At 68.4% G+C, this 57,671-nt stretch carries 49 protein-coding genes and 1 pseudogene (2 of these 50 running past the window's edge); 20 read left to right on the top strand and 30 right to left on the bottom strand.

Annotated elements, in window-relative coordinates:
• Positions 1-677, bottom strand: partial view of an NAD-dependent succinate-semialdehyde dehydrogenase gene (locus IWX89_RS07955; protein WP_196903027.1) — the start only. 697 nt of this gene lie to the left of the window's left edge; 677 of the gene's 1,374 nt are visible here — the first part of the coding sequence; its start codon is at positions 675-677; its stop codon lies beyond the left edge, outside the window.
• 190 nt (positions 678-867) lie between these two features.
• Between IWX89_RS07955 and IWX89_RS07960 the strand changes: the two genes are divergently transcribed.
• Positions 868-1,329: an ATP-binding protein gene (locus IWX89_RS07960; protein ID WP_196903028.1), complete on the top strand. Its 462-nt coding sequence runs from the start codon at positions 868-870 to the stop codon at positions 1,327-1,329.
• A gap of 23 nt (positions 1,330-1,352) precedes the next feature.
• On the opposite strand, the gene IWX89_RS07965 is transcribed toward IWX89_RS07960, so the two are convergent.
• From IWX89_RS07965 to IWX89_RS07975, 3 genes are read right to left on the bottom strand one after another with little or no spacing between them, the layout of a single operon-like run.
• Positions 1,353-1,943, bottom strand: a complete 591-nt coding sequence (locus tag IWX89_RS07965; protein ID WP_196903029.1) for a DJ-1/PfpI family protein — start codon at positions 1,941-1,943, stop codon at positions 1,353-1,355.
• On the bottom strand, positions 1,940-3,379 hold the full coding sequence (locus tag IWX89_RS07970; RefSeq protein WP_196903030.1) for an MFS transporter: 1,440 nt from the start codon (positions 3,377-3,379) through the stop codon (positions 1,940-1,942). Before IWX89_RS07970 ends, IWX89_RS07965 begins: the two co-directional genes overlap by 4 nt.
• Positions 3,376-3,966 carry a TetR/AcrR family transcriptional regulator gene (locus IWX89_RS07975; protein ID WP_196903031.1) on the bottom strand — a complete coding sequence of 197 codons (591 nt, stop codon included), beginning with the start codon at positions 3,964-3,966 and terminating at the stop codon, positions 3,376-3,378. The genes IWX89_RS07970 and IWX89_RS07975 overlap by 4 nt, the downstream gene beginning before the upstream one ends.
• A gap of 237 nt (positions 3,967-4,203) precedes the next feature.
• On the opposite strand from IWX89_RS07975, the gene IWX89_RS07980 reads away from it, so the two are divergent.
• The 3 genes from IWX89_RS07980 (at position 4,204) to IWX89_RS07985 (ending at position 6,688) form a co-directional block, all read left to right on the top strand.
• The gene (locus IWX89_RS07980) at positions 4,204-5,241 is read left to right on the top strand and encodes an alpha/beta fold hydrolase (protein ID WP_196903032.1); all 1,038 of its coding nucleotides are present in this window, start codon (positions 4,204-4,206) and stop codon (positions 5,239-5,241) included.
• Positions 5,242-5,309: 68 nt separating this feature from the next.
• Positions 5,310-5,438: a hypothetical protein gene (locus IWX89_RS18780; RefSeq protein ID WP_255548524.1), complete on the top strand. Its 129-nt coding sequence runs from the start codon at positions 5,310-5,312 to the stop codon at positions 5,436-5,438.
• A complete protein-coding gene (locus IWX89_RS07985) occupies positions 5,438-6,688 on the top strand; it encodes a serine hydrolase (RefSeq protein ID WP_196903033.1) in 1,251 nt (416 codons plus the stop codon). Before IWX89_RS18780 ends, IWX89_RS07985 begins: the two co-directional genes overlap by 1 nt.
• Here the strand turns inward: IWX89_RS07985 and IWX89_RS07990 are convergent.
• A complete protein-coding gene (locus IWX89_RS07990) occupies positions 6,646-8,121 on the bottom strand; it encodes an MFS transporter (RefSeq protein ID WP_196903034.1) in 1,476 nt (491 codons plus the stop codon). The genes IWX89_RS07985 and IWX89_RS07990 overlap by 43 nt on opposite strands.
• Positions 8,122-8,255: 134 nt before the next feature.
• Positions 8,256-8,564: a hypothetical protein gene (locus IWX89_RS07995; RefSeq protein ID WP_196903035.1), complete on the bottom strand. Its 309-nt coding sequence runs from the start codon at positions 8,562-8,564 to the stop codon at positions 8,256-8,258.
• A 147-nt stretch (positions 8,565-8,711) separates the two neighbouring features.
• Between IWX89_RS07995 and IWX89_RS08000 the strand changes: the two genes are divergently transcribed.
• The 4 genes from IWX89_RS08000 to IWX89_RS08015 all read left to right on the top strand — a co-directional run bounded on the left by IWX89_RS08000 (position 8,712) and on the right by IWX89_RS08015 (position 15,519).
• Positions 8,712-11,495, top strand: a complete 2,784-nt coding sequence (locus tag IWX89_RS08000) for a LuxR C-terminal-related transcriptional regulator (RefSeq protein WP_196903036.1) — start codon at positions 8,712-8,714, stop codon at positions 11,493-11,495.
• A gap of 159 nt (positions 11,496-11,654) precedes the next feature.
• Positions 11,655-12,509 (top strand): Cof-type HAD-IIB family hydrolase, encoded by an 855-nt coding sequence (locus IWX89_RS08005; RefSeq protein WP_307836468.1) that lies wholly within the window; start codon positions 11,655-11,657, stop codon positions 12,507-12,509.
• A gap of 76 nt (positions 12,510-12,585) precedes the next feature.
• Positions 12,586-12,996, top strand: coding sequence for a VOC family protein (locus IWX89_RS08010; RefSeq protein WP_196903037.1), 411 nt, complete (start codon positions 12,586-12,588; stop codon positions 12,994-12,996).
• A 132-nt stretch (positions 12,997-13,128) separates the two neighbouring features.
• Positions 13,129-15,519 (top strand): excinuclease ABC subunit UvrA, encoded by a 2,391-nt coding sequence (locus IWX89_RS08015; RefSeq protein ID WP_196903038.1) that lies wholly within the window; start codon positions 13,129-13,131, stop codon positions 15,517-15,519.
• 12 nt (positions 15,520-15,531) lie between these two features.
• Here the strand turns inward: IWX89_RS08015 and IWX89_RS08020 are convergent, their stop codons facing one another.
• Together IWX89_RS08020 and IWX89_RS08025 are read right to left on the bottom strand one after the other, a co-directional pair.
• Complete coding sequence (locus IWX89_RS08020) at positions 15,532-18,513, bottom strand: aminotransferase (RefSeq protein WP_196903039.1); 2,982 nt, start codon at positions 18,511-18,513, stop codon at positions 15,532-15,534.
• 60 nt (positions 18,514-18,573) lie between these two features.
• Positions 18,574-19,404, bottom strand: a complete 831-nt coding sequence (locus IWX89_RS08025; protein ID WP_196903040.1) for an MOSC domain-containing protein — start codon at positions 19,402-19,404, stop codon at positions 18,574-18,576.
• A gap of 170 nt (positions 19,405-19,574) precedes the next feature.
• On the opposite strand from IWX89_RS08025, the gene IWX89_RS08030 reads away from it, so the two are divergent.
• On the top strand, positions 19,575-21,458 hold the full coding sequence (locus IWX89_RS08030) for an FAD-binding monooxygenase (protein ID WP_196903041.1): 1,884 nt from the start codon (positions 19,575-19,577) through the stop codon (positions 21,456-21,458).
• Between the two features lie 27 nt (positions 21,459-21,485).
• Here IWX89_RS08030 and arfB read toward each other — a convergent pair whose 3' ends face one another.
• From arfB to IWX89_RS08065, 7 genes are all read right to left on the bottom strand, one after another.
• Entirely contained in the window at positions 21,486-21,908 is a 423-nt protein-coding gene (gene arfB / locus IWX89_RS08035) for an alternative ribosome rescue aminoacyl-tRNA hydrolase ArfB (protein ID WP_196903042.1), read from the bottom strand.
• A gap of 40 nt (positions 21,909-21,948) precedes the next feature.
• Entirely contained in the window at positions 21,949-22,890 is a 942-nt protein-coding gene (locus IWX89_RS08040) for a pseudouridine synthase (RefSeq protein ID WP_196903043.1), read from the bottom strand.
• Positions 22,891-22,906: 16 nt separating this feature from the next.
• Positions 22,907-23,587, bottom strand: a complete 681-nt coding sequence (locus IWX89_RS08045) for a histidine phosphatase family protein (protein ID WP_196903044.1) — start codon at positions 23,585-23,587, stop codon at positions 22,907-22,909.
• A 117-nt stretch (positions 23,588-23,704) separates the two neighbouring features.
• Positions 23,705-24,499, bottom strand: a complete 795-nt coding sequence (locus IWX89_RS08050; protein ID WP_196903045.1) for an SCO1664 family protein — start codon at positions 24,497-24,499, stop codon at positions 23,705-23,707.
• Positions 24,499-25,047 (bottom strand): DUF3090 domain-containing protein, encoded by a 549-nt coding sequence (locus IWX89_RS08055; RefSeq protein WP_196903046.1) that lies wholly within the window; start codon positions 25,045-25,047, stop codon positions 24,499-24,501. Before IWX89_RS08055 ends, IWX89_RS08050 begins: the two co-directional genes overlap by 1 nt.
• Before the next feature lie 9 nt (positions 25,048-25,056).
• Positions 25,057-25,761 (bottom strand): histidine phosphatase family protein, encoded by a 705-nt coding sequence (locus IWX89_RS08060; protein WP_196903047.1) that lies wholly within the window; start codon positions 25,759-25,761, stop codon positions 25,057-25,059.
• Positions 25,762-25,802: 41 nt separating this feature from the next.
• Positions 25,803-27,035, bottom strand: a complete 1,233-nt coding sequence (locus IWX89_RS08065; RefSeq protein WP_196903048.1) for an MFS transporter — start codon at positions 27,033-27,035, stop codon at positions 25,803-25,805.
• Positions 27,036-27,137: 102 nt separating this feature from the next.
• On the opposite strand from IWX89_RS08065, the gene IWX89_RS08070 reads away from it, so the two are divergent.
• Positions 27,138-27,761, top strand: coding sequence for a LysE family transporter (locus IWX89_RS08070; RefSeq protein ID WP_196903049.1), 624 nt, complete (start codon positions 27,138-27,140; stop codon positions 27,759-27,761).
• A 20-nt stretch (positions 27,762-27,781) separates the two neighbouring features.
• On the opposite strand, the gene IWX89_RS08075 is transcribed toward IWX89_RS08070, so the two are convergent.
• Entirely contained in the window at positions 27,782-29,683 is a 1,902-nt protein-coding gene (locus IWX89_RS08075; protein WP_231383062.1) for an amino acid transporter, read from the bottom strand.
• 245 nt (positions 29,684-29,928) lie between these two features.
• Here IWX89_RS08075 and IWX89_RS08080 point away from each other — a divergent pair, with 245 nt between their 5' ends.
• Together IWX89_RS08080 and IWX89_RS08085 are read left to right on the top strand one after the other, a co-directional pair.
• Positions 29,929-30,294, top strand: coding sequence for a metalloregulator ArsR/SmtB family transcription factor (locus tag IWX89_RS08080; RefSeq protein WP_196903051.1), 366 nt, complete (start codon positions 29,929-29,931; stop codon positions 30,292-30,294).
• A complete protein-coding gene (locus tag IWX89_RS08085; RefSeq protein ID WP_196903052.1) occupies positions 30,291-31,376 on the top strand; it encodes a cation diffusion facilitator family transporter in 1,086 nt (361 codons plus the stop codon). Before IWX89_RS08080 ends, IWX89_RS08085 begins: the two co-directional genes overlap by 4 nt.
• Before the next feature lie 111 nt (positions 31,377-31,487).
• Here the strand turns inward: IWX89_RS08085 and IWX89_RS08090 are convergent, their stop codons facing one another.
• The 10 genes and pseudogenes from IWX89_RS08090 to IWX89_RS08135 form a co-directional block, all read right to left on the bottom strand.
• Positions 31,488-33,197: an AarF/ABC1/UbiB kinase family protein gene (locus IWX89_RS08090; RefSeq protein WP_196903053.1), complete on the bottom strand. Its 1,710-nt coding sequence runs from the start codon at positions 33,195-33,197 to the stop codon at positions 31,488-31,490.
• Positions 33,198-33,234: 37 nt separating this feature from the next.
• Complete coding sequence (locus tag IWX89_RS08095; RefSeq protein WP_196903054.1) at positions 33,235-33,804, bottom strand: PadR family transcriptional regulator; 570 nt, start codon at positions 33,802-33,804, stop codon at positions 33,235-33,237.
• A 124-nt stretch (positions 33,805-33,928) separates the two neighbouring features.
• Complete coding sequence (locus IWX89_RS08100; protein WP_196903055.1) at positions 33,929-34,228, bottom strand: ATP-dependent DNA ligase; 300 nt, start codon at positions 34,226-34,228, stop codon at positions 33,929-33,931.
• 29 nt (positions 34,229-34,257) lie between these two features.
• Positions 34,258-34,605, bottom strand: coding sequence for a hypothetical protein (locus IWX89_RS08105; protein ID WP_196903056.1), 348 nt, complete (start codon positions 34,603-34,605; stop codon positions 34,258-34,260).
• A 168-nt stretch (positions 34,606-34,773) separates the two neighbouring features.
• A pseudogene (locus IWX89_RS08110) lies at positions 34,774-35,097 on the bottom strand (VOC family protein); the annotation flags it as partial.
• A 118-nt stretch (positions 35,098-35,215) separates the two neighbouring features.
• Entirely contained in the window at positions 35,216-35,866 is a 651-nt protein-coding gene (locus tag IWX89_RS08115; protein WP_196903057.1) for a hypothetical protein, read from the bottom strand.
• A gap of 307 nt (positions 35,867-36,173) precedes the next feature.
• Positions 36,174-37,124: a DUF4190 domain-containing protein gene (locus IWX89_RS08120; protein WP_196903058.1), complete on the bottom strand. Its 951-nt coding sequence runs from the start codon at positions 37,122-37,124 to the stop codon at positions 36,174-36,176.
• Positions 37,125-37,991: 867 nt separating this feature from the next.
• Positions 37,992-38,633 (bottom strand): dihydrofolate reductase family protein, encoded by a 642-nt coding sequence (locus IWX89_RS08125; RefSeq protein WP_196903059.1) that lies wholly within the window; start codon positions 38,631-38,633, stop codon positions 37,992-37,994.
• A gap of 97 nt (positions 38,634-38,730) precedes the next feature.
• The gene (locus tag IWX89_RS08130) at positions 38,731-39,108 is read right to left on the bottom strand and encodes a LysM domain-containing protein (RefSeq protein ID WP_196903060.1); all 378 of its coding nucleotides are present in this window, start codon (positions 39,106-39,108) and stop codon (positions 38,731-38,733) included.
• A 188-nt stretch (positions 39,109-39,296) separates the two neighbouring features.
• Complete coding sequence (locus IWX89_RS08135) at positions 39,297-39,779, bottom strand: MarR family winged helix-turn-helix transcriptional regulator (protein WP_196903061.1); 483 nt, start codon at positions 39,777-39,779, stop codon at positions 39,297-39,299.
• A 136-nt stretch (positions 39,780-39,915) separates the two neighbouring features.
• Here IWX89_RS08135 and IWX89_RS08140 point away from each other — a divergent pair, with 136 nt between their 5' ends.
• From IWX89_RS08140 to IWX89_RS08160, 5 genes are all read left to right on the top strand, one after another.
• Positions 39,916-40,494 carry an NADPH-dependent F420 reductase gene (locus IWX89_RS08140; RefSeq protein ID WP_196903062.1) on the top strand — a complete coding sequence of 193 codons (579 nt, stop codon included), beginning with the start codon at positions 39,916-39,918 and terminating at the stop codon, positions 40,492-40,494.
• Between the two features lie 49 nt (positions 40,495-40,543).
• Positions 40,544-41,461, top strand: a complete 918-nt coding sequence (locus IWX89_RS08145; RefSeq protein ID WP_374220500.1) for a VOC family protein — start codon at positions 40,544-40,546, stop codon at positions 41,459-41,461.
• The gene (locus IWX89_RS08150; protein WP_196903063.1) at positions 41,458-42,105 is read left to right on the top strand and encodes an alpha/beta hydrolase; all 648 of its coding nucleotides are present in this window, start codon (positions 41,458-41,460) and stop codon (positions 42,103-42,105) included. Before IWX89_RS08145 ends, IWX89_RS08150 begins: the two co-directional genes overlap by 4 nt.
• A 308-nt stretch (positions 42,106-42,413) precedes the next feature.
• Positions 42,414-43,301: a hypothetical protein gene (locus tag IWX89_RS08155; protein WP_196903064.1), complete on the top strand. Its 888-nt coding sequence runs from the start codon at positions 42,414-42,416 to the stop codon at positions 43,299-43,301.
• 221 nt (positions 43,302-43,522) lie between these two features.
• Positions 43,523-45,424, top strand: a complete 1,902-nt coding sequence (locus IWX89_RS08160; RefSeq protein ID WP_196903065.1) for an ABC transporter ATP-binding protein — start codon at positions 43,523-43,525, stop codon at positions 45,422-45,424.
• A 101-nt stretch (positions 45,425-45,525) separates the two neighbouring features.
• Here IWX89_RS08160 and IWX89_RS08165 read toward each other — a convergent pair whose 3' ends face one another.
• Both IWX89_RS08165 and IWX89_RS08170 read right to left on the bottom strand, forming a co-directional pair.
• A complete protein-coding gene (locus tag IWX89_RS08165) occupies positions 45,526-47,298 on the bottom strand; it encodes a hypothetical protein (RefSeq protein WP_196903066.1) in 1,773 nt (590 codons plus the stop codon).
• Complete coding sequence (locus IWX89_RS08170; RefSeq protein WP_196903067.1) at positions 47,298-49,817, bottom strand: hypothetical protein; 2,520 nt, start codon at positions 49,815-49,817, stop codon at positions 47,298-47,300. The genes IWX89_RS08165 and IWX89_RS08170 overlap by 1 nt, the downstream gene beginning before the upstream one ends.
• Before the next feature lie 13 nt (positions 49,818-49,830).
• On the opposite strand from IWX89_RS08170, the gene IWX89_RS08175 reads away from it, so the two are divergent.
• The 3 genes from IWX89_RS08175 (at position 49,831) to IWX89_RS08185 (ending at position 51,490) form a co-directional block, all read left to right on the top strand.
• On the top strand, positions 49,831-50,181 hold the full coding sequence (locus IWX89_RS08175; protein WP_196903068.1) for a hypothetical protein: 351 nt from the start codon (positions 49,831-49,833) through the stop codon (positions 50,179-50,181).
• A 102-nt stretch (positions 50,182-50,283) separates the two neighbouring features.
• The gene (locus tag IWX89_RS08180; protein WP_196903069.1) at positions 50,284-50,466 is read left to right on the top strand and encodes a hypothetical protein; all 183 of its coding nucleotides are present in this window, start codon (positions 50,284-50,286) and stop codon (positions 50,464-50,466) included.
• Between the two features lie 778 nt (positions 50,467-51,244).
• Complete coding sequence (locus IWX89_RS08185; protein WP_196903070.1) at positions 51,245-51,490, top strand: hypothetical protein; 246 nt, start codon at positions 51,245-51,247, stop codon at positions 51,488-51,490.
• 344 nt (positions 51,491-51,834) lie between these two features.
• Here IWX89_RS08185 and IWX89_RS08190 read toward each other — a convergent pair whose 3' ends face one another.
• Together IWX89_RS08190 and IWX89_RS08195 are read right to left on the bottom strand one after the other, a co-directional pair.
• On the bottom strand, positions 51,835-55,221 hold the full coding sequence (locus IWX89_RS08190; protein WP_196903071.1) for a hypothetical protein: 3,387 nt from the start codon (positions 55,219-55,221) through the stop codon (positions 51,835-51,837).
• Positions 55,222-55,225: 4 nt separating this feature from the next.
• Positions 55,226-57,671 carry the 3' portion of a DUF6603 domain-containing protein gene (locus IWX89_RS08195; protein ID WP_196903072.1) on the bottom strand. Its footprint extends 644 nt past the window's final position, so 2,446 of the gene's 3,090 nt are visible here — the last part of the coding sequence; the start codon falls outside the window, past its right edge; the stop codon is at positions 55,226-55,228.

Here is a 57,671-nt window from a genome sequence, read left to right on the forward strand (position 1 = left end):
TTGCGGCCCGCGACCTCGGCCACGGCCGCGCCGGCACCCTCCGAGCCGGTCAGGGACACGCCGCAGACCCGGGGATCCGGAATGATGATGTCGGCGATCTGAGCGCTGGACGCGTAGAGGTTGCGGTACGCGCCGGCCGGGAATCCGGCATCCGCGAAGATCCCTTCGATGGCGGCGGCGGATTCGGGGCACTGCGAGGCGTGCTTGAGCAGGATCGTGTTGCCGAGCACCAGGTTCGGGCCGGCGAACCGGGCAACCTGGTAGTACGGGAAGTTCCACGGCATGATGCCGAGGAGCACACCCAGGGAGGCGTTGCGGATGAAGGCCGAGCCCTCTCCGCCGAGCAGCTCGATCGGCTCGTCGGCCAGGAACGCCTCGCCGTGCGTTGCGTAGTACGAGTAGATGTCCGCCGAGAAGTCGACCTCGCCGAGGGCCTGCTCGACGGGCTTGCCCATTTCGCGCACGATGAGCTCGGCCAGGTGCTCGCGGCGCTCGGTGTGCAGGTCGGCGACCCGCTGCATGAGGGCCGCGCGCTCGGCGACCGACGTGCCTCGAGAGAACTCACTGTGGGCACGGTCCGCGACCCCGATGGCGGCGGTCACCTCATCATCGGTGGCGAGGGGAAAACTCGATTCGCTGGCTCCGGTCGCCGGGTTCGTGACTGCGTATTTGCTCATTGTCTCTCCAGGTGTCGTCGTTAACGCCGATCGAAATGCAACCATCCTGCCGGGGCAGGGTCACTCGCATGTGGTTACAGTCTGCCGTAGTCGCGGCGGGGATGGCCACGTCCTGCGGTAGCGTTCACCGTGGCCGGCCTTGCCCTCCGGGGCGGGGCCGACAACGGGGGCGGGTCATAGGATCGTCTGCATGACCCGGGTGATCTTCATGTGCGGCCCGGCCGGTTCGGGCAAGTCCACGGTGGCACGCGAACTCGAGTCCGACGGCATGGCTCGGCTGTCCTTCGATGAAGAAGCCTGGCGCCGGGGCATCCGGTCCCAGCCGCTTGCCGATGACGTGCGGTGCGGCATCGAAGCACACCTGCGCCGACGGCTTCTCGACCTGGTGGAGTCGCAGACAGACGTGGTGCTCGACTACTCCTTCTGGTCCAGGCGGATGCGCGAGAACTACCGCGCCATCCTCAGGCCACTCGGCGTCGAGCCGGAAACGATCTACCTGGCCACCCCGCGAGCCGTAGCCCTGGCCCGGGTGCACGCGCGGGAGGGGTCCCGGGCGAATGAGGTGCGGCTCTCCCCCACCCTTGCGGCGGCGTATTTCGACAACTTCGAGCCGCCCACCGCCGCTGAGGGTCCCCTGAGCGTCATCGGTTAGCGTTCACCCGACCGCCCCTCGCCTCAGACCGGCGGCTCCGGGTCGTACTGGATTCCCCGGCGCACGGCGCGGGCGCGCTCGAGACCGGCCAGGCGCCGCACCAGGTGCAGCGCCATGTCGATGCCCGCACTCACGCCGGCGCTGGTGATGACGTCACCGTCGTCCACGTACCGGTCCTGCTCTCGCACCGTGATGGTCGGGTCGAGTTCGGCGAGCAGGCCGAGGGCCTCCCAGTAGGTCGTGGCCGGTCGATTCCGCAACAGGCCGGCGGCGGCGTAAACGAGGGCGCCGGAGCACACGCTGGTCATCAGCGGCGTCTTCGCATTCTGCGCCCGCACCCAGTCCAGGTGCTCCGGGTCCCTCATCAATGTCCGGGTTCCGTTACCGCCCGGGTGAAGGAAGACGTCGTAGTCGGGAGCGTCAGCGAACGAATGGTGCGCGCCCAGGGTGAGGCCCTTGGACGCGAGCACGGGCTTCCCGTCTCTGGACAGCATCGATACCGCATACCCGTCTTCGGGGAAGGTGAGGGTCCAGTACGCCAGCACCTCCCACGGGCCGAGCGCGTCGAGTTCTTCGACGTCGTCGAAGAGGAGGATTCCGATGTTGCGTGTCATGGCACGTTCACCTTTCTTGTGGTTGGGTCCGAGAGTGGTTCGGGCCGAACGGCCGCGGGCCGGAGGAAGCAGAGGGCGACAAGGGCGCCGAGCGCCGCGACCAGGCCGGCGGCGATGAATGCCGCATGGAATCCGGCGGCGAGGGCCGGCACGTCGGCGATCCGGGCCGCGCCGGCCCCGCGGGCACTGAGTGCGGCGGCGGCACTGAATGCCGCGATTCCCACGGCGGCGCCGATCTGAGAGCTGGCATTCGACAGCCCGGATGCCAGGCCCGGCATCGTCGACGGAACCCCGGAAGCGATCACCATCGTTGACGGCGTGAAGCTGAGCGCGACGCCGGCGGCGGCCAGGAGCAGCCCGGGCAACACGTCGAGGCCGTAACCGGCGCCGGGCGGGGTGCGCGAAAGCCAGAGGTGTCCGCAGGCGAGCAGCAGCAGGCCCAGGGTCAACGTGCGTGCGGCGCCCAGTGTGCGAATGATCCGGGGCAGGAGCAGCAGCGACACCAGGAATCCCGCAATCGATGTGGGCAGCATTGCCAGGCCGGCCGCGCCTGGTTCGAGCTCCAGCACCTGCTGGAGGTACAGGGCGCTGAGGAAGAAGGTCGACACCCGCGCCGCGCCGCCGAGGAGACCCACGACGACTCCGGCCGACACCGTTCGTTCACGGAACAGGGCGAGGGGGATGATCGGGTCGACGGCGTGGCGCTCGATGACGACGAAACCGACGATCAGGCCGATCCCTGCCAGTGCTCCGCCGCCGGCCTGAACGGAGAACCAGCCCTGGTCGGCGATCGAGAGGGTCGCATAGATGACGGCGAGTGCGCCTCCGGTCACGGAGATCGCCCCCCACACGTCGAAGGAACGCCGAACCCTGGGCCCCGATGGACCGACGAAGAGCAGTGGCGCGCACACGAACGCGAGGAGGGTGACGGGCACGGTGAGGAAGAACACCCATTGCCAGCCGGCAGCCGCGGTGATCAGGCCCCCGACCGAGACGCCGACGGCACCGCCCGCCGCCGAGGCGGCACCCCACGCGCCCATGGCCCTGGCCCGCTCGGCACCGGGGAATTGCCGCAGGATGATCGACATGGCGGCCGGGCTGAGCACCGCGGCCCCCAGACCCTGCAGCGTGCGGGCGAGAATGAGCACCGCTTCGGTGGGAGCAAACCCGGCCATCAGCGTCGTCGCCGTGAAGAGTGCTGCCGCGGCCATGAACATCCGTCGGTTGCCGAACAGGTCGGAGGCGCGCCCGGACAGCAGCAGGAAGCCGCCGAACGCCAGGAAATAGGAGTTGACCACCCACGCCACGCCCGTCTGGGTGAGGCCCAGGTCGTGCTGGATGGACGGCAGGGCGACGTTGACCACGGCCGTGTCGAGCATCACGACGAACTGGGCGGAAATGAGCGTCACCAGGGCGGCGAGGCGCCGGCGGCTCATGATCGCCCACCGAGTCGGAGTGGTTCGACGGGGGCGAGCAGGGCGTGAAGCGTATCGCGGAGCACCCGGGACGCGTCGCTTTCGGCGAGCCGGCCGGCCCTGATCTCGGAGCCGGCGACGTGCAGGATGGCGTGCAGGCAGGCCGCCTGCAACCCGATGGTGAGGTCGCTCCGGAAGACCCCCTCGGATCGGCCGGAGACGAGGAGGGGCTGCAGGAGCAGCAAGGGACGGTCGCGGAAGGCGCGGACGCGTTCTGTCGGGACTTCATGTTGCGCGGCCTCGAGGAACCCGGTGGACTGGGCGAAGATTCGCCAGGACGATCGGACCAAACCCTCGAGACCGTCCCAGGGCGCCGTGACGAGGTCGACTGCAGCCAATTGGGCCTCGGCCCGGCTGACCGTCCGCTCGAAGACCGCGCCGATGAGTTCCTCTCGCGAGGCGAAGTACTCGTAGACCGTGCCCCTGGCCACGCCCGCCATGGTGGCGATCTCAGCGACGGTGGCTCGAGGCTTCTCATTCAGGCAGGCCAGGGTCGCGTCCATGATCGCGTTCTTGTTCCGAGTCGAATCAGTTCGGGGGATTCTCATACCAACTAACTTATACACACTTGTTTGAGATATGCGATCAATTGAGAGAACTTTTTTGCGGCGGCGGCAGCGAGGGGCCCGGGATTTCGACCGAAAAAAGAATGTGTTGACATCTCAGACACATGTGTATAGTTTATCAGCAACGAAGTCCAACACTCGTGTACGACTTAGTGGCGAGGGCCTCCCGGTCCCGCTGTCACCGTCATATCGTCACCACTTCGACTAAGGAGAAATCCCATGCTCAACATCTCTCGCCGACCGGCCGAACCGGCCGCGGTCTCCTCCTCGTCCGCACCCGACAGTCGTCGCCGGCCGTGGGCACGGAGGCTCCGCATCACCGGGATCGTTGCTGCGGCAGCCGTCGGTTTGACACTCGTGTCCACGGGCGCGAACCTGGCCCTGGAGGCCGCAGAGCGCTCGAGCATCACACCCTACGGGGAACGAGTCGAGATCAGCTCCGGCTCGCTGAACGTCTACCAGTCGGGAACCGTCGGCCCGGCGATCGTGCTGCTCAGCGGTCTCGGCACGGCGGCGCCCGCGCTCGATTTCGCCCCGCTGATCCGGGCACTCGGTGACCGCAAAGTCATCGTCGTCGAGGGTTTCGGCTACGGCTACAGCGATATGACCGCCCCCGCCCGCACCGTGGAGAACATCACCGCCGAGCTCCACGAGGCGCTCACCGCGCTCCATGTCCCCGCGCCCTACGTGCTGGCCGGACACTCCATTTCGGGCTTCTACACCCTCGCCTATGCCAACCGCTACCCGGAGGAGCTGTCCGCCGTCATCGGGATCGACCCGACCGTGCCTGCCGGCAAGCTGGGTGCGCCGTCAGCCGACACCTCGACCGGCTCGCAGGGCGGCATCCCCTGGTCCCGGATCCCGTCCGTCACCGGGCTCGTGCGCTGGGTCGACGCGATCGCGCCCAGCCTGGCCGAACCGGCCGGCGACGCGTTCACGGCCAGTGAGCGCGAGCGTCTCCGCCTGATGTCGAGCTGGAACTTCTACAACCCGGCCCTCACCGACGAAACGCTGGAGATGGGCAACAACGCCCGGAAACTCCAGGGGCTCCGCTACCCCGACGGCCTGCCCGTGCTCGACTTCCTCGCCCAGGACACGATCGACTCCGACTCCGGCTGGCAGAAGGCCCACGAAGAGCAGCTCCAGAACGTTCAGCAGCACAAAATCGTCGTGCTCAAGGGCGGGCACTACCTGCACTGGACCCAATCCACTGTGATGGCGAAGACGATCACCGATTTCCTGGCCCGGAACAACTAGCACGGCCCCACGGACCCCCTCGCCCCATTCACAAGACATCCCGAACCCATCCCGAAAGGATCACCACAATGGCACTCATCATTCTCGCGGCCATCATGTTCGCCGCCGCGGCGACAATCCGGGCCATCACCCGAGACGGCTACACCCGCATCGCGACCCGCGGACACCACATCGACCCGGTGAAATGGAGCGAGTGATGGCCTCCGACCGAACCCTGGCCGGATTCGCACGCCGTTGGCCCGGCAGGGTGCTCGTCGCCGTTGTCCTGGTCGCCATCCCGGCCGCGATGCTGTACGCGTCACTGAACGGAGGCACCTATGCCGACGACAGTTGGACTGCACTGCTCATGACGGGCGCACTGGCCCTGGCCTACCTGGTCTCACGGCGCCTGATTCCCACGGTGCTGGTCGGAGCGCTCGTGGTCGGCCTGGCCATCTGGACCCTCTCCCCCAGCCTCGCCGACCGCCGCCTCGGCGACACCGCGGTCCTGGATGATCTGGACCGGGAAGCCGGCCAGGGAATGCTCGACGGATTCCAGGACCTGGCGGTCGCCCAGGTCGATCTCGGCTCAGCCCGCCCGTTCCGGTTCGGCAGCCTCGGCGCCGACGAGACAACCCGGATGGAAGTCGGATCGCTGACGAAGGCGATGACCGGACTCGTGATCAGGGACGCCGTGGACCGGGGCGAACTCCGCATGGACGTCCCGGTGTCGACCTACCTGCCCTCGCTGGCGGGGTCGCCGGCCGGCACGGTCACCCTCGATGAGCTCGTCACCCACACCGCCGGCTACGCCGAATTCGGAGCCGCCAGCCTCCGCCGCGCAATCTGGGGCGCACCCCTCGGCCAGAACTTCCTGGGCGCCGGCCTCACGCAGCTGCTCCAGGAAGCACGGGAGGGAACTCTCCCGACCAGAGGCTCCTATGCCTACTCCACCCTGGGCGCAGCCGTCGCCGGCCAGGCCGCGGCCGCCGCAGCCGGGATGAGCTACCCCGACCTGATGCGCACCCGCCTCTTCGAACCACTGGCGATGACCCACACCGTCATCGAGGACCAGCGCTCCCTCGTTTCCGGCGGCCGGTCGAAGAGCGGCCTTCCCGTGCAGCCCTGGCCGCTGGACGCCTACGCACCGGGCGGCGGCGCCGTCTCCACCACCGGCGACCTTGCCAGGCTCGCCACTGCGCTCCTCGACGGCACCGCACCCGGCCTGGCCGCCCTGGACCCGACCACCCCCACAGACCTGACGGGCACCCGCATCGGAGGACTGTGGCACGTCTCCACCAGGGATGACGGCCGGACGCTGGCCTGGCACAACGGCCAGACCGGCGGCTACAGCTCCTACTTCGGCGTCGACCGCACCCGGGGCACGGCCGTCATCGTGCTCTCCGACGTCGCCAACCCCGCCGCCTATGACCTGGGCGTCGAACTCCTGGCCGGGCCGACCGCGTAATCCGATTCGGCCAGGGCCTCCGCATCCGATTTGTGCATGCGCACGTCGGCGACGCCCGGCAGGAGGAACGTCGCCATCGCTGCCAGGCTGAGCGCGACGAGCGGCACCCAGAGCCCGCCGAGGAAGGCGAGGCGCAGGTTCTCCGCGGTGTACGCAGTTCCCGCGATCCCGAAGAAGACGACGCCGACCACGGCGATACCGATCGCGGAACCGACCTGCTGGAAGGTTCCGAACACCCCGGATGCCGCACCCGCGTTGGCGACGGACGTGTTGGCGAGCGCGACATCCGTCAGCGGCACGACCAGCAGGGCGAGGCCGAACCCGGCCAGCGCCATCGGCGGGATCAGGTCTGTGCCGTTCAGCGCGTCGGCTTGCCCGGTAACGATCGCGGCGATCCAGGAGAGGCCAGCGATCTGGGCCAGCGCACCCGCGAGGATGAGGGTTCGGCCGAGCCTCGGGCCGAAGGGCACGGCAAGTCCGCTGCCGACCAGCGCGCCGATGCTGAAGGGCAGGGTCGCCAGGGCCGCGTCGATCGCGGAGTACCGCAGTCCGATCTGCAGGTAGAGCACGAGGATGAGGAAGAACCCGCCGATCGACGCTCCGAACGAGAAGTTGGTGAGCACACCGGCCGAGTAGCCCCGGCTCGCGAAGAGCGAGAGCGGCACGAGCGCCGATCCTCCTCGTCGGCCGAGGAAGCGCTGGTAGAGCACGAATCCGGCCAGCACGACGGGAGCGGCGGCCAGCATGAGCCAGATCCAGACCGGCCATTCTTCCTGACGGCCTTCGATCAGGGCGAAGACCGCGAGGAAGAGCGCGACGGAGACGAGGACGACACCGGGCACGTCCAGGCGCACCCGTTCGGTCGACCGCGACTCCGGAATCACGACGGCCGCGGCGGTGAACAGGAGCACCCCCACGGGGAGGTTGATCAGGAACACCGTGCGCCAGCCCAGGTCGAAGGCATTGTGGGTGACCAGGATCCCGCCGAGGAGCGGCCCGGCCACCGCGGCGAGCCCGGAGATACCCCCGAGCGCCCCGAACACGGCAGCGCGCTCCTTCGGGGCGAACAGCACCTGGATGATCGACAGCACCTGCGGGGTCATCAGGGCCGCGAACAGCCCCTGGACCAGACGCGACCCGACGAGCATGTCGCCGCTGGAGGCCGCCGCGCAGGACGCCGAGGCCAGGGTGAAACCCGCGACGCCGACCAGGAACATCCGTTTGCGTCCGAGGATGTCGCCGAGCCGCCCGCCCGTGATCAGGACGACAGCGAAGGCGAGGACGTACCCCGACACGATCCACTCCAGCTGGGCGGGCGTGGCGTCCAGATCCGCCTGGATGGACGGCAGGGCGACGTTGACGATCGTCGTGTCCAGCAGGTCCATGAACGCGGCAAACAGCAGCACGACAACGGCGATTCGACGGGCCCGCATGAGGGACTCCCTGAGTACTGGACAAGGGACCCTGACCGGGCGAACACCATCCGTGCTCGTATGCCTCGCACAGACTACAGGGGCGGCAAGACCTGACGGGGCCCGACGAGCGTCAGCCCGGATTCAGGCCGGGCTCAGGCGTCGAGGTAGGAGACCACGTTGGCCGGAATCCCGAGCACGAGGGCATAGGCATCGTGCGCGAGAAGGAGGCCCCGCGGATGCCGGGACACCTGCCAGCCGTGCAGGTCGAGGCCGCGCGTGAGGGTTTCGAGCCACGCCTCCTCCCGTTCCCGGGCATTGCGCGGTTCGCGGTCCGCCCCGAGGATCACGCGGTATCGCACCTCCTCCACCGAGAGGCCGGACAGCTCCTCCAGGTGATGGTCGACGTCGAGGGCGACGGGAGCGAGGTACAGATCGGCCAGGTCATGTGGTCGTGTGCTCACAACCGCCTCCTTCAGTTGACCTCAACATAGCCGTGCCCACCGCCGAACGATAGCGAATTCACGGCATTGGAGAGCCCCTCGATCGCCCTGTGCACCGGGCGGCGGTCGGCGAGCGCCGTTTCCGCCAGCCCTCAATATGATGAGGTCATGCCGACGCCCGTCCTGGCCACGAAACTCTTCGTTCCCGCCCTCCGACCCCAGGTCGTTCCTCGCCCGCGCCTGATCGCGCGGCTGAGGGAGGGTCTGCGCCCGGGCCGGAAGCTGATTCTCATCTCGGCCCCTGCCGGCTTCGGCAAGACAACGCTAATGAGCGAATGGATCGCCGACAGCCGGCAACGTGACGCGAGCGTCCGCGTGGCCTGGGTCTCGCTGGACGACGGCGACAACGACCCCGCCCGCTTCCTGACCTACCTCGTCGCCGCCCTCCGGAACCCCGGGCCCGGGCAGCCGCCGTCGGTCCAGCCCGCACCGTCGGTCGAGCAGGCCCTGACGGTCGAACAGACGCTCACGGCTCTCATCAACGACGTCGCAGAGGCGCCGCACGACACCATCCTCGTGCTCGACGACTTCCACCTGGTTGATGCGGCGCCGGTGCGTGATGCCCTCGCCTTCCTCCTGGACCGCCTCCCGTCGAATGTGCACCTGGCCATGGCCGGCCGCTCCGACCCGTCGCTCCCGCTGGCCCGGCTGAGGGCCCGGGGCGAGTTGACCGAGTTGCGTGCGGCCGATCTGCGCTTCACGCCGGCCGAATCCGCTTTGTTCCTCAACGAGGTGATGGGCCTGCCGCTCTCGGCAACCGACATCGCCGCCCTCGAGACCCGCACCGAAGGCTGGATCGCGGGCCTGCAACTGGCCGCCCTCTCCATGCGGGATCGCTCGGATATCGCCGGTTTCATCCGGGCCTTCACGGGCAGCCACCGTTTCGTGATCGACTACCTGGTCGAAGAGGTGCTGCAGCGCCAGCCCGACGATGTGCGCAGCTTCCTGTTCCGCACCGCCATCCTTGCCCGGCTCAGCGGCCCCCTCTGCGACTTCGTCACCGGGCAGTCCGGGGGCGACGAGATGCTCGAGAAGCTGGAGCGGGAGAACCTGTTCGTCGCTCCGCTGGACGATCACCGCCGGTGGTATCGCTACCATCACCTGTTCGCCGACGTGCTCCGGGCCCGCTTGCCCGCCGAATGGCGCGACAGCCTGCCCGACCTCCATCGACGCGCCAGCGAGTGGTACGAGCGCAACAACCTGCCGGAGGACGCGGTCAGGCATGCGCTTGCCGCCGAGGACTTCGAGCGCGCTGCGAACCTCATCGAGGGGGCCGTGCCTGCCCTGCGCAAGGGCAGGCAGGACGCGACCCTGCTCGAGTGGCTCACGCTGCTGCCTGCCGAGGTGGTGGCTCGCCGGCCCGTGCTCAGCGTCTACCTCGCCTGGGCGATGCTCATTGCGGGCAACCTGGATGCCGTCGAGCTCCGGCTGAGGGACGCCGAGGCGGGCCTGCGCGTGGCGGCCGGCGCGGGCAGCGGGCCCGGCGCATCCGGGCCCGGCGCAGCCGTCCCTGCCGCAGTCGGCGAAGAGCTTCGGCTGCTGCCGGTGATGATCGCCGTCTACCGGGCGTCCCTCGCCCAGGCGCTGGGCGATGTGGCCGGCACCGCAGAGCACGCCCGTCGTGCGCTCGAGCTCACCGAGCCGGGCGATCACTTCGGGCGCGCGGCGGCGGCCGGCTTCCTGGGCCTCGCCGCCTGGGCGAGCGGAGACCTCGAGGCAGGGCTGCGGGCCTTCGCCGAGGTCAGGGCGACCCTGCGGCTGGCCGGGAACACCGCCGATGTGCTCGGCACCACGGTGGTGCTGGCCGACATGCTGATCCCGCTCGGTCGGCTGCGTGACGCGCGACGGGCCTACGACGAAGCGCTGCAGCTGGCGAGCGCGCAGGGCGAGCCGGCTCCGCAGCCGATGGCCGATCTGCATGTGGGCATCAGCGAGCTGCACCGGGAGCAGGGCGAGCTGGACGCCGCCCGGGAGCACCTGCTGGCAGCCCAGGCGCTGGGCGAGCGCGCGTCCCTGCCCGAGAACCGCTATCGCTGGTTCGTCGCGATGGCGCGGGTCAGGGAAGCCGAGGGTGACCCCGACGCGGCGCTTGACCTGCTCACCGAGGCGGAACGCCTGTACGCGCGCGGCTTCTTCCCCGAGGTGCGCCCGATCGCCGCGCTGAGGGCACGCGTCTGGATCTCGCAGGGCCGGCTGGCCGAGGCACGGGAGTGGGCGACCGGGCAGGGACTCTCCTCCTCCGAGGTCAGCTATCTGGGCGAGTTCGCGCAGATCACCCTAGCGAGACTGCTGATCGCCGAGCACGGGGCCGATCCGGAGCAGGGAGCGATTCAGGAGGCCCTGGCACTGCTGGACCGGATCCTCGAGGCGGCCGAGGCAGGGGGGCGCACGGGAACCGCCAGCGAGGTCCTGCTGTTGCAGGCGCTCGCCCATCAGGCCAGGGGCCATCTCTCCCTCGCCCTCGCGTCCCTGGAACGGGTGCTCGGCCAGGCCGAGCCGGAAGGCTACCTGCGTCTCTTCCTTGACGAGGGTGCTCCCCTGGCAGAGCTACTGGGTGAGGCCGCCCAACGGGGAGTCCAGCCGGAGCAAGTCGCCCGGCTGCGCCGCGCATTCCGGCCGGCCACCGCCGGGGCGGATGCGCCCCAGCCCGTCAGGCCACCGTCCGCCATGCCCCAGGCGGCAATGCCCCAGGCCGCCGGGGAGGCGCTGAGCGAGCGCGAACTGCACGTGCTCAGGCTGCTGGCCACCGAGCTCACCGGGCCGGAGATCGCCCGCGAGCTCTACCTGTCTCTGAACACCGTCCGCACCCACACGAGACACATCTTCGGCAAGCTCTCGGTGAACAGCCGCCCGGCGGCTGTTCGCCGCGCCGAAGAGCTGGATCTGCTCTAGCGCCGGTCGCCGACGACCCCGACGGGAACTCTGACAGGGACTCTGACAGGGACTCTGACAGGGACTCTGACAGGCAGGGGTGACATCATCGAAGGACAGGGCGGGCCCCGCTGACGCATTCGCGGCTCACCGCACCGCCATCGAAATGAAAGCCGCCGTGTGACCCATCCACCAGAGCAAGCCGACATCCGCCTCATCGTCTCGGACATGGACGGCACCCTCCTCGATGACGACGGCCGCGTTCCCGAGGCGTTCTGGCCTCTCCTCGACGACCTCGCCCAGGCCGGAGTGCTGTTCGTTCCCGCCAGCGGCCGCCAGTACCAGACCCTTCACGCGGTCTTCGGCGAGCGCGACGGCCTGCTCTACATCGCGGAGAACGGGGCCAACGTGGTCAAGGACGGCGCCAGCATCGTGCAGGAACCCGTCGATCCGGTGATCATCGCCCCCATCGTGGACTGGGTGCGCAGCACGGTGGCCGCCGGAGCCGACCTCGGGATCATCGTCTGCGGCGCCCGCTCCGCCTACATCGAACGCTCCGATCCCGACTTCGTCAGCCACGTGTCCCGCTACTACGCGGCGCTCGAGGTCGTGGCGGATGTCCAGGTCGCCGCCCTCGATGACGTCGTCCTCAAACTCGCCATCTACGACGTCGGCATGGCCGAGACTCGCACGGGTCCGGCGATCCGCGAGCTCGATCTCCCGGCGGACGTCGTTGTCTCCGGCGAGAACTATGTCGATGTGATGGGCCAGGGAGCGAACAAGGGCCGGGCCCTGGTGCGACTCCAGCAACAGCTGGGCATCAGCAGGGAGCAGACGATGGCCTTCGGCGACTACCTCAACGACGCCGAGATGCTCGATGCCGCCGGGCATTCCTACGCTGTGGCCAACGCGCACCCGAGCATCCGTGCCCGCGCCCGGAACGTCGCCCCCTCGAACTCGGAGGCTGGCGTGATCAGCAGCATCCTCGCCGCCCTGCCGCACCTGCAGGGCGAGCGCAGGGCGAGCGTCCTCTAGCCGCACCAGAGGTCCGCCCGGCATCGAGCAGGATCGGAGAAGCGACGGGAATCCCCGCGGCGATAGAGTCACCGCCATGACCATCTCACTCGAATACTGCAACCTCACCGTCAACGACGTCGACGAGTCGATCGCCTTCTACGGCGACGCGCTCGGGCTCCAGGTGCAGAGCGACGTGGCCTCGGGCGGATTCCGCTGGGTCACGCTCGGCAGCGACGCGCAGCCCGGGCTCGGGATCGTGTTGTCCGTGCCGCATGCCGGCCGTTCGCAGGCCGATGGAGACGCCCTGCAGGAGCTCCTCACCAAAGGCGTGCTGCCGATGCTCGTGTTCCGCTCGGACGACCTTGACGCGACGTTCGAGAGCCTGCGGGCATCCGGCGCCGAGGTGCTCCAGGAGCCGATCGACCAGCCCTGGGGCCCGCGCGACTGCGCGTTCCGCGACCCGTCGGGCAACACCGTGCGAATCTCCCAGGCGCCCACGACCTGACCCCCGGCGACAGGCAACCGGTCGTATGCTCGAAGCTGGTTGGATCGAGTCAGACGACGCCGACGGGCGAACGCCGACGGGTACCGCCGACGGGTACCGCGAAGTCGGCCCAGCGCCACAGAGGGAGACACGATGAGCATCGCCACGCGCACGGACACGCAGACGCCGGCACCGCATGTTGCCGACAGTCACGATCGGATTCGCGTGCGGGGTGCGCGCGAGAACAACCTCAAGAACATCGACGTCGAGATCCCGAAGCGCCGGCTGACGGTGTTCACCGGCGTCTCCGGCTCCGGCAAGAGTTCGCTGGTGTTCAGCACGATCGCCGCGGAGTCGCAGCGGATGATCAATGAGACCTACAGTGCCTTCGTACAGGGTTTCATGCCGACGCTGGCGCGGCCCGACGTCGATGTGCTCGACGGGCTGAGCACCGCGATCATCGTCGACCAGGAACGGATGGGCGCCAACCCCCGGTCCACCGTCGGCACCGTCACCGACGCCAACGCCATGTTGCGGATCGTCTTCAGCCGGCTCGGGCAGCCGCACATCGGCTCGCCGAAGGCCTACTCGTTCAACGTCGCCTCGATCAGCGGGGCGGGCGCCGTCTCGATCGAGCGCGGCGGGCAGACCGTCAAGGAGCGGCGCAGCTTCAGCATCACCGGCGGCATGTGCCCGCGCTGCGAGGGCATGGGCAACGTGACCGACCTCGACCTCGCCCAGCTCTACGATGACAGCAAGTCCCTCAACGGCGGCGCCCTCACCATCCCCGGGTACAGCATGGACGGCTGGTTCGGCCGCATCTTCAGCGGCTCGGGCTTCTTCGACCCCAACAAGGCGATCCGCGAATTCACCAAGACCGAGCTCCACAACCTGCTCTACAAGGAACCGACCAAGATCAAGGTCGACAACATCAACCTGACCTACGAGGGTCTGATACCGAAGATCCGGAAGTCGATGCTGTCCAAGGACAAGGAGTCGATGCAGCCGCACATCCGCGCCTTCGTCGACCGGGCCGTCACCTTCACCACCTGCCCCGACTGCAACGGCACCCGGCTGAACGAGGGCGCCCGGTCCTCCCGGATCGAGGGCATCAGCATCGCCGACGCCTGCGCCATGCAGATCAGCGACCTGGCCCAATGGGTGCGCGGCCTCACCGAACCGACGGTGGCGCCGTTGCTCGACGCGCTGCGGGAGAACCTCGACTCGTTCGTGGAGATCGGACTCGGCTACGTCTCGCTCGAACGGCCCACCGGCACGCTGTCCGGCGGCGAGGCGCAGCGGGTCAAGATGATCCGCCACCTCGGCTCCTCCCTCACCGACGTCACCTATGTCTTCGACGAGCCCACCATCGGGCTGCACCCCCACGACATCCAGCGGATGAACGGCCTGCTGCTGCGGCTCCGGGACAAGGGCAACACGGTGCTCGTCGTCGAGCACAAGCCGGAGACGATCACGATCGCCGACCACGTCGTCGACCTCGGCCCCGGCGCCGGTGCGGCGGGCGGCGAGGTCTGCTTCGAGGGCACGGTCGAGGGGCTGCGCACCAGCGGCACCCTCACCGGCCGCCACTTCGACGACCGCGCCGCCCTCAAGCAGACGGTGCGGATGCCCGCCGGCTCGCTCGAGATCCGGGGCGCCACGGCTCACAACCTGCAGAACGTCGACGTCGACGTGCCGCTCGGGGTGCTCGTCGTCGTCACCGGTGTCGCCGGCTCGGGAAAGAGCTCGCTCGTGCACGGGTCGATCCCCGCCGGTGACAATGTGGTCTCGATCGACCAGGGCGCGATCCGCGGCTCCAGGCGCAGCAACCCGGCGACCTACACCGGGCTGCTCGACCCGATCCGCAAGGCGTTCGCGAAGGCCAACGGGGTCAAGCCGGCGCTGTTCAGCGCCAATTCCGAGGGTGCCTGCCCCGCCTGTAACGGCGCCGGGGTCATCTACACCGACCTGGCGATGATGGCCGGCGTCGCCACCACCTGCGAGGAATGCGACTGGAAGCGGTTCCAGGCATCCGTTCTGGAATACCACCTCGGCGGACGCAATATCAGCGAGGTGCTCGAGATGTCGGTGACCGACGCCGAGGCATTCTTCGGCGCCGGGGAGGCGCGCACGCCGGCCGCGCACGCCATCCTCGCCCGGCTCGCCGACGTGGGACTCGGCTACCTCAGCCTCGGCCAGCCGCTCCCCACGCTGTCCGGCGGCGAGCGCCAGCGGCTCAAACTGGCCACGCACATGGGCGAGAAGGGCGGCGTCTACGTGCTCGACGAACCGACCGCCGGCCTGCACCTCGCGGACGTCGAACGGCTGCTCGGCCTGCTCGACCGGCTCGTCGACTCCGGCAAGTCGGTGATCGTCGTCGAGCACCACCAGGCGGTGATGGCGCACGCCGACTGGATCATCGACCTCGGCCCCGGCGCCGGGCACGACGGCGGCCGGATCGTCTTCGAGGGCTCCCCCGCCGACCTCGTCGCTGCCCGCACCACCCTCACCGGCCAGCACCTGGCGGCCTACGTCGGCAGCTGACTCGGCGGCGCGCTACCAGCCGTCGCTGAGCACCTCGTCGAGAGCGTCGACGAAGAAGTCCGCGCTCTCCCGACTCAGGCACAGGGGCGGCTTGATCTTCAGCACGTTCTGCCGCTCGGAGGTGGGCTGCACGATCACGCCGAGCTCCAGCATCCGTTCGCAGATGGCGGCGGTCTCGCTGGTTGCCGGCTCCAGGGTGTCACGGTCGCGCACGAGCTCCACCCCCAGGTACAGGCCCAGGCCGTGCACCATCCCGATCAGCGGATGCCGCTCCGCCAGTTCTGCGAGCCGGCCCGCCAGGTGCCGGCCGACGGCATCCGCATTCTGCTGGAGGGACTCGTCCCGGATGGCGTCGAGCACCGCGAGGCCCGCCACGCAGCTGACCGGGCTGCCGCCGGCCGAGGAGAAGAAGTTGCCCTCCCTGGCCAGGGATTCGGCGATGTCGCGGCGGGTGAGCACCGCGCCGAGCGGGTAACCGTTGCCCATGGCCTTGGCCACCGTGATGATGTCGGGCACCACGCCCTGCTGCGCCGCACCCCAGAAATGGCTGCCCAGCCGGCCGTAGCCCACCTGCACCTCGTCGGCGATGCACAGGCCGCCGCGGGCGCGGACCTGCTCGTAGGCGAGCGCGAGGTAGCCCGGCGGCGGCACCACGCCGCCGGCGTTGCCGAGCACGGGCTCGCTGATGAAGGCGGCCAGGTCAGCCCCCGGGCCGTTCGGGGCATCGAGCAGCCGGGCCAGGTCGGCCGCGTATTCCTGCGCCGCCCCGGCCCCGCGATGCGTCCCGCGATACGCGTTGGGAGCATCCGCGATGTGCACCCAGGCGGGCCGGGAGGCCGCGGCGTGGGGGTTGTCGAAGGCCGAGGTGGACACCGCGTCGGAGGCCATCGTCCAGCCGTGGTAGCCCTCCCTGAGGGCGACGACGCTGTCGCGGCCGGTGTGGATCCGGGCCAGGCGCAGGGCCAGGTCCACGGCCTCGCTGCCACTGTTGACCAGCAGCACGGTGTCGAGGGAGGGGTCGGGCGATGTCGCCACGATCCGTTCGCAGAGATCGGCGAGGGCCGAGTAGAGAAAGCGGGAGTTCGTGTTGAGCAGCTGCAACTGGTCGCTGACGGCCCGGGTGAACCGGGGGTGGCTGTGTCCGATCACGGCGACGTTGTTGACCATGTCGACGTAGGAGCGCCCGTGGGTGTCGACGAGCAGTTCCCTCCAGCCGCGTTCGATCTGCGGCGGCCGTTCGTAGTACTTCTCCTGCGCGGCGGCCATCACCGTGCCGCGCCGGGCCAGTTCGGCCGACGGATCGGCGACGGATGCCTGCGCGGCCAGCCCGAGCAACCGCGCCGGGTCCGGCACGAGGGTTGCCCACGTGGCGGCGCGGGAGGTCTGCGCGAAGTGCGGGGCGGCCTCCGGGCCCGCCAGCCCCGGGCGGGCGAACTCCTGCACGGTCACCCTGCCGACCGGGCCCGCCGCCGATTCGAGGTCGCCGTTCGGGCGGGCAACGCCCAGTGGCTCCCCCACGGCGACCGACGCCCCCACCACCTGGGTCGACGCGATCCCGCCGATGCGCAGCTCGAAACCGGCCAGGGCCAGAACCAGATGGTCGTCGCCGGCCTCGGTGACCTGGGCGAGGGCGGGCGCCACGATCTCCGACCCGGCCGGCAGGAAGACCTCGGTGAAGAGGGCGAACGTCTGCGGTTCCGCGCGCGAGTGCGACGGGGTTCGGGTGAGCCGGAACTGCCCGTAGGGGGCGACGGCCGCGCTGCGCCGGGCGAGGGCCGCCCGCGCGAGCTGCCACTCGGCATCCGTCTGCTGCCAGAGGCCGTCGGCCAGCGCCGGGCTGGTCACCGAGAAGTCGAGCACCTCGTAGTCGCCGCCTGCCAGGGCGGGGATCATCGGGAGGAACGTCCCGGGCTCGGCGGGGGCGCGCGCCGGCCGGCCGAGCGCCAGCCGGATGGCCGCCTCCGCCTCCTCCCAGCCGATCGCGCTGGCAGCGGCGAAAACGCGCCACTCCGCGTCCATCCGGTGCCGGGCATAGTCGTTGTCCTCGTCGATCCGCACCTGCTGCTCGCCGCTGGCCACCAGCACCGCCCCGCGCAGCACGATCAGCGGCCACAACGCGACGATCTCCTCGTCGGTCAGGGGAACCACCTCGTCGAAGGCGACGATCGCCTCCAGAGCGGCGAACGGGTTGTCGGGCACGTGGTGCAGCACGGATGCGGCGGTGACCGCGGCTTCCGCCGCCAGCCACCCGGTGCCGAGGTCGCCGAAGTCGATCACCCCGTCGGGCAAATGGTGGCCGTTGGGCAGCACCCGGCAGATCACATTGTCGTCGGTGATGTCGCCGTGGATCGTCTGCAGCCGGAGGGACGGAATCACGGTCGCCAGGCGCGCTGCGGCGCTGTCGGCGATGGCGCTCAGTCTTGCCCGGGTGTCCTCCGCCGGCACCCAGTGCACCAGCAGGTCGATCACGGCTTTGGCGTTGCGCAGGTCCCATTGCAGCGTGCGGTCGAGGCCTTCCGCCGCGAAGTCACGCAGGTTCAGGGCCGTGGTGCCCGACAACCGGCCGAGGGCCCTGACCACCGGCGGGGCCAGATAGCCCTGGGCCTCGAGGGACGGCCCTTCGATGAAGGTCAGCAACCGCACCGGGAGGGCGCCGTCCGTTGCCGGCCAGTACTGACGGATGTTGCCGTCCAGTCCGCGCACCGGCTGCGGCACCCGCATCCCGCGCGCGGACAGGTGCTCCATCACCGCGTCCTGCGCGGCCAGCTCGGAGGCGGAGAAGGCGGGATTGTCGACCTTGAGCACGTAGCGCGGCGCTCCGTCACGGGATGCGGCGTCGCGGGACCCGATCAGGAAGTTGCGGTCCTGCTGGCTCCCGAGTTCGCGGGCCGTGCCCGTTATCCCGAAGAGGGACGCGGCCATGGTCTCGGCGTCCGCCGCGGTGATGTCGGGGCGCACGAGTCCCTGCCCACTGAAGAAATCAAAACCTGGCACGTCGACGCTCCTCGCAGATGGGGCAGTGAATCCTGCCAGTTTGGCACCACCGGGACCCGATCACTGCGCGTGGGTCAGCGACTGGCCTGGCCCGTCGAGGGGAAGCAGGCGGGCCCGGTCGCCGCGGCCCACGATGCCCGGGCGGATGACCCGGGCATAGACGCCGAATTCGATCTCGCCGGCGTTGAGCCGGTAACCGGCGAGCGTCTTCAGCAGGCTCGTGCCGCGGGCCCCGGTGTCCGGCTCGAGGTCGATGACCGCGCACCGCGGGATCCCCCGCCCCACGAGCAGCCGGGCGCCGCCCAGTTCCAGTTCCCGGCCGGCCCAGGAATCTTCGACGTGAGCGGCGGCGTCGCCGGTGTCGATGGTGAACGTCGACCGGAACCGGCGCTCGTCAACGACGATCCCGGCTTCGCGGGCGAGGCGGCCCAGCGAGCCGGTCGTGGAGAGCGTGACGGAATCCCCGTAGATCACCGCACCCACGACGGAGCAGCGGGCCAGCACGACCGCGCGTCCGAGGAGCCGGGAGAACTCATGGGCCCAGGGCCCGTCGACGACCTCCATGGCGGCGGCACGGCCCCAGTAGTCGAGGGCGAGGCGGCGCCCGCTCAGCCGGGGAACCGCCGTGATCCGCTGCCCGGCGATCTCCACCGACAGCATCCCGTCATCCCAGCGCGCGTGGCAGGTGACCAGGGACGGATGCTCAACGGTCCTGATGACCTGTCCGGCCTCCAGATCGACGACCGCGAAAACCCGGTCTCCGATCGGCCCCTCCGTCTCGAGCTGAACCTCGTCCCGCGACCGGTGGCGACCGCCCTTGAGCGCGGAAACACCGATGCCGTGCACGTGCATGATGATCACCACCCCATCGGCCGAAATGCGGTCCAGCACAGCGTACCCAACAGCGCGCGCGGAACCCGGCGACCGGCACTCACCCGGCATTGACCACACCCGGGACGGCCAAATGATATATGATTCAGAGAAGCGATAATCGAACTGCGTGTTCCATTATCGAATCGACAGTGACGTCCGATTCGCCCACACAGAGAAGTGAGGAAGCCGTGCAGTTCCACCACCACGGATACGTGTCCACCGATCCCCGCATTCAGGACGCCGCGGGCGTCGGCCTCGATCGCCCCGACGAGCTCCCCGAGAACGTCGACGTCCTCATCGTCGGCACCGGCCCCGCGGGCATGATTACCGCCGCCCAGCTCTCCCAGTTCCCCGGTATCACCACCCGCATCGTCGAGCGCCGCGGCGAACGCCTGGCGATCGGGCAGGCCGACGGCATCCAGGCCCGCAGCGTCGAGACCTTCCAGGCGTTCGGCTTCGCCGAGCGCATCATCGCCGAGGCCTACCGCATCACCGAGATGGCGTTCTGGAAGCCCGACCCCGCCGAACCGTCGCGCATCGTGCGCACCGCCCGCGCCGTCGACGACCCCACCGGCATCAGCGAGTTCCCGCACCTGATCGTCAACCAGGCCCGCGTGCTGGACTACTTCGGCGAGGTGATGGCCAATTCGCCGACGCGCATGAAGCCCGATTTCGGCTACGACTTCCGCAGCCTCGTCAACACCGACGAGGGCGAGTATCCCGTGACGGTGACGCTCGTGCACACGACCGGCGAACACGCGGGCCAGGAGCGCATCGTGCACGCCAAGTACGTGGTCGGCGCCGACGGCGCCCGGAGCGCCGTGCGCGATTCGATCGGCTGCACCCTCGCCGGGGACCAGGCCTTCCACGCCTGGGGAGTGATGGACGTCCTCGCCGTCACAGACTTCCCGGACATCCGCACGAAGTGCGCGATCCAGTCCGGCTCGGGCGGCAACATCCTGCACATCCCCCGGGAGGGCGGCTACCTGTTCCGCATGTACGTCGACCTGGGCGAGGTGGCGCCCGACGACAACGGGGCCGTGCGCAAGACGACGATCGAGGAGATCATCGCGAAGGCGAACGAGATCCTGCACCCCTACACGCTGGACGTGAAGGACGTGGCCTGGCACAGCGTGTACGAGGTCGCCCACCGGCTCACCGACCGGTTCGACGATGTGCTCCCCCACGAGATCGGCACCCGCACCCCGCGCGTGTTCATCACCGGTGACGCCTGCCACACGCACAGCGCCAAGGCCGGCCAGGGCATGAACGTGTCCATGCAGGACGGCTTCAACCTGGGCTGGAAGCTCGCCTATGTGCTCGACGGCCGCAGCCCCGAGTCGCTGCTCGGCACCTACTCGGCCGAACGCCAGGTGATCGCGAAGAACCTGATCGACTTCGACAAGGAATGGTCGAGCCTGATGGCGACGAGGCCGGAGGACCTCGAGGTGCCACTGGAGGACTTCTACACCCGCACGGCCGAGTTCCCGGCCGGTTTCATGACCCAGTACCCGCCGTCGATGCTGGTCGGCGAGGCAACGCACCAGGATCTCGCCACCGGGTTCCCGGTCGGAAAGCGCTTCAAGTCCGCACCGGTGGTGCGGGTCGCCGACGCCAACCCCGTGCAGCTCGGGCACCATCACCGTGCCGACGGACGCTGGCGGGTGTACGCGTTCGCGGATGCTCACCTCGCCGGTGACCCCTCGGCTCTCGCCGACTGGGCGCACTGGCTTCAGACTTCGCCCGAGTCGCCGCTTGGCGTGCATACCCCCGCGGGGAGCGACATCGACAGCGTCTTCGACGTCAAGGTGGTCTACCAGCAGGACCACACCGGCGTCGACGTCGGCCGGGTGCCCGCGGCGTTCCTGCCGAAGACCGGCCCGTTCGAGCTGATCGACTACGAGAAGCTGTACGCCGTCGACCCGGGGCACGACATCTTCGAGCTCCGCGGGATCAGCCGCGCCGGCGCCGTCGTCGTGGTGCGTCCCGACCAGTACGTGGCTCACGTGCTGCCCCTGGCCGCGACCGGCGAACTGGCCGCGTTCTTCCGGCAGATGCTGCTCCCCCGGTAGGCGTCACCACCCGGCGGCCGCGCTCTGCTACTCGGCGGGCGGGCGCTGCCGTTGCCGTTTGGTTTCCGACCGCTGCTGCTTGGCGGCCAGGTGCCGCCGCCCCGAGCCCCGGGTGGGTTTGGTCGGGCGGCGGGGAGCCGCCGCGGGGGTAAGCCCGGCGGCCACGAGCTCGGCGAGCTTGGCCAGGGCGAGCTCACGGTTGCGCAACTGCGATCGCCGCTCCGAAGCGGTCACGGTGATCACCCCGGCGATGAGCCGCCGGGCGAGGCGGGTGATCAGCAGCATCCGCTGGTCGTCGGTGAGCGCGGCCGACTCGGCGACGTTCCAGAAGAGTTCGACCCGGCTGTCCGAGGTGTTGACGTGCTGCCCGCCCGGGCCGGACGACCGCGAGAACCGCCAGCCGAGTTCCGACGCGGGAATCGTGAGCGCGGGTGACACCTCCAGGTCCATCCCCCCAGCGTGGCACGATCGGCGCGCGCCTGCCGACCCGTCAGCGATCTCCCGGGGCAGCGACGTGCCCATGCAGCGGAAGCGTACGCACGCTCGCGAACTCGCGCAATCGGCCGTCCACGGGGTCGGTGAACCGCACCTCGCTGGCGAGGAGCTGCAGCGGGCGGGTGAAGTCGTCGATCGGGACGTCCCGGACGACCGGATACACCGGGTCATCGATGATGGGAATGCCCAGGCCCAGCATGTGCATCCGCAGCTGGTGCGTGCGCCCGGTGCGCGGTGAGAGCCGATAGACGGCCGCGTCCTCGACGACGCTCTCCAGCTCGATCAGCGACTCGGCGTTGGGCGGCAGGTCGGACACCACTTCGGCCTGCCACTGGCCTCGGCGTGTGGTGAGGTGGTTGCGCACGGTGACGGGGAGGTCCAGGTCGGGCCGTAGCGGGGCCAGCGCGCGGTAGGTCTTGCCGACCTCGCCGCGCTGGAACATCGACTGGTACGCCCCGCGCCAGCGTCGCTCGGTGGCCAGGATCAGCAGCCCCGACGTCACCCGGTCCAGCCGGTGCAGCGGCGAGAGCTCGGGCAATCCGAGCTCGGCGCGCAGACGCACCACCACGCTCTGCAGAACGTGCCGGCCGCGGGGGATGCTCGAGAGGAAGGCCGGCTTGTCGATCACCACGAGTCGCGCGTCTCGATGGACGATGTGGAGAATGCCCGGCACGAAGGCCTCATCGGCGAGATCGCGGTGGAACCAGACGAAGGTGTGCGGCGCATACGCGTCGCCTTCGGTGACCGGCGCACCCGACTGGTAGGCGAAGCGCTCCCCGGCCAGGAACCCGGTCACGTCGACGAACTCGGACAACCGCTCGTTCAACCAGGCGCCCATCGTCGGCCACTGGCCGGGCCGGGCGCCGCCGCGTTCCGGGGTGCACACCCACGCGGCATCGAGCCCGTGACGTTGCGGCAGGGGTGAACGCGGGGGCATCACCGTATCGTACGTCTCAGGCGACCTGCCCGCAGGAGGCGTCGACCCCGGCGGCGGCCCATTTCCCCTCCTGCCAGGTGACGCTGACGACGCCGCAATTCGGCACGCTCGCGGCGAAGCGGTGTTCGGGCACCAGGCTGCGAAGCAGGCTCCCGAGCACACTCCCGTGGGTCACCACGAGCACGTCACCGGCATCCTGCTGGGCTGCGCGCCCTGCCGCGGCGACCACGATCTCGAGTGCGGCCGTGACGCGTGCAGTGACGTCGGCACCGTTCTCGGCGCGGCCGATCGGGTCGAGACGATGGATGCTGTCGATGACGCTGTCGAAGCCGTCGGCCGTCACTCCCGGCCAGTCGGCCGGGCCCGGGGAGTACCGTTTGCCGTGCGCCTCGAAGACCGGCGTCCAGAGGTCGGCGTTGGGCTGGCCCTCCCAGCTGCCGAAGTGCCACTCGCGCAGTTCCCGCAGCGGCGTCGGTTCGAGCTGCGGATGACCGGCGAGCGCCGCGGTCATCGTCGTGCGGGTGCGGGTGAGATCGCTCACGAACGCCGCGGCGAGCGGCACGTCGCGCATCCGTTCGCCGAGGGCGGCGGCCTGGCGTTCGCCGCGTTCGGTCAGCGGAGAGTCGCACCAGCCCTGCAGTTGCCCGCTGACGTTGAAGAGGGTTTCCGCGTGCCGGACGAAGTGGATCTGGGCCATGGTGGGTGAGGCCTTTCGGTTGTCTGGAGCATTCCGGGCGCACAGCAGCGCCGAAACCCGGAATCAGGCCAGGAAGAATTGGGGGCCGGTCAAAAGTCTAGGCCGAGGGAATCGCTCTCAGAACAGCGGCCAGGGCACCGCGGGCATCTGCCCGTGCGGGGCGGGGAATCGCCCTTCGGTGCGCAACCGGTCGCAGCGTGCGGCCAGGGCGGCGATCTCCAGGTCGCTGAGCAACCCGGCGAGGGTGTTGCCGAGCTCGCCGGCCAGCTGGGAGACGACCCGGTCGATCCCGGCCAGCTCCTCGGCGGTGAGCGCCTCCCCTATCCACCCCCAGAGCACGGTGCGCAGCTTGTGATCGGAGTGGAACGTCAGCCCGTGGTCGACGCCGTGACGGTGGCCGCCCGGCATCGCGAGGATGTGGTCGCCCTTGCGGTCGGCGTTGTTCACGACGATGTCGAACACCGCCATCCGTCGCAGCGCGGCCGAGTCCTCGTGGATGAGCGTGACCTGGCGGCCCTGCTCGTCGGTCCCGTCGAGCACGGGGCGCCAGCCCACCTCGGGCACCGCACCCGATGCGACCAGGTCGACGGCGTCCTGTTCAGGGTCGGACTCCTGCCAGAGCTGCACCATCCCCCGGCCCATGGGGCCCTCGCGCAGCCAGGTGCGGGGCACCACGTTCCAGCCGAAGACCTGCGAGACCAGGTACGCCGCGGCCTCTCGGCTGGCGAGATCGCCGTCGGGGAAGTCCCACAACGGATGCTCGCCCGCGATGGGCTTGTAGACGACCGGGACGCCGCGGATGCTGCCGAGGAAGGTCGCATTCGAGGCCGTCGTGATCCGGCCCGTGAGCTCGAGCTCGCCGTCACGGAGGTCGGTGTCGGCATCCCCGTCGGGGTCGGCCTCGGGCGGCATCAGGGGGTGCCGGGGAGGGTGCAGGTGTGCCCGTCGGCGTCGATGGGCTCGCCGCAGAACGGACAGAGCGGGCGACCTGCCCCGACCACCTCGCGGGTGCGCTTCGCGAACGCCCGGGCGGTGCCGACCGGCATCCGCACCAGCAGAACGTCCTCCGGCTCCGGCGCGGCCTCGTCGAACTCGTCGGCCTCGCCCTCCACGAGCGGGTAGGCCTCGACCACGACCTGCACGGTCGAGGGGTCCCAGGCCAGGCTCATCGAGCCGGTGCGGAATTCCTCCGCGACCGGCTGGTCCAGCGGGTCGTTGTCGACGAGTTCGACAGGAGTGCTGGTGGGGATGCTGAACGGGTTGCCCGTGTGGCTCATCAGCTGGTCGAGCATCTCGTCGATCTTCTCGGCGAGCAGCGCGGACTGCTGCTTCTCCAGCGCGACGCTGACGACACGGGCTCCGTCACGCACCTGCAGGTAGAACGTGCGCGAACCGGGCTGGCCGATGGTGCCGACGACGACCCGGTCCGGCCAGTCGAACTCGTGGACGATTGTGGGCATGTGGGTATTTTAGGCGCCGGATGCGTGCGGCGCCTGACCGGCCCCGCCGCCGACCGGCGCGTCGGCCGGCGGGGCTCCGGCGCCGAGCCAGGAGAGGTCGCCGGCATCGGTGTTCACGGCGTGCACGCTCGGCCGGCCGACGCCATACCGCACGATGGACACGGATGCCGGCCCCACGTTGATGCGCTGGAACAGGTCAAGGTGCATGCCGAGCGCGTCGGCCAGGACCGACTTGATGATGTCGCCGTGGCTCACCGCCACCCACACGGCGCAGTGCCCGTGCTCTGCTTCGAAGGCCGCGTCGAGGCGCCGGATCGCGGCTACCGACCGGGCCTGCATCGCCGGCATCGATTCGCCGCCGGGGAACGTGACGGCCGACGGCTGCGTCTGCACCACGGACCAGAGTTCCTCTGCGGCGAGGTCACGGAGGGTGCGGCCCTGCCACTGCCCGTAGTCGCACTCGGTGATGCCCTCCTCGATCGGCGTCACAAGGGAACCGCCCTGGCGGTCGAGGATCAGTTGGGCCGTCTGCCGACACCGTTCGAGGGGGCTGGAGACCACGGCGACCAGCGGCACCGAGGCCAGTCGCGCACCGGTCAGGGCGGCCTGGTCACGGCCGAGCTGGTCGAGGCTGACTCCCGCGGCCCGCCCGGCGAGCACTCCGGCGGCGTTCGCGGTGGTGCGGCCGTGCCGCACGAGAAGGACTGTGGCCATGGGTACAGCCTAGACAGCCGCCGGGGAAGCGCACTCCCGGGTTAGCGGACGCTCCTGATCGGCAGGATCGCCAACGCCCCGGCACAGACGATGACGCTTGCCACGACGAACAGACCCTGGAAGCCGAAGTCCGTTGCGATCAGCGCCGCGGACAGGGCGGGCGCTATCCCCGTCGGAATGCCGGTCGCCATGTTGAGGATGCCGAGGTCTTTGCCCGCGGCCTGCCCGCTCCGGGGCAGCACCTGGGTCATCAGCACGACGTCGGACGCCTGGTACATCCCGTAGCCGAAACCGGTCAGCATCGACATCACGGTGATCCCGAGAAGGGTCGGCAGTGCGATCGGAACGACCAGGCCGGCAATCATCACCCCGGATCCGATCCAGATGAAGACCTTCCGCCGGCCGAGCCGGTCGCAGAGGATACCGGTCAGCAGCACAGCGATCACCATGCCCGGCAGGGCGGCGAGACCGACAATCCCGACGTTCGCGTTCGCCTGCGCGAGCGACAGCCCGGCATAGTTCGTGAGCAGGAAATAGGTGAACGTGCTCACCGAGGAGAATCCGAGCACGAACAGGAAACGCGCGAGGAACACCCACCCGAACTCCGGATGCTTCCTCGGGCTCAGCCAGAACTGGGTGATGAAGGTGCGCACGGAGAAGGGGTCGAGGCTGAGACCCGTCGACGAGTAATCCCGGTTGAGGATCAGGAAGAGCAGCGTCAGCACCAGCAGGGCCACGGCGAACGCGACGTAGGCGACGCCCAGCTGCGCCGCCAGTATCCCCGCGATGACCGAACCGAGCGTCGCCCCCAGCATGGTCCCGGCACCGATCATGGCGGATGCCCCGCCCCGCCGCGTGACGGCGTAACGGTCGGGCAGCGTCGCCGTGAGCGGGGAGATGAGCGCGTTGATCCCCAGGCTCAGGACCGCCGCCGACAGGCCGACCGCCACCACGCTCGTCGATGCGCTCAACGCGAGCAGCGCCGCGGATCCGAGTGCCGCCCCCAGCAGCATCCAGAGCGCTCGACGGCCGAACCTGGACCGTGTGCGATCGGAGAACGCGCCGATGAGCGGCTGCGACAGTGTCGTGACCACCGCGAAGAGCGTCGCAATGACCGCGAAGTCGTTGATCTTGTTGGCCGGGTCGATGATGCTCAGCTGATTCGGGACCAGGACCGTCGCCACCGCTCCGTAGACCCCGTAGATGGCGAGCGCCTGCACGAGGAGCCACCTGGTCAGCCGGCCCGTGGCCGGGCGGGCGATGGGCAGGGTCATCTGGGCCCCTTCCGCTTCGGTGTGGATTCAGGGTAGGGCATGAGTGGTCGTCTCGGGCCTGGGCCGGATCCTCGCCTTGCGTAACGACCTTAGGATGGTCCGATGCAGTTCTCCCTGTGGTTGGCCCTTGTCGGCGCGGGCACGTTGATCAGTTTCACGCCGGGCGCGGGCGCGATCAACACCATGAGCAACGCGTTGAACGCCGGCTTTCGCCGCTCCATCTGGGGAATCCTCGGCCAACAGGCCGCGCTGCTGATCCACATCGTGATCGTGGCGCTCGGTGTCGGTCTGCTCGTGGCCAGTTCTCCGATCGCCTTCAATGTCATCCGTTACGCCGGCGCCGCCTACCTCGTCTATCTGGGCATCCGGCAGTTTCTCGCCAAGCCGGAACTCGACTCCGAGCGGGCCAGGGCCCTGAGCGACGAGCCGCGCTGGTCGATGTTCCAACGCGGCCTGTGGGTGAACATCCTGAACCCCAAGGCGATCGTGTTCTTCCTGGCGTTCCTGCCCCAGTTCATCCGGGTCGACCGGCCGCTGCCGGCCCAGTACCTGATTGTGGCGGCCACCGTCGTGGCGATCGACGTTCTGGTGATGTGGTTCTTCTTCGCCGGGACGGCCCGCTCCTTCCAGCGATTCACCCGCGACGCCCGCGGCCAGCGCGTGCTGAACCGTGTCTTCGGTGTGCTCTTCGTCGGCGTCGGCGTGCTGCTCGCGTTCATCCACTGAGCTACGCCGACCCCAAGCGATCAGCTGACGTGGATGTGCGGGCGTCGCTTGGCGTTGGGTTCGGATTCGCGCAACACCTCACGGGTGACGGGGGCGATCTCGCCGAGGCCGGTGAAGAAGAACTTGAACATGTTGGAGATCGGGTTCCCCTGGGTCCACTCGAAGTAGATCTCCGGGATCAGACCGGTCTGGTCGCGGATCTCGAGCAGCACGGCGGCGATCGTGTTGGGCACGTTCCCGCTGGTCACCTGCAGCACGCGGTACCCGTGCTTGGCGACTCCGCGCACGAGCAGATCCTCCTCGAAATCGGACGAGTCGGAGGGGTGCACTTCGAGGAACATGATCGGCGACCCCGGCGGGATGTGCCCGAATCGACGCTCGTCGCGGCTCTTGTTCCGGTACTCGGCCTCGGTGTCTTCGTCGGGCTCATGCGAGATGATCCGAATCACGTCGTACTCCTCGGCATCCGACATGACGTAGTCCAGTGCGTTGGGATCCAGCACGACCGAGGTCGCCCGAAGTTCGAAGGAACGCCGCACGCGGGAGAGGATCGACGTCGTCATGATGGCGAGAATGAAGAGGCCGGCGATCCGCACGCCATCCGGGCGTTCGAAGACGTTGGCGACCGTCGTATAGACCAGGATCAGCGCCGTGACGCTGAACCCCAGCGTGCGCCAGCGCTGCTGCTTTCGCCGGGCCGAGAGGGTCACCGCGATGGAGGCGGACGTCATCAGCACGAGCACGCCGGTGGCGTATGCGCCACCCTGCGCGTCAACGCTCGCCTGAAAGACGACAGTGATGAGGAAGGCGATGCCGATGAAGACGAGGACGAGCGGGCGGACGGCTCGGGCCCACTGGGGCGCCATCCCGTACCGCGGCAGGTAGCGGGGAACGAGGTTGAGCAGGCCGGCCATTGCGGACGCGCCGGCAAACCAGAGGATGCAGATGGTGCTGATGTCGTAGACGGATCCGAAAACCGGTCCGAGGTATTCGTGTGCGAGATACGCGAGTGCACGGCCGTTGGCCGGTCCCCCGGGCTGGAAGTCTTTCTGCGGGATCAGCAGGGTCGTCACCAGACTGGAAGTGATGAGGAAGCCGCTCATGGTGAGCGCCGCCGTGGTGAGCAGGCGCTTTGTGCCGCGGATCCGGCCGGCAGGGTCCGCCTCGGTGTCGCCCGCGTCACCGGTCACCTGCGGCATCACGGCGACCCCGGTCTCGAAGCCGGACAGGCCCAGCGCCAGCTTGGGGAACACGATCAGGGCGATCCCGACCATGACGAGCGGATTGCCGTGTTGCGCGGTGAGGGCGGCCCACCAGGCCGTGATCAAGGCCGCGTGCCCGGCGACGTGTCCGATGGCGACCAGGATCACGACGAGGTTGAGGAGCAGGTAGATCGCCACGAGCACGACGGCGATGCCGATGGCCTCCTTGAAACCGCGGAGGAAGACGATGCCAAGCAGCGCGACCAGGAACAGGGTGACCAGCACCTCCTGGCCGTGCATCCAGTCCGGAGCGAACGGGTTCTCGATCGCGTGGGCCGTGGCGTCCGCCGCGGACAGGGTGATCGTGATCATGAAGTCAGTGGCGGCGAATCCGAGCAGCACGAGCACGAAGAGCTTGCCGGCCCACCAGGGCAACAGGCGTTCCAGCATCTGGATCGAACCGGACCCGTTGAAGCTCTCCTGCGCAACCCGTCGATACACCGGAAGGGCACCCAGGAGAGTCAGGGCGACGAGCACGATGGTTGCGATCGGCGACAGCAATCCGGCCGCGAGGGCCGCAATGGCCGGCTGATACCCGAGAGTCGAGAAGTAGTCGACGCCGGTCAGGCACATGACCCGCCACCAGGAATGCGTCTTCTCGACGCTGGCGGCATGCGGCCCCACGTGCTCGCCCCGCTGGTTGACGAGGCCCTTGAGCATCCAGGTGCGGATGCCGTCGGAGAAGACGCGAGATTTGGTCACCAGCAAACATTACGCCGTGCCGGCCAACGCCGTGTGCGCCCAATCGTTGACCCATTGGTCGCGCCGAGTCGGTGAGCACGTGAGAGGCCGGCTCTTTCCTCGGTGCAGCAGTTGTGATCTCGTGGTCGCCGTGAATTGCCCGGCCGCCAAGTCCGATCAGGGTCTGGCTGCAGGCGGAAAATCGGTTGTGCAATAATCTGCGTATGGATGCAGATAACTTGATTTGTGGCCGCGAGCCCGACAGCCAATACGTCGAGCTGGCCGTCGAAGTCTTCGGCATGCTGGCCGATGCCACGAGGGTGAGGATCATCCTTGCCTTGCGCGGCGGTGAGCTGCCGGTCAATCAACTGGCGGATGCAGTCGCCAAGTCTCCGGCGGCCGTGTCTCAACACCTGGCCAAGCTGCGCCTGGCACGCATGGTGTCCACGCGCCATGAAGGAACCCGGGTGTTCTACCGGTTGGAAAACGAGCATGCGAGTCAGCTCGTCACGGATGCCATCTTCCAGGCGGAGCACTCCCTCGGGGGCACTCCGCGCCATCACCATGCCCAGAACGAGGCTGGCGCATGAGCGCTCCACACGCGCACTCCCCCGGCAATGGCCTTCCTGGCGACGCAGACACGCACGAACACGAACACGAACACGAACGTGATCACGAGCACGAGCACGGCCACGATCACGGCCACGGCCACGAGCACCCGACCGGTGTCGCGGGGTTCTTCTACGGGCTATTCGTGCCTCACAGCCACGATGCCGCTGACTCGATCGACGACGCCCTGGAAGCCAGTACACAAGGCATCCGCGCCGTCAAAATCAGCCTGCTCATCCTCCTCGGCACCACCATCCTGCAGTTCGCGGTCGTGCTCCTCAGTGGCTCAGTAGCCCTGCTCGCTGACACCATCCACAACTTCTCCGATGCCCTGACCGCTATTCCCTTGTGGATCGCCTTCATCCTCGGCCGTCGAATCGCCTCCCGCCGTTACACCTACGGTTACGGGCGGGCCGAGGACCTCGCCGGACTGTTCATCGTCGGGGTGGTCGCCCTGTCTGCCGTCGTGGCAGCATGGCAGTCCATTGGCCGGCTCTTCAACCCTCAGCCGCTGCACAACCTGTGGTGGGTGCTTGCCGCCGGCCTGATCGGTTTCGCGGGCAACGAACTGGTCGCGATCTACCGCATCCGCGTCGGACAGCAGATCGGATCGGCGGCTCTCGTCGCTGACGGCGTTCACGCGCGGATTGACGGTTTCACATCGCTGGCCGTGGTGGCAGGTGCGCTCGGCGTCATGCTCGGATTCCCGTTGGCCGACCCGATTGTCGGCCTCCTGATCTCGGCGGCGATCATCGTTTTGCTGTGGGGCACGGTGCGGAGCATTGGCCAGCGTCTCATGGATGGTATCGAACCGGAGCTCGTCGACCGGGCACGGTCGGCACTCGCGAAAACGCCCGGGGTCTTGGATGTTTCCAGCATCCGATTGAGATGGGTTGGCCACCGGCTCCGCGGAGAGGCGCGCGTCACGGTCGCCGACACCCTGCTATCCGCGGCAGTGCTGGTCGCCGACAATGCCGAACGTCAGGTGCAACGCGCGATGCCGAATCTCGACCATTTCGCGGTCCAGACAGTCACTGCGGTGTCATCATCTGGCGAACGGTAGGCTCGGCGGTCTGTTGGGCGTTGAAGGACAGCTCGACAGGCTAGCGGCCTGCCTTCGCCAGCACCTGGTTGATGACCACCGCCAGAGCGGCTGCCGATGTCGTCGGGGTGCTCAGGGCAGTGGACCGCGCCGCGCCACTGCCCCGGCCAAGAGGGCGTGCAGCAGCGGGAGCACGGAAACGGCCATCAGCACCGTTCCGATCACGACATCCTCCGCCCGAAGCAGGATGCCGCCGATCAGCAGCGCGGTGAACAGGACCGCGGAGACGATCTGCCGTCCGGTCCGCTCGAGAGCGCCCAGGCGCCGCTCGAGCCGCGGGGTCTGCACCGAGACCGTTCCCTCTTCGATCCGCGTCGTGAGGTTGTCGAGTCGCTGCGGCAGCCTGGCGATGATGCCGGCCACCGACACGGCTTGCCTGGCGGCCGCCTGCACCAGGTTGCCGCCCTCGGACCGGATCAGCTGGGCCGAATACGGTTCGACGGAGTTCCAGATATTGAAGGCAGGGTCGAGCGAGCTGCACATTCCCGAGGTCAGCGACATCGCGCGCACGATCAGGAGGAAATTCTCCGGAAGCTGGAACGGCAGCGAGCGCACCACGTCACCGAACTCGAGGGCGAAGGCGCGGAACTCGCGCGGGTCGACGTCCTGCAACTCGGCGAAACCCATCCCGCCGAAACGGGCGAACAGTTTCGTCATCGCCCGTTCGAGCTCGGCGGTGTCGGCGGACGGCAGGAGCACCCCCACCTCGCGGATGCCGTCGACCATCCCCTTGCCGTTGCGTGACGCGGCGGCGATGAACAGCTTCCGAAGCCCCTGGCGCAGGGCGTCGGGCACTTCGCCCATCATCCCGAAGTCGATGAAGGTGAACTTCCAGCTCCGGCTGCCCTCCACTCCGAGGCCGTTTGCGCCGCCGAGCGCGGTGACGAAGATGTTGCCGGGGTGCGGGTCGGCGTGGAAGTAGCCGTGGACGAAGAGCTGGTCGAACATGACGGCCGCGAAGTCGTCGGCGACCTCGGACGGGTTGATACCCGCTGACCGCAGCCCGTCGACGTCGTTGATCTTGATCGCGGTCACATCCTGCAGGGTCAGCACCCGCCGGGTCGTGCGCTCCCAGACCAGTTCGGGAACGCTGACCCGGGCGTCGTCGGCGAAGTCCTGGCCGAACCGTTCGGCGCTCGCCGCCTCGTGCAGGTAGTCGATCTCCTCGAGGCTCGTGAACGCGAACTCCTCGACGAGGGCCGGCATGTCCACCCGATCGGCGACCAGGCGCACGTGGCTGAGCCAGCGGGCGACCCGGCGCAGCGCGCTGAGGTCGACGTCGACGATGGTGCCGATGCCCGGCCGCTGGATCTTGACGACGACGTCGAGCAGGCCGGTGTCGGCGGCATCCGTCTCCGAGAGCCGAGCGCGGTGCACCTGGCCGAGGGATGCCGCGGCCAGCGGGGTCGGGTCGATGAACGAGAACGCACGCTCGAGCGTCACTCCCAGTTCGGCTTCGGCGAGGGCACGGATGGCCGGGAACGGCACCGGCGGAACCTCATCCTGCAGCCCCTCGAGCTCCTTGGTGATCTCCGGCGGCAGCACGTCGAGGCGCGACGACATGAACTGGCCCACCTTGATCATGAGGCCGCCGAGGTCGACCGCAAGCACGTGGAAGTTCTGGGCGATGCGCTGCAGGCGGACCGACCGGTTTCGGGCGGCGACGCGGGCGAGACCGAACCGCGGGAGAACGAGTTCATACCACCAGGTCTGCACCAGATAGCGGGCGGCGAACCGCAAGATTCTGCGGGAGCGGGCGCGCATGTTCCCGACGTCGGTCATCTGTTCTCCTTGATGCCGACGTGCTGTGGGCACTCGGTCAGTCCTGGGCGAGGATGGAATAGAGCTTACGACGTGCCTCGTCCAGTACCGCGACAGCCTGCTTCACCTGCTCGGGGTTGCCGGAGCGGCCGACCTGTGCGGCCGCCTGGGCCAGGTCGATGCCGGCCTTGGGCAGCGCGGACGCCCGCCCGGTGTCCCGGGCACCCTGTGCCTCCCACGGCGCAGGCTGTTCCGGTGCGGCGTCGGCAAGCCGTCGCCCCTCGTCGGTGAGCGAGTAGGTCTTGCGGCCGTTGGATTCCTCGGCGCCGATGATGCCCTCGTCCGCGAGCAGCTGGAGGGTCGGATACACCGAGCCGGGGCTCGGCTTCCAGGTGCCGTTGCTGCGTTCCTCGATCTCGTGGATGATCTGGTAGCCGTGCATGGGCTTCTCGGCGAGCAGCGCGAGCACCGCCGCGCGCACGTCTCCGCGTCCCATCCTCGTGCCGACCTTGCGGTCGAACTGGCCGCGCAGCTGCTCCATCGCGTCCCACACCGCGGCACCCGGCCAGCCCTCGGCACCGTGGCCCCGGCGTCCGCCGAACCCATCGCCCATAAATGAATTGCTCATGATGTCCTCCTCAGCGCGCCATAGCCACCCCGGCTCGGCGATACCTAACGATATATCGTCCGGAGGCCTGTTGGCGAGCACGGAATCCGTATTCCGCCAAACCGTGCCGGCGAGGCCGTCGTGGCTAGGGGTGGGGTTCGAGCACAATCTCCAGGCCGGCTGGTGCGTTCGCGGTGAGGAGCAGGGCGTTGACCCAGCGGGAATTGAGGGGTGGTCTGCGGCTGCTGACGTATCTGAAAGAGAGGGAGATATTGGGGTGCAACCAGATGGTGGTACGGCCGATGCCGTTTGGTGGGCTGTCGATCCAGCTGAAGTAGCAGCCTTCGCCGTGTTGGAGCTTGGTGGCGATGACCGCTTCGAGGTGGGCGAGAAGCCGGTCCTCGAGATAGACCGTCAGCGACGAATTGTAGGTCAGCTTCCCCATGTCAGCGCCTGGCCCATGTTCCGGGCAGGTCATTCAGTGAAGTCGACGTCGTGCCAGTCGACGTCGGTGGTCGCGATTGTTTCCTCTATTGGATACGACTTCGGCGCCGTCAGTGCGCGGATGCGGGCCTTGAGCCCGGCGAGCACCAGAGTCGTGTCGGGCCCCGTCCACCGGGAGACCTCGGGGACACTCATCAGCGCACTCATCGGGCCGACGACCACGGTCACGATGACGGTGCCTCCGTCTATATCCACGGCGGGGAGGTCCAGGGTCTCATTGGTGTGACTGATTCCCAGCGCGGTGACCAGTTCCACAAAAGCGTCCGCGACGGCGTCGGGCGTCAGGAACGACGCCCCGCCGTATGAGATCCGTTTCATACACTCCACCATGGCCCCGCGCAAGCCGGACGCCAAGACCCTTGCGCACGGCCCCGAGAGGGAAAGCGCCGTCGGTTGACGCATCACGCGACGGCGAGGATCTCAGTTCGCGGCGTCCGGCTCAAACGAACCGTGAGGCGCTGTCCGTTCACGCCGGAGTGCGAGGTACTACGGGGTGCGAGCCGCGAGAACGCAGAACTCATTGCCCTCGGGGTCGGCGAGGACCACCCAGGGCACGTCGTGCTGGCCGATGTCGGCGCGGGTAGCACCCAGCCCGATCAGCCGCTGGACTTCAGCGGCCTGGTCGTCGGGGACGAAGTCGAGATGGAGCCGGTTCTTCACGTTCTTGCCCTCGGCTACGGCAACGAACAGCACGGTCGGATGAGCCTCCGCCGCGGGCGCAATCTCCAACTCGCCGTCGCCCTCGCCGACCACGACCCAGCCCAGGGCATCCCGCCACCACAGCCCGAGCCCCCTGGGGTCGCGGCTGTCGACGACGACTTCTTCCCACTTTCAGTGTCATGTCCCACACAGTACCCGGCGCACGCTCGACACGCGTCGACCGGTCGGCGCCGATACCCGGTGTCAGGGGGACATCCGGTGCCAGAGGTCAATTCCCGGCGAGGCCCTCAGAGGATGCCTCTGCCGCAACCCGGGCTGCGAACTCGTCCATGCCCCTGGCGATGTTCTCCTGCCGCGACTCGTCATCTTCGGGGTCGTCCGGGGCGTCATACGGCCACGCCATGTACACGTTGGGGTCGATGATGAGGTACGCGGAGAGCGAGCTGCGCGGGATCGCTTCGTAGTCGCGCACCTGCTCGTCTGACTGGTCCATGCCCATCCAGGCGATGCCCGTATCTTCGGGGAGCACGACCCAGCCCTGCCCGCGGAACACCTCGGCGAAATCCGGCGGGATGCTGGCGTGCACCTGAGCGAATCCGCGGGCGGTGAGGGCCGGCGCGAGAGAGTTGAGCAGGGCCCGGCACACACCTGCGGATCCCGCGGTGATCAGCAGTTCGATGACGGCGGTGCCGTGGTCGCTGACGATGGCATCGTCGATGTCTTCGTCGGTGGAGTCCTCGTCGAGCTGGTCCTCGTCCACGTAGCTGTCGGGTTCGACAACGACCGCGCCGACGACCCGGCCGTCCTCAGTCTCGGCGACCAGGGCGAGAGCCATCGACTCGGTCTGGAGCTCGATGGTGTCGTCGAAGTAAGTCTCCGGCGCGTCGTCGATTTCGGCCTGCGGGTGTTCAGCGAACAACGTGACAAATGCTGCCCTGTGCCCTTTGCCAAGACGTCGGACTCTTATGCTCGGGTGCTCGCTCATGCTGGAGCCTTTCGACGATGTTCTGCGTGGTGCAACGCTCCGTACCGGAGCATTCGAAACTACCATCCCCGCATGGCATTGGCGCGCCGCTGCGGGTCACTGGGCAGGTCATCGCCCATTCTGAGGGCCGGCCGAACCTGATTCAGAGACCGGCGGTTGTGCACAGCTCCCAACACTCATATGGATAGCACGACAAGCGAGCCAGTAACTTCGGTGTCGCGCACTCAGAAGCGCGAAAGAGCTACTGAGCTTTGAAGAAATACGGGTCGCCGAACAATGGTGAGATCGCCCATACTCCCTGTTCGATGTTGGCGCTCGGCACCAAGATCAGGACGTTGCCGTCGCCCGAAGCACCGGAGTACATCTCATTAAGACTGCTGAGCTGGCCGTCGACGTACCCGCTGGCGAGCTCGTTATATTCCTCATATGTCTTGCCGTCAGCGCCGACAAATGACACGCGAATGTCAACGAAAGGCGTCGCAGAATCACTCCCGACGTAAGCGACGTGCAGCGGAAGTACCGCCCACTGGTAGCCCGCGGGCGCTGGGTCGTTGAACTGGTTCGCGGCAGCCACCAAGTCGACAGCGTTCAAGTTCGGGGCACCCGGAGTGACCTCCCAAGTGTCCGCACCGGCCTGAGTCATCGTGACCGTCGTTCCGATGGCCGCAGGATTCTTCCGGGTGCCGACGTCCTCAGCTGCCGGCTCCTCAGCTGGTGCTTCAGTGCTCGCGTCCTCGGGATTCGGGACGGCCGTTTCTGAGGTTTCAACCGAAGGCATCGACTCGTCGATCGCTCTCACGAACACTGCCGCATAGACGACGATCATGATGACCGCCAAGATGGCCGCAACTCCGGACAGGATCGTGCCGATCAGGGCTTTGGTCGTCGGCTTGGTTTTCCTGGTGAGGCCGATCACGCCCAGGATCACGCCGACCAAGGCCAGGATGACAGCGAACACGTTTACCGCCGGAATGAACGCGAACAGGAGCGCCACAGCACCGATGATTACGGCGGCTAAACCAAAACCGTTCTTGTGCGCTAGAGATGTTGGTGCTGTTGGCAGAGCCGGATCTGCACCATATGCGGGCGGCACGACAGGCGCGGGCTGCTCAGCGGTCGTGTGCTGATCGGAGCCGGGCTGCAGCGCCGGGTCAGACTCGTTGGGTGGAAGCGTGTTGGACATGATCATCATGCTGCCAGTCACCTCCGACCTCGGAGTCTCTGGAAGGCATGTCGCCCCGAACTGGGGATAGACGTGTGCGCGACATCCTCAACCACTCCCATTCCCGTAGGCAAACCGCCCAGACCTGGCCCATGCGTCCAGGACAGCCGACGACTCCTTCATCGACAGCCGAACGGCGAGCGCAACTGAACACAGTGCGCTCACGCCCGGCCGCGGTCTCTCCGTGTGGGTCTGCGAGTAGCTGCCCACCCTTGCCGACTCGGGTCGACACGACGTGCATTCTCAGACTCAACTGCTATCTGGGGGACATGCAATGAATCGATCACGCTCGTCACTCGTCTCTATCGCGGTCACTGTAGCAATGGCAGGTCTCGCTCTAAGTGGATGTTCCGCGAATGCCACAGACTCCTCCTCCGGCTCGACCAAATCGTCATCAGCCGCCTCAGCGTCACCGTCGAAGGCGGCGGATCTTCCAGCGGACCTGACCGGAGAGTGGAAGCAGTCGAATTCGAAGTCATCCGACACCTACCAAGCGGCGATCATTTCTGTTGACTCAATCGAAGTGAACTGGGTAACTGACAACGGGAACACCACATCGCTCTTTTGGGCGGGCTCCTATGCGGCCCCGACCACCCCTGACTCGTTCACCTGGGATTCGCAGAATGACACCTCAAGACGGCGAGCGCAATGCTCGCTTCTCCTGACCCAACGAAGACTTTCTCGTACGACAACGGCGTGATCAGCTACAAGGTTTCGCTGATGGGCACCACTACGACGGTTGAATTGTCGCGCCAGCAACTGCGGCAAGGTGAGCGCGTTCGCGCCCATCGTCACTCACGGCGGGGAGCTCGCCAGATCGGATTCCCCGGTCGGCGCTCAGCGCCGGAAGGTCACGTGGATGACACCGCTCTCCGCCACCTCGGACGACACGTCGTATCCGTCTTCCTGCCGATGCAGGTCGTCCCAGAGATGGTGACCGCGGCCGAGGACGATGGGCGTGATGGCGACGTGCAGGCGGTCGATCAGGCCGGCCCGGAGGAAGTCGCGTACCACGCTCGCTCCCCCGCCGACCCGGATGTCGCCGTCGCCGGCCAGGCCCCGAGCCTCCTCGAGCGCCTCGTCCGGGGTCGCGGCACGGAAAGCGAACCGTGTGCCGTTCTGGAACTCGAGCGCAGGCCGCGGAGCGTGCGTGAGGACGATGACGGGAAAGCCGAACGGCGGTTCCTCTCCCCACCACCCACGCCAGTCGGGCTCGTCCGGGAAGGCGTGCAGCCCGAACATCCCGGCGCCCATGATCTCGGCGCCGATTCCCTCGAAGTACGCCTGGGCGTAGCGATCATCGACCCCGGTGGTCCCTGAGCCGTCCTCCTCGTGCAAGACCCGTTCCCGAAAAGTCCGCGTGGCGACGTAGGGGGCGGTCAAACGGCCCCAGTCCTCGCCGAACATGTTCTCCGGCGTCTGGTCGGCCGTCGCGGCAACGCCGTCGAGGGAGATATTGAGGTCGGCGCGAACGGCCATGGGTGCTCCTTGGTCCGTGAGTGTGTAAGGTCCAAATTTTCACGGCTCCCGTGCCGTGTCAACTATCGCCCGGGCTATGACGGATGCCGTCAAGCAATCAGGTGTAGCCGCGAGTGCCGAACTGGAGTTTGTCGCCGGGGTGGATGGTGGACATCCCGACCTTGCCGCCGACGAGGGTTTCGACCTGTTCCGGGTAGACGCCGAAACGGGTGGCGATCGTGCTCGCGGAGTCCCCACTGACGACCGTGTAGGTGATCCTGCCCGAGCTGTCGGTCGTCGTGGTCCCTTCGGCTCCGTCGAACGGGCCCTGGTCTCGAGGCGTCGGATAGGTCGACAGGTGTGACGTTGCCGCGGGCGAGGGTGCGGGCGTGATGCTGGCGACGGTTGCCGGAGCACCAGCGCAACCAGTGAGGGCTGCGGTCAAGGCACCGACGACGGTGACCCTCAGGATCAGCCGGCGGGCAGCATTGGTCATGCCGTTAGTCCTCTGTGATGTTCGAGTCTTTGCGGGCGTTGCTGACGGATGGCACCGGTGGTACCGAGAACGCCCGGCATGCCCCTGGATGCCAGGTGCAACAGCATCCGGTCTGACTCCCCCGCAGTCTCCATAACCACCCCATGACTATTGAACCTCATCCGCGTGCCGTTCAAACGTGCGGAGCGTCACGCCTCGCTGGCGAGCATCCGGCTGTCGGGGTCCAGGCGCTTGAGCATCGCCGCCGAGATCACTGAGAGCTGCTCGATCTGCTCGGCGGTCAGCGCGTCGATGACGAACCTCCGGACAGCCTCGACGTGCCCGGGGGCGGCGGCCACGACCTTCGCCCAACCGGCTTCCGTGAGTGAAACATTCGTCGCGCGGCGATCCTCCGAGCACAGCGAGCGTGCAACGAAGCCGGCGCTCTCGAGGCGGGAGATCACGCGTGACAAGCGAGGAAGGCTGGCGTTGGTGCGAGCCGCGAGTGCGCTCGTGCGGAGGATGCGGCCGGGTGCCTCGGAGAGCATCGCGAGGGTGAAGTACTCGAAGTGGGTCAGGTCCTCGTCCGTCACGAGCTGAAGGTCCAGGGCCGCGGGGAGGAGTTCAAGCACAGCGGTGAAACGCACCCAGGCCGTGCGCTCGTCGTCGGACAGCCATCTCGTCTCGGTCATGAGAAACATCCTATCGATCGTTGTAGATGCAACGAATCCGTGTGAATCGATAGTTGCACCTACAAGCAATTGATGTATAGTTGCACCTACAAGCAATCCGCAGGCCGCGGTACGCCTCGATAGACAGGACATGAACATGACGAGCTTCACGATCATCGGAACCGGCAACATGGGCAGTGCGATCGGCGGGCTCCTCGCTGCCGGCGGCAGCGACGTCACTCATGTCACTCACGAGCAGCTCGGAGCTGCGCCGCTGACCGGCGACGTCGTCATCCTTGCCGTCCCCTACTCCGCCCTCGAGGGCATCCTTGCCGCCTACAGCGAGCAGCTCGCAGGCAAGACGGTGGTCGACATCACGAACCCGCTCGATTTTGCGACCTTCGACTCGCTCGTGGTGCCGGCCGGAAGTTCAGCCGCCGCGCAGCTCCAGGCGAAACTGCCGGGCAGCAGAGTCTTGAAGGCCTTCAACACGAACTTCGCGGCTACCCTTGCGAGCAAGACGATCGGCGGGCTGCCCACGACGGTGCTCGTTGCCGGTGACGACGTGGACGCCAAGGGCGCGCTCATCGCCGCGGTCGAGGCTGGCGGCGTTTCCGCCCTGGACGCCGGATCGCTCTCTCGCGCCCACGAGCTCGAAGCCCTGGGCTTCCTGCAGCTCGCTCTTGCGGCCGGCGAGAAAATCGCCTGGACCGCGGGCTTCGCCGTCGTCCGCTGACCACATCGGCGGGGCCGGACTCCCGGCCCCGCCATCGAACAGGAGCACCATGATGAACGTGTCAACTGACGAGCGGGTTCTGAACACCAAGACCTCGATGGGCGCGGTGACCCTGCGGGTCGGCGACCTCGAGGGCCTGTCGGACTACTATTCGCGAGCATTCGCAATGGAACCCCTCGAGGAGCGCAGCACGGGCCGCGAGGTGCAACGCGTTCTAGGCCGCGGGCTGACGCCGCTCGTGCGGCTGATCCACACCCCCGATCTGCCCGGGGTTGACCCGGGTCAGGCGGGCTTGTTCCATACCGCGTTCCTCTTCGACAGCCCCGCCAGCCTCGCGGCGACCGTCTACCAAGCAGCGCAGGACCCGCGCAGCCGCTTCGTCGGGTCGAGTGACCACCTCGTGAGCGAGGCGTTCTACTTCACCGATCCCGAGGGCAACGGCATTGAACTGTATACGGACCGGGACCGTGACCTGTGGGTTCGCCAGGGCGCCGAGATCCAGATGGACACCCGATACCTCGACCCCAGGGCCTACCTGCAGCGCCATCTCGTCCAGGAGACTCCGGACGAGGTGGCGACGCTGGCAGGAACGGTCGGACATGTCCACCTGCAGGTGGGCGATCTGCACACCGCCCGCGCCTTCTATGTCGACGCGCTCGGCTTCGACGCGACGCAAACCCGGTATACCGGTGCACTGTTCGTATCGGCGGGCGGCTACCACCACCACATCGCCATGAACGTGTGGAACAGCCGTGGTGCTGGGCCGCGCGCGGCGACCCTGGGTCTCGGAGACGTCGCCGTAACCGTCCCTGGCACCGCGGATCTGGAGTCCCTGATGGCGCGGCTGCGTGCCCGATCGATTCCGTTCGGCAACGACGGCCGTTCCGTGAGCGTCACCGACCCGTGGGGCACGCACGTCACCGTCGCCCTGCCCGACCTCTCTACCGAGGAGCTGCTCACTCGATGAACACCCTGCTGCGTGATGTGCGGTCGCCCGACTGGACGACGGCCGGCACCTCCTCCGCCATCGCCGTCTTCCTGCATGGGTTCGGCTCGAACGAACGCGACCTGGCCGGGCTCGCCCCGGCTCTGGCATTGAGGATGCCGTGGGCCGCCCTCCGCGCCCCGATCGAACTGGGAAATGGCGGGGCCGCCTGGTTCACCATCACGACTCCCGGCAGTCCCGACCCTGGGCCGGTCGCCGAAGCAACGGATGCGATCTGGGCGTGGGTTGACGCGGAGGTGGGTCCCGGCATCCGCGTGGTTCCCATCGGTTTTTCACAAGGCGGCCTGATGGCCAGCCAGCTCCTGCGCACGCGCCCCGAGCGGGTGCTCGCGCCGGTCGTGCTCGGCGGTTTCGTGCAGGGCGCTGCCCAGACAGGTGACCCGACGCTCGCCGTGAGCCGCCCGCCTGTGTTCTGGGGGCGCGGCGCCGACGACCGCGTCATCGCCGAACCAGCGATCGTGCGCACCAGCGGCTTCCTCCGGCAGCACTCCTCCCTCGTGGAGCGGGTCTACCCGGGCCTGGCTCACGGCATCAGCACGGCCGAGATCGACGATGTGCGCGACTTCCTCACCACCCACGTTGGCGCCGGCGCCGTCAGGGCATGATGAACGCCACATCCGGGCTGGGAGATCGGCGTCATCCCCGTCAGCGACGTGAACCGGTGGATCTCCTCGACCCGTGATGCTCAGCAATGGTCGTGACTCTTGTGAGGTTGAGGCTGGCTGCAAGGTGCGAGGGCACTATTCAGGCGGCGTCAAGCGCCGCAATGCCCTCAGGCGTTCGACAGTTGTGAAGAACGTGCGAAAGACTCATAATGCCGGCAATGAAGTCGCCCGAAAGCGATGTGATTGCGAGTCCTGCCCGGATGCTTGCACCCAAGGCTCGAGGACGTTTCCCGAAGGAGGGATGTCGTATGAGGCGCACAATAGTCATCCTGCTCTCAGCAGCACTTGCCGCCGGAGGAGGCATCCCACCGGCATCTCAGTTGGCGGTCGCGGAGGAGGTCGTTCGACCCCACACAGAGGTCAGCAGCTGCCCCGCGGGAGTCACGGAAGTGGGCACATACGCCGAGTCCGAGCTAGAGGCTGAGTATAAGGACGACCTCGTCCTGTGCGACTGGGGTCCTCAACAGCCCGGTACTCTGCAGTTCACCTTCAGCAACAACTCACCAGTTGTTTGGGCATTCAGAGATGGAGTTGAACGATCGAAGGTGCCCGTCTTCAACACGATCTACCATGAGCCGGTCGGGATTGCTCCTCTGTTCTCGCAGTTCGCAATCTACACCGGCATAGTGGACAACGACTGGATCGTGGCACCCGGCGAAACCGTCTCCCTCGCCTCGATCAGCTCTATTGGCTGGGGGATTGCGTTCCCCCGGATCACCTCGAGTTGGCTGCTGTACAAGCAGCAGGCAGATAAGCTCGCGAGGCTAGGCAAGTCGTACGCGGCACAAATCGCAACAACGAACTACGAGTCCAAAACACGCACCTTTTTGTGGAACTGCGTCGAGGCGGGCGTGACGACGAGGAACGCTCTTAGCAGCGGCACAAACGCGGACCCGGTGGACTTCGCCGCCACCTGGTTGAAAACCGCGAGGGCGGACGCTGCCTGCACCAAGTCGTTCGCGGAGCTGTTCCCTAAGAAGTCGAGCAAGCTCCCTTCCTCCGTTCAAAGCCCGCGAAAATGGTTCGATACGACAACGAAGGGCCTGTCAAAAGCTGGTGCATTCGTCAGTGAAATCAAGGCGTCGCGTGAATGGATGGCGAACGTCACCGGATTAATCCGCAGCATCCGCCCGTGACGGCGTTCTCGCGCGTTCGCTCGCGACTGTCGCGGAAAGGCTGATTACTGGAACGCCGAGGTACCGGTGTTCGATGGAATGTTCCGCAAACGCCATGGCCACGACAAGGCTTTGGCGCGCCGATGAGTGCGAGCTCAACCGGGGGTCACCTCGGCAGCCGCGTCGCAAAGCTCGGGCAAGTCGCCATCTAAACTGGTCGTTTGCCCACGGAAGGAACCCCAATGAGCATGGAAGGCGCGGCCTGGAGCTCGCTGTACAAGATCTCTACCGCCAGGGACGGCAAGCACGGCTTCTCCCGTGAGTCCGTTCGGCGGATCATGACGTTCGCGGTGCCCTACCGGTCCAAGCTGCTGATCTTCATCACCCTCTCCACCGTGGGAGCTTTCCTCGCGGTCGCGACGCCGGTACTCGCCGGCCAGGTGGTCGACGTCATCGTCGCCCAAGGCGCGGTCACCACGATCGTTTGGCTCGCCGTCGTCATCGCCCTCGTGGCCGTGGCCGACGCCGCCGTGTCACTCGTGACGCGCTGGTACTCGGCGCGGATCGGCGAAGGCGTGATCCTGGACCTCCGCACCGCCGTCTTCAACCACGTGCAGAAGATGCCGATCGCGTTCTTCACCCGCACGCGGACGGGCGCCCTCGTGAGCCGCCTCAACAACGATGTGATCGGCGCTCAGCAGGCCTTCAGCGGCACGCTGTCCGGCGTGGTCACAAACCTCGTGGCGCTGATCCTCACCCTGATCGTCATGCTCAGCACGTCCTGGCTCGTGACGGTTCTCGCCGTGATCATGCTCCCCATCTTCCTGGTCCCCGCCCGCCGCATGGGCAGCCGCCTCGCCGCGCTGCGCCGCGAGGCCGCCGATCACAATTCCGCCATGAGCACGCAGATGACCGAGCGCTTCTCGGCGCCCGGCGCCACCCTCGTCAAGCTGTTCGGCCGGCCCGACGAGGAAGCCGAGGAGTTCCGCGTCCGCGCCGCCCGCGTCCGCGACATCGGGGTCCGCACCGCGATGCTGCAGTTCGTCTTCTTCACCGCACTGATGCTCGTCTCCGCTCTCGCCCTGGCGCTCGTGTACGGGCTCGGCGGCTCCCTCGCACTCGCGGGCCAGCTGAATACCGGCGACGTGGTCACCCTGGCGCTCCTCCTCACCCGCCTCTACGCGCCGCTCACCAGCCTCGCAAACGCACGGGTGGAGATCATGAGCGCGGTGGTCAGCTTCGAGCGCGTCTTCGAGGTGCTGGACCTCGACCCGCTCATCAAGGAGAAGCCCGACGCCGTCGCCGTCCCCGAAGGCCCGGTGGCCGTCGAGTTCGACAACGTCCGCTTCGCCTACCCGTCCGCGGACAAAGTGTCCCTCGCCTCTCTCGAGGAAGTTTCCACGCTGGACACCCGCGGCGGCGAGGAGGTGCTGCACGGCGTGTCCTTCAGGATTGAGCCGGGGCAGACCGTTGCCCTCGTTGGTACGTCCGGTGCCGGCAAGTCCACAATTGCGCAGCTCCTCTCGCGCCTGTATGACGTCGACAGCGGCGCCGTGCGCCTCGCGGGCACGGATGTCCGCGATGTCACCTTCGTCTCCATGCGAAACACCCTGGGCATGGTGACGCAGGACGGCCACCTGTTCCACGAGACCATCCTCTCCAATCTGCGCCTCGCGAGGCCGGAGGCGACCGACGACGAGGTGTGGGACGCCGTCCGCCGCGCGCGGCTCGAGCCGCTCATCCGGTCCCTGCCGGACCAGCTGGACACCATGGTGGGAGAGCGTGGCTACCGGCTGTCCGGGGGTGAGCGCCAGCGGATGACCATCGCGAGGCTCCTGCTCGCCCAGCCGCGCGTCGTCATCCTCGACGAGGCGACGGCGGCGCTGGACTCGACGTCTGAGGCCGCCGTGCAGGCGGCGCTCAGCGAGGCGCTCAAGGGACGGACGGCGATGGTGATCGCACACCGCCTCTCCACCATCCGCAGCGCGGACCTGATCCTCGTGGTTGAGGACGGCACGATCGTGGAGCGCGGCACGCACGAGGAACTACTGGCTATGGGTGGGCGGTACGAGGAATTGCACCGGACCCAGTTCGCCGTGCAAAAGAATGTTGAGGCCGATGAGGAAGCGCTGAGCCGCACCTAAGGCCGCTTTCGGTACGCCTGTGGCGGGCTCCTCGTGCAGCTCAGCGGCGCGGGCCGTTTGGAGTGACGGGGTGCGGATCAGCCGTTCGTGCATTCCGGAGACTACGGTGTCGGCGGATGCGTCATGTCGGTGAACGACAGGGCCGAGTCCCAGGCGAGGCGGCTGGAGGCCTCGCCCCGGCCGGTGCGCACCCTATAGGCCGCCCACCGCGCGTAGCGCCCGTCGGCCCGCCGCGCCAGCACCGGCACGGCGCGCAGGTGCACGCCCTCCCTCGGCAGTTCCTCACCGGGGAACGTGAGCGGCGTCGGACGCAGTGTGATGCCGCTCGGAACAACGGGAACTCCGTCGCGCAGCAGCGCGGCCTTGCGCAGTGACACCTGACCGGGCGTCAGCGCCACGGGTACCAGCGGGATCCAGTGCGCGGGCACGGGTGATTGCAACCTGTACGCCCGCTCCTCCTGGCTGAGACCCTCCGGCCACGGATCGGGGACGGGCGGCCGCTCGCTCGCGCGCCGGCGCGGGTCGCCGCTTCGCCCCTGCACCGAGTTCTCGATGGCCCACGCCATGTTCGCCATCTCGTCGCGCAGGAAAAGCACGTCTTCGAGGGCCTCGCCCACGAGTGTGCCGACGGCCACGGGAGGCAGCACGATGCCGGGGAGCATCCGTCCGGCCGCCGAGGCAACGCCGAACATGGTGAACGCGGGATCGGCGAGCTCCGGAACCGTCACCGCGTCGCCGAAGTCGTCGGTCAGGGTGACGATGCCGACCCTGTTGACCGCGCCGAGCAGGCCGTCGACAGGCACGACCAGCCAGTCGTCACCCGAGGACAACGCGAATTCGGCGAGGCAGAGCCTCGCAAGGTCGTTGGTCTGCGCCTCGATGGCGCCCACGTCGACAGCGCCGTCCTCGAGCTGCCAGTAGCGATCGGCCGGCATGCCGGGGAACCGCAGCGGGGTGGCGAGCATGGTCGCCTCGCTGCCGACGGGAGTTCCGGTCGGCGCCTCGTCGGGCAGCTCGGCGCTGGCGCCCTCGACCCATTCGAGGTCGCTCCAGCGCACGGATGCCGAGCCGAACTGAGTGCCCCGGGCGAACACGGCGTTGGCATTGTCGCCGAAGCGCAGCGCGAATCGGTACTCCAGGCGTTCGGTCGACCATGCCCCGCCGGAGTCGGGCGCGCCGCCGAGCCAGTCCAGCCACTCGGCGATCGCAGCGCGCGCGGCTGCGACATCCGTCGCCTCGCCGATCCAGCCGGGATCCCCGGCGCGCAACTCGGTGGCGAGTGTTCCCCCGTCGGGAACGGAACCGCCGAGCACAGCGAACAAACGGGAGGCCTGCGGGTCGTCGAGTCCGAGTGGATCGTTCGGGTCGTCGTCGAGAGCGAGCGGATGCCGCCCCGTGAGCGAGCGTGCGAGCGTCTCTTCGCCGGCGTCGGACAGGAGATCCACGAGCTGGGCTCCTGCCTCGGCGCGCTGTCGCAGACCGTCGCCGAACGCAAGCTCCGGGACATCCTGGATGAGCTCTTCGAGAAGCGCCCCCTCTCGCCACGGCCGCCAGTCGGCGCCGGCCAGATCAATCGAGTCGCCCGACAGAGGAGCCCAGGCTGTGATCGGCAACGCGCTCGATGCCACATGCACTGAGACGACGGATCCGGCATCCTCGCCGGTGAGCTCGCCGAACTGCCACTGCCGACCGAGCATCCACGCGGCATCGCCGATGCGCGCCTCGGCACCCGGAGCCGGGTCGCCGGTGATCGAGTCGGGCTCGAGCCGCACCATGGCCGGTGGGTCGGCAACCTGCAGCAGCTTCAGGATCCCCGCCAGGTTCTGGTCGGTCACCGCGCTGACCATCATGTCGATGGGAATCTTGACGGCCATCACTTCACCTCCGACAGGAACGGGATGCCGACCCCGGACCATCTCACTTTGGCCAGCTCTGCGAACTGGAGCCCCTTGCGGATCTGCAGCCAGGGGCTCGCCACGTAGATGGCGGGCAGGATGGCCGCGTCTCCCGGCGTGTACTCATAGGTGACCAGTCGGGCCTTGGCCAGGTCAAGAGCTTCCAGCACCGTCGCCACGACGGAATCGGTCGTCCACCGGTTGCCGTCCGGCGACACCGCGGAGAGCAGTACCTGTGGCGCCCTGGCCGATGCCTGGTTGGCGTGTACGGCGAGCCCGGTGGTGGCCCGTGCCGCACGCAGCGGGTTGTCGGGCGCCGCCGGATCGAATGCCCGGGGGTCCGGTTGGAACGGCAGGGTCTCGGCCCAGCCGTCGATGGCGAGTCCGGCGAACGCGCCGGCGAAGTCGTCATGGCCGCCGACGAGTTCGACGACCAGGTGGCTCGCGGATGCCGCCGGCCAGGGGATGTCGTCGGGCAGAGGCCCGGCCAGCCAGCGCTCCGTGCCCGCAGCCGGGTCTCCGGTAGCGTCATCGTGCTCGGTGAGCTGCACGATGCGCAGCGGGATGGGGATGCCGAGGGCCCCGCCGAGCAGCTGAGCCTCGGCGAGGCGCCCGACACCGGCCTGGACCGTGGCGTGGTCACGTACGAAGGCGTTGAGGTGTGCACGCGCCGGCTGTTTCGTCATGGCCGGTGTGGTGATGGCTGTGTGGAACGAGTCGATGCCGGCGGGCTTCGTCAGCAGGGGCAGGAGTACGAAACCATCGCCGAGGATCCCCTCGGCCACGGCGCGGCAGGCGTCGACGATCTCGCCGGTGGTGGCTGGGGTTTCGCGAGTCGGGTCGCGCAGGGCGACGAGCGTCGCCCGTGCCTGCCCCAGGCGTGCGAACGCCGCCTGCCACGCGCCGACGGCCCAGGCGACGTTAGCCGGAATCGCGGCATCCGGAACCAGGGGGACGCCGAAGGCGGCGAGCCCCCGCACGGCGTCGATGACGTCGGCCACGGCATCCTCCTCGACGGCCAGGCTGTCGGAGTCGATGGCGGCGATGACCGCTCGGCCGGAGGCGAGCACAGTGGCGAGGGCGTCGAGCACGGCGTCGACGCGGGCGAGCAGTTCCTCGGTGTCGATCCGGCGTTCCGGGGCAACGCCGGTGCGCACGAGGGAGTCGGGGCCGAGCGGGGTTCCTCCGGCGGCGAGCGAGCGGAGGCTGCCGGCGAGAGCGGCGGCACGCAGCAGTCCGTCGGCCAGCGGGGAGTCGGCCAGTGCGGGTATGGCCGCGCGCAGCTCACGGTCGAGTGATGCGGCATCGTCCGCGAAGACCAGGTCCAGGGCGGCCCAGCCGGCCTCGGCGAGGGTGTGACGGTTGGGGGTGTCGGTCACCGCGATGTCGGCAGGATCACCGAGGCGGCGCGCCGCCCAGGCCTCCAACCGTGGTTCGGCCATGGCACGGGGGCGAGTGTTCGACCAGCCGGTTGCGTCGGCCGGGATGGCCGCGAACACGCCGTGGGTGAGGATGCGGCCGGTCTGGCGCACGCCCAGGACGCCGAGGTCGGGGTCGACGGCGGCGCCGCTGGCCATGGCATCCATCGCGGCGGAAGCGCGCGACGGGTTGCCCGAGGAGTACTGCAGGACGCTCTCACTCAGAAGGGCGTCCGAGACGGCGTCGAGTGTGGCCGCGGCTCCGCGCATGGCTGCGGTCAGGAGGTCCCACTCCGCGTTCGATACGGGGTCCCAATTTTCGACGAAGGCGTTGTCGGGCTTGAGGCCGAGGCGGGCTCGCAGCGGCGGGTTGGCCACGGGGAGCGTATCGAGCGGGAACAGCCGCAGCAGTTCTGCGCCGTCGACGACATCGGCGGCGGCGACGCGTGCTGCCGCGACCTCCTGCGCCTCGTCGTTGCCGAGCTGGTCGGTGGCGGCGGGCGCGATCTGCCGCAGGCTCAGTTGGAACCGCGCCGCCGAGGTTCCGGCGAGGCCGCGTTCGATCTGGTAACCGAGCAGGGCCCCGATCGACTGTCCGGCCGCGACTCCTTCGAGCACGCGCCGGAGTTCGACGCCGCGCCGACTGGACAGGTCGATGGCGAAAGGCTGCTTCCCGGGCAGGGCGCCGATGTTGGAGCGGTGGGCGCTCGCGAGGACGCCGGCGGCGACGGCGTGCGAGCTGCTGGGCGCGTGGATCCAGCCATCCGGATCGCTCCGGGCCGCTCCCAGGCGGATCTGCTCGACGTAGCCGAATGCGCCGATGGTCATTCCGACGGGGGCGGTTGCCGCCAGGGTGGCCCGGCGCGCCGTCGCCACGCCCGTCGCCCACGCGTCGATTCGGTGGGATGCAAGATCCAGTGCAGAGGCGACGGCGATGCGGCGCTCGTCGAGCGGGGCCGCCGCGAGCGCGATCATGGCGGCTCGCACCTCGCCGCCCACGCCGAAGGCGTAGAGCAGTTCGGTGATGGCGCTGCTGCCCAGCCACCTCGCCTGTGCGGTGTCGCCGAGGTCTAGCGCCAACTGCGCCAGGGAGGTGCGTGCGGGCCTCGGCCACCGGTTCGATGGCGACGATGCTCACCCGCTCGGTCGGCTGCCCGTCGAAGTGTTGCACGGCGGCGACCCTCTCGGCGGCGGCGAAGAAGCGCTCAGGGGCGGTGTCGTCGACGGCTGCATCGGCGGATGCCGCCATCGTGACGACCCTCCTGATCTCGGGGTCGAGCTGCACGAAGTCGAGCAGCGGGCCCACGAACTCCTCGGGCGTGGCGCGGAATCGCAGGCGCTTGGCGCTGTCCCATGCGATGTCGAGCAGGGCCTGAAGTACGCTGTCGACCTTCGGTGTCGTCCCGGCCAGGATCTCGGCCACGACCTCGGCGTCGCGCTCTGACACGAGAGGCAGGCCGATGGTGCGGGAGTCGTCGTGTGGCGCCGGAGTCGACAGGATCTTGGCCGCGTCGACCGAGAACTGCGCGAGTACGGCCGTTCGCAGGTGAGCCTCGGCCAGCAGCTGGGCGGGATCCGCTCCGGTCGCGGCGGCGAACGAGGCGAGTTGCGGGCCGTCGACCGCCGGTCGGGCGCGCACGCCGGTGGCCACGGGGCTGGTGCCGAGCATGTCGAGCAGGTCTTGGTCATCGAGCTGGCCGCCTGGACGCACATGGGGAACAACGGGTGATCGGCTCACCCAGCGGGCGAGCGTGCGCCGGATCAGCGGCACGAGCTGCGCCGTGGTCTCGCCTGAGCGCGGGCTCCAGGCATCGAGATCCGTGACCGGCAGCACGCCGTAGGGCTGGGCGCCGATGCGCAGCGCGGGGGCAGTCCCCGCTCCGCGCACGTGGTCGCGGTGCAGGCGCCGGGCCGACTCGATGCTTCCCGGGGTGACCGCGGGGATGGCGAGGTCGTCAAGGCGCTCGAGCACAGGCTCCCAGGTGGCGAACCAGAGTGCGGTATTGGCGGCGGCCTGCGCCTCGTCCTGGGTCGAGACCGGTCCGGCGGGGATGAGATGCTCGACGGATGCGGCGTCGAGGCCGAGGGCTGCCGCGAGCAGGCTGGCGTCCCGCGACGGCATGCGCGATTCCACAGGCGGGGCGCCCGCGCTCGCGGCCGGGCGATAGGGCGAGCGTTCGGCATCCGCGTTGTTGGTGGCGGTTCCGGCGGCCAGCAGCGAGACGCCGTCGCTGAACCTGTGGCTGGTGAGGAGGTCGACGAAGTCGGCGGCGTTGGCCTCCTCCGAGACCGAGTTGCGGGTTCCGACCACCACGATGCGGTCGATGAGCGTAGTGCCGCCGGGAAGCTGCACCTCCACCCCCAGGCCCGCGCTCTGTGCCGCCTCGAAGTCGACTGTCCACTCCGAGCCGACCGGCACGGTCAGGCCGGCCACTTGACTCAGTGCGTCGTCGCCGAACGCGATCGGCGACAGCGGCACATCGGTCGCCACCGGCGAGCCGGTCACCGTGATCGGCGCGGCTCCGTTCGGGAACACCCGCACCACGAACTGGTCGGGAAGGCAGCGGGCGACGGTGCCGTGGGCCACCTCCTCCGGCAATGCGGGGAAGGTCGGGCCGCCCTGTCCTCGGGTGGCGAGGTTGATGGGCGTCGTGGCCTCGGCCACCCACCCGGCGCGGCGTTCCCCGACGGCCGCGTTGAGTGCGGGCCAGGCGACCGCATCGGCGGCGTCGATCCAGACGGCCGACCAGTAGGCCACTCCGGCGGCGACCTCGGCATCCGAAAGCGCGCGCAGCAGGCTGTCGATGTGTGCCTCGTCGGGCGAGATGCGCACCCGAAGCGTCGACGTTCCCGGAGTCAGCTTGCTCTCGATGCGCACGGGCAGCAGCACAAGGGGAACCTCGGGAGAGGCATCGCACGGGTCGAGGCGATCCCGCAGCCCGCCGATGATCTCGCGCAGGTCGTCGTCGAGCGCGAGGATCTCGCCGCGGCGCCCGTGGTCGGCCGGCCGCCGGATGAGCGTTCGGCGCTTCTCGGCAAGGGTGGCGATGCGCTCGCGCACTCTGGCCAGTACGGCTGGGGTATCGACGGGCATGGTCTACGCCTCTCTCACGATGAGGTCCGTCGCCTGGAAGGCGACCCGCACCGGACGGTGCAGGTGCTTCTCGGCATAGGCGGCGGAATGCGGTGCTGTGTCGGTGAGGTGCTTCTGGCCTGCCGGCAGCTGGGCGTCGGCCGGCCGCTGGAATCGGGTTGCGCTGGGATGCTCGGCGATGGTGATCCACCACTGCTCCCCGTCGAGTTCGTCGACGGAGAGGTCGACACCCACGAGTGCGATGTCGGGATCGAGCACCTCGGAGAACAGCACTCCGGCGGTCTGCTGCGGCGAGCCGACCTTCTCGAAAACCGGATCGCGCACGGTGCCCTGGTTCTTCACCGCTTGGATGATGAGATCGGGGAAACGCCGCACAAGCTCGCTCTTGACTACGATCACGGCGCGGCCGTCGCCGCCGCCGAGGGAGATCTGCGACGCCAGGGGCGTCGCCGGGAACAGGTGGATGGGCGTCGCCAGCTCGTCGACTGCCGGGTTCCAGAAGCGGTGGAAGTAGGTGCCGCGCTGGTCGGTCGGGTAGCCCCGCCAGAGCAGCTCCCGCCCCATCTCGTCGCTCAGGCCGACGAAGAACGCCGCCATGAACTCACTGTTGGTGGAGAGCACCGTGACGAAGTCGTCGGCCGGCAGCAGGCCGAGTCCGGGAACGAGCCACTCACGGTCGTACTCCTCGAGCGCGCGGTACATCGGCCGGTCGAAACGCGGCGCCGCCATGATCGGCGCGATCCGCGGTTGGGCGAACCAGCGATCGGCGAGGCCCGCGCTGAGGTGCAGTCGACCGGCGAGGGACGCGCGCACGGTGTGCCGGGGATCGATCGCCGCGGCGATGGCGGCGGATGCGACGGCCAGGGCGTCGCGGTGCGGCACGGCGTCGATCGTGAGCAGGGCCCCTGGATCGATGAGTGACGTCATCTCGGCGCGCAGCACGTCGAGCGGAAGCTCGTTGATGCGGTCGAGGGCGGGGGTGAGCTTCACCTCGGCCAGCTCTGCGAACTGCGCCAGCCCGGCGTCGAGTTCGGCCGCGTTCCCTATGTCGCCGAGCTTCTTGAGGTGCTGCACGTCGATGACCCTGAGGCCTCGTCCGCCGATGAGCACGTGGCCTTCGACCGGGACGCGACGGAATTCGCCTCCGCCGAGGGGAACTCGCACCGCGCCGCCGCCCTGCGGGAGGCGACCCACCGCGCCGCCGATGGGAGATCGCCTGATGATCGGCGCGCGGGGATGCAACGGTGCGACGACAGGGCCGACGTCGAAGGGGTGCACGTCGATCGGGTGCACGTCGAAGGGGTGCGCGCCGACGACGCCAAGGTCGACCAGCACCCGGTCATTCAGCTTCACGGCCGTCCCCTTCAGGCGCTCGCGCAGAGGGCGGGCGATCCTCGCCTTCGAGAGCGAGAGCTCGGCGGCGAGCGGTCCGACACGTTGGGCGCGGATGGACTCGACCGCGGGAACCGCCGACGAGCGCAGCAGCCGCGCGCTCCACCGGGTGGCGATGTCGGCGCCCAGGTCGAAGCCGGTGTCGACTGCCTTCCAGCGGCTCGGCTCGGTGAGGTAGGTGGCGAAGCCACCGTTGCCCTCGACGCGTGCGTTTGCTTCCTTCAACAGGCCGCCGATCGTGTCGACTGGAGCGCCGATCGCCGCGCCGACGCGCTGCAGGTCGAGGTGGGCGACGACGCCGGCCGTCAGCCGGCCGATGCCCTCGGGGTTCGCGTATACCCGGGTGAAGTCGCGGAGCCCCGCGTCGGTTCCCACGACGTTGCCGGCGCGTTGGCGGGAGGCGGCATCCGTTCTCCTGATCATCGGTCCGGCCGGGCGGGTGACCCGCCGAAAGGCGCTCCTGGTCGCCGCGACGGGGGTCGCACTCAGGACCACGTCGGCGAACAGCGTGCTGCCCGCGGCGACCGAGATACGGGTGGCGAGAGGAGCGGCGATCTGCAGCAGGTGCCCGGCCTGCAGGCCACTGAGCCTGCCGTGAAGCCTGGTGGCGAGCAGTTCTGCCAGCTGTGCCAGGCGGATGGCGCGATTCGCCGCCTCGACCTCGCCGAGCTGGGCCCACGCCGACTGCATCAGCCGCTCCTGGTCCCGCTGCACCACGCGGGTACCGAGCCCACCCACGATGCGCTTCACCGGAGCGAGGTTCAGTTCGGCGAACCAGTCTGAGCCTTCAATGACGGCGCTGCCGCGGTGCAGCTTGGCGTAGATGCGCGGGCCGATGATGGGCAGGTCAGGCACGCCATCCGTCTGCTCCTGCGTGCCCTCGATGGCGGCCGGCAGGTCGAGTTCGGCGCGCAGGTCGTCGACCAGGGCGTCGGGCCAGACCGCCGTCTCGGCGATCTGCTGCTCAGGGGTTGACGGCGCGCTCGGCGAGAACAGGGCGCAGCGCAGCACCTGCTTGCGCCCGACCTCGTCGGCGCCGAGGGCCCGAAGCGGCTTGCCGGGCTGCGAAGTGTCGATGAACTTGCGCCCGACCTCATAGGGCGCTGCGATGCCCTGCAGCTTGATCGCGAGCGAGCGGAAGTCGCCGTCGGGACCCGTGCGGAACTCCCAGCTGTCGTAGACCGGGAGGCGCATCGGGTCGGGCGAGGAACTGGTCCATGCAGGGTCGAGGGTGCCGCCGGTGAGGCCGAGGCCTCCGCGCACGCCCACGTCGGTCGTCGGCACGAGGGCTGCGATGTAGTCTGTGTCCTGCTTCAGGATGCGCGGCGAGATGAGCCTCGACAGGTTGACCGGAGCGTGCGCAGGTGAGAACCGGGCGGAGAGATCCTGCCCTGTCGTCGTGGCCGGCGCCTGGGCATGCGCCCAGAGGTCGGCGCGGGTGAGCGTCGGCAGTTGCGCGAGCGCCACCTGGAACACGGGGAGCAGTGCGGTGGACGCCGGTTCGCGTGTGACCGCCGAGCGCTCGAGCACGACAAGGGTGAGCCAGGGGCGCATGACCGGAGCCTGCTTGGCGGCGCTGAATGCCCACGGCAGCTCGGGGCGGTCGAACTCGATGTGGGCCAGCACGGTCTCCTCGGCTGTGCGGGCACCTGGGGCGGGGAAGCGCCGCACGATCTGGGCCGGGTCGATGCCGCGCACGTCGCCCGGACCGTACAGGGTCACCGAGAGGGCTGCGGATGCCGATCCCCCGACGCTGTCGGCCAGTGGTACCTCCACCCGGGAGCTGGAACGAACGCTTCCGGCGGGCGGAGCGCTCGCTGCTGCGGCGAGACCGCCGACGACCGTCGACGCGAACTCGAGCGACTCGATCGGCACGGCGCTCTCGTCGAATTCGTCCTCCGGAGCGATCATGAGGGCGAAGGCGTCGCGCACCACATGGGTGGCTGTTCGGGCGAGCGGTGCGACGACGCTCGCTGCGATGGCATCCAGGTCGGCCATCAGGTCACCCCTTCACGATCATGCGCGTCGCGGTTGCGGCGCTCTCGGTGTTGACGGCGGTCGTCACGAGCGCGGCCTGAGTGGCGCTCAACTCTCCGAGGCCGGCGAGCAGCGCCGCACCGTTGGCGGCATCCGCGATCCTCGACGTGCCCTTGTCGGAAACCGTGACACCGGCGTTCGGCGGCGCCGGTTGCACGTACGGATTCCCAACCTCGCTCACGGCCCTGCCGACATTGGTCTTCGTGGCGTAGGAGCTGGCTAGGGTGGCGAACGTGCCCGCGAACTCGATCATCGCCGACGGCTCGTCTGGGTTGCGCACGTAGGTCTGGTACGCCACCGTCGCCGGGGTCGGGGCGCCGACCTTCGGGGTGGTGGTGGCAGCGATGCGGCATCCGCCGGTCATCTCCTCGAATCCCGAGCGGGCGAGCAGCGACTCGTCCTCGAGTGCGAAGAACTGCCCCGGGGCGAACGCCGTCTTAAGCTCGCTGACGGCGCCGACGAGCCCGGAGTCGGGGGTCGCCGTCGGCGTGCCGATGGTGACCATGTCGGCCTTCACCGATGCCGAGCCGATGCGCGCGATCTTGACGCCCAAGGGCACCTGGGTCTGCGACACCTCGACTCCGGCCAGCGGATGCGCGATTCGGCCCTGGATATCGTCGACCTCGGCCAGGGTGACCAGTTGCGCGGCGTGGTCGGGCAGCTGCACCTTCCAGGCGTCGGGCTCGTTCATCGCCGCTGCGGCGATCTGGAGGGCATCGACTGTGGCGAGGATCGGCGGCGGCTTCTCACCCCACTCGACGGGACCGAGATCCTCGTCGAAGGTGGGGAGGAACCAGACGTCGACCTTGATGTGGCCGGCCAGGCGGAATGGTTTGGTGCCCTCGAGCGAGCCGCGGAAGACGATGGAGCAGAGCGTGAAGCCGAGCAGCTCCACCTCGACGCCCACCTCGATGGTGATCTTGAAGGCGAAGCGCGGCGCCCAGATGAAGATCATGTCGAGTGTGAGCCAGGCCTTCGCCACGATGACTGAAAAGTCCGCGTTGAGGCGCCCGTCGACGCCGAGCATGACCGAGCCGGCCGTGATGGCGAAGTAGGCCTTGATGACGAAGCTGATCGCCTTGGACGGCGAGAGGTCGATGGTGACCCTGTCCATGTCTCCGAGCTTCGGCTTACCGCCCGTGAGCTTCTCGTACTCGGGGTGAAAGCCGCCGACCGAGAACTCGAACGCTCCGTTGCCCGACCACTGGATGTAGAGGCCGAGGTCACCCGAGATCTTGATGCCAGCCACGGTGGAGTCGCGCATGCTCGCGAACAGCAGCAGGTAGTCGGGGGTGATCGCCACGAAGACGTCAGCGCGGATGTCGGTTATCGGCGCCTCCTTCGTAGGCACCCGCACCCGCAGGGAGCCGAGGATGACGATCATCGGATCGGGAAGCGCAAGCACCACGCCGAGCTTCATCTCCACGAACTTCGCCTGCGAGCCCCAGCCGAGTTCGACGATCGGGCCGAAGACGAAGCCGCCATCCTTCGGCGGGAACACGTGCGCCACCTTGTCGAGCAGCTTGGGCGCCTCGGCGACGGGGTTGTCGGGAAACAGCATCTTGTCGAGGATGTGTTCCTTCATTCCGGAGCGCAGCTCTTCGAGGTCGAGACCACGGTTGAGTGCCAGGATGCCGCCGATGCCGTTCAGCGTGAATCCCATGCTCAGGTCGATGGCCACGGGGAAGCGCACGCCGATGACGAGCACGATGGAGAACGGGTCGGGCGAGAGGATGACGATGGCCGACAGGCCGAACTTGAGGATCTGCAGCTGGACGACCCCGCCGAACTCGACCCGCCTCACGTCCTGCCCACCGACCTTGTAGGTGCGTTCGACGCGTTGGATGAACCCGCCACCCGTGACGGGGCCGGCCTTCACTCGCAGGCCGATCGCATCCGGCCAGCGTGGGGAGACGGGGAGATTGAAGACGGCCTGCTGCTCGGCCACGCCGTCGGGAGTCACGACGAAACCGGAGCCGACGATCTGCAGCCCGATGACAGCGCCCAGCTTCGCTGCGATTGACGTGGTCAGTTCGAATCCGGTGACCTCACGAGCCGGGTTGCGCACCAGCCCGAACGCCACCTCGCGCAGTTCGACTCCGGGGAACGAGAACCGCGTGGGCAGGACCGCCTTCTCATTGCCACGGCCGTCACCGATGTAGAACCCCTGTCCGGTGTCGAGCGAGACTGTCGTGAGGGTCGTGGCCTTGGGATCTTCGGAGCCCGGCATGACCTTCGCCAACAAGGGATCGCTCGTAAGGCCGGGCTGCAGGATGGTGCGGAAGCGCAGACCGAGGATCGCCACGTCGCCGATGAACCACTTGCCGTCGCGCTCCAGCAGGCTGGTCTTCTCCTCGGCCGTCGGGTTCGCGATCTCGCGGTCGCTGAACTGCAGAAACGCCTCGAACGTG

It is taken from the genome of Cryobacterium sp. MP_M3, assembly GCF_015752155.1.
Classification (GTDB): Bacteria; Actinomycetota; Actinomycetes; order Actinomycetales; family Microbacteriaceae; genus Cryobacterium.

Bases quoted from the DNA above. Each gene is read 5' to 3' on its own strand.
- IWX89_RS07960 (WP_196903028.1), top strand. From the start codon at position 868: ATGACCCGGGTGATCTTCATGTGCGGCCCGGCCGGTTCGGGCAAGTCC.
- IWX89_RS07965 (WP_196903029.1), bottom strand. From the start codon at position 1,943: ATGACACGCAACATCGGAATCCTCCTCTTCGACGACGTCGAAGAACTC.
- IWX89_RS07970 (WP_196903030.1), bottom strand. From the start codon at position 3,379: ATGAGCCGCCGGCGCCTCGCCGCCCTGGTGACGCTCATTTCCGCCCAG.
- IWX89_RS07975 (WP_196903031.1), bottom strand. From the start codon at position 3,966: ATGAGAATCCCCCGAACTGATTCGACTCGGAACAAGAACGCGATCATG.
- IWX89_RS07980 (WP_196903032.1), top strand. From the start codon at position 4,204: ATGCTCAACATCTCTCGCCGACCGGCCGAACCGGCCGCGGTCTCCTCC.
- IWX89_RS18780 (WP_255548524.1), top strand. From the start codon at position 5,310: ATGGCACTCATCATTCTCGCGGCCATCATGTTCGCCGCCGCGGCGACA.
- IWX89_RS07985 (WP_196903033.1), top strand. From the start codon at position 5,438: ATGGCCTCCGACCGAACCCTGGCCGGATTCGCACGCCGTTGGCCCGGC.
- IWX89_RS07990 (WP_196903034.1), bottom strand. From the start codon at position 8,121: ATGCGGGCCCGTCGAATCGCCGTTGTCGTGCTGCTGTTTGCCGCGTTC.
- IWX89_RS08000 (WP_196903036.1), top strand. From the start codon at position 8,712: ATGCCGACGCCCGTCCTGGCCACGAAACTCTTCGTTCCCGCCCTCCGA.
- IWX89_RS08010 (WP_196903037.1), top strand. From the start codon at position 12,586: ATGACCATCTCACTCGAATACTGCAACCTCACCGTCAACGACGTCGAC.
- IWX89_RS08015 (WP_196903038.1), top strand. From the start codon at position 13,129: ATGAGCATCGCCACGCGCACGGACACGCAGACGCCGGCACCGCATGTT.
- arfB (WP_196903042.1), bottom strand. From the start codon at position 21,908: ATGGACCTGGAGGTGTCACCCGCGCTCACGATTCCCGCGTCGGAACTC.
- IWX89_RS08040 (WP_196903043.1), bottom strand. From the start codon at position 22,890: ATGCCCCCGCGTTCACCCCTGCCGCAACGTCACGGGCTCGATGCCGCG.
- IWX89_RS08045 (WP_196903044.1), bottom strand. From the start codon at position 23,587: ATGGCCCAGATCCACTTCGTCCGGCACGCGGAAACCCTCTTCAACGTC.
- IWX89_RS08050 (WP_196903045.1), bottom strand. From the start codon at position 24,499: ATGCCGCCCGAGGCCGACCCCGACGGGGATGCCGACACCGACCTCCGT.
- IWX89_RS08055 (WP_196903046.1), bottom strand. From the start codon at position 25,047: ATGCCCACAATCGTCCACGAGTTCGACTGGCCGGACCGGGTCGTCGTC.
- IWX89_RS08060 (WP_196903047.1), bottom strand. From the start codon at position 25,761: ATGGCCACAGTCCTTCTCGTGCGGCACGGCCGCACCACCGCGAACGCC.
- IWX89_RS08065 (WP_196903048.1), bottom strand. From the start codon at position 27,035: ATGACCCTGCCCATCGCCCGCCCGGCCACGGGCCGGCTGACCAGGTGG.
- IWX89_RS08070 (WP_196903049.1), top strand. From the start codon at position 27,138: ATGCAGTTCTCCCTGTGGTTGGCCCTTGTCGGCGCGGGCACGTTGATC.
- IWX89_RS08075 (WP_231383062.1), bottom strand. From the start codon at position 29,683: ATGCTCAAGGGCCTCGTCAACCAGCGGGGCGAGCACGTGGGGCCGCAT.
- IWX89_RS08080 (WP_196903051.1), top strand. From the start codon at position 29,929: ATGGATGCAGATAACTTGATTTGTGGCCGCGAGCCCGACAGCCAATAC.
- IWX89_RS08085 (WP_196903052.1), top strand. From the start codon at position 30,291: ATGAGCGCTCCACACGCGCACTCCCCCGGCAATGGCCTTCCTGGCGAC.
- IWX89_RS08090 (WP_196903053.1), bottom strand. From the start codon at position 33,197: ATGACCGACGTCGGGAACATGCGCGCCCGCTCCCGCAGAATCTTGCGG.
- IWX89_RS08095 (WP_196903054.1), bottom strand. From the start codon at position 33,804: ATGAGCAATTCATTTATGGGCGATGGGTTCGGCGGACGCCGGGGCCAC.
- IWX89_RS08100 (WP_196903055.1), bottom strand. From the start codon at position 34,228: ATGGGGAAGCTGACCTACAATTCGTCGCTGACGGTCTATCTCGAGGAC.
- IWX89_RS08105 (WP_196903056.1), bottom strand. From the start codon at position 34,605: ATGAAACGGATCTCATACGGCGGGGCGTCGTTCCTGACGCCCGACGCC.
- IWX89_RS08120 (WP_196903058.1), bottom strand. From the start codon at position 37,124: ATGATGATCATGTCCAACACGCTTCCACCCAACGAGTCTGACCCGGCG.
- IWX89_RS08125 (WP_196903059.1), bottom strand. From the start codon at position 38,633: ATGGCCGTTCGCGCCGACCTCAATATCTCCCTCGACGGCGTTGCCGCG.
- IWX89_RS08130 (WP_196903060.1), bottom strand. From the start codon at position 39,108: ATGACCAATGCTGCCCGCCGGCTGATCCTGAGGGTCACCGTCGTCGGT.
- IWX89_RS08135 (WP_196903061.1), bottom strand. From the start codon at position 39,779: ATGACCGAGACGAGATGGCTGTCCGACGACGAGCGCACGGCCTGGGTG.
- IWX89_RS08140 (WP_196903062.1), top strand. From the start codon at position 39,916: ATGACGAGCTTCACGATCATCGGAACCGGCAACATGGGCAGTGCGATC.
- IWX89_RS08145 (WP_374220500.1), top strand. From the start codon at position 40,544: ATGATGAACGTGTCAACTGACGAGCGGGTTCTGAACACCAAGACCTCG.
- IWX89_RS08150 (WP_196903063.1), top strand. From the start codon at position 41,458: ATGAACACCCTGCTGCGTGATGTGCGGTCGCCCGACTGGACGACGGCC.
- IWX89_RS08155 (WP_196903064.1), top strand. From the start codon at position 42,414: ATGAGGCGCACAATAGTCATCCTGCTCTCAGCAGCACTTGCCGCCGGA.
- IWX89_RS08160 (WP_196903065.1), top strand. From the start codon at position 43,523: ATGAGCATGGAAGGCGCGGCCTGGAGCTCGCTGTACAAGATCTCTACC.
- IWX89_RS08165 (WP_196903066.1), bottom strand. From the start codon at position 47,298: ATGGCCGTCAAGATTCCCATCGACATGATGGTCAGCGCGGTGACCGAC.
- IWX89_RS08190 (WP_196903071.1), bottom strand. From the start codon at position 55,221: ATGGCCGACCTGGATGCCATCGCAGCGAGCGTCGTCGCACCGCTCGCC.